This is a genomic window from Achromobacter sp. 1011791174 (genome assembly GCF_059760925.1).
The window spans coordinates 1-42,566 of the sequence record NZ_JCBANH010000051.1; the positions used below are offsets into that span (position 1 = coordinate 1).

The window sequence follows — 42,566 nt, forward strand, 5'->3', positions numbered from 1 at the left end:
GGGGGAGCGCCGGGACCGGAAGGGGGGAGCCGGCCTCGGGCGAGGCGCGGGCTGCATCCATGTGCGAGTCCTGCCTGAGCCTGCCGCTGGGCATGGCGGTCAGCATGGAGTCGCATCCGCGGCTAGGCCTGGTGGATTGCGTGGAGGTCGACGGCGACCCGGTCAACCGCTATGAGCACTATTGCTGTGTGTCATGCCAGACGCGCTGGATCCGCTATGTCGACCGCTGGGGCACGGACATGGGGTTCCGGCTGGGCGAGCAATCCTACGACGTGTAGGGATAGGCATTGCGCAGATAGCCCGCGCTGTCTGCGTCCGCGCAGGTGAGTTGCGCCGAGACTTCCTGGCCGCCCAGGGACCAGTTCGCGGCCCAGCTGCACACGCCCGGCAGCTTGGTGGCGGCTTCTCTTTTCTGGCCGCCAAAGTGCCGCTGCGCGAACTCAGACAGCGCGGCGACCGCCGCGTCGAACGGCAGCGCCGTGTCCAGCATCCACATCTCGTAGACCTTGCCCGATTCTTCGTCGTGCTCGACGGCAAGCTCCCCGCGCGGTTCGAAGCCGTCGGGTAGCGGAAGGCAAGCTAGGGATTGGGCCATGCGCGGCATCGTGTTGGCGGAAGCGGTGGGATTCGAACCCACGAAGGGCGTAAACCCTTGCCGGTTTTCAAGACCGGTGCCTTCAACCGCTCGGCCACGCTTCCTGGTGTCGGGACGGCGCTGATCGCCAGGCAAACGTTTTGCCGGCGATGGCTTGCATGCCATCCGAAGGGCGCAATAATAATCCATTTGCTACCCAGGAGGCATGATGAAGGCTGTTGAAATCTCCCGCCCCGGCGGTCCGGACGTGTTGGTGCCGGTGGAACGACCCATGCCGGAGCCCGGTCCGGGCGAGGTGCTGATCAAGGTCAGCGCGGCCGGCATCAACCGTCCCGACGTCTTCCAGCGCAAGGGCGCCTATCCGCCGCCGCGCGGCGCGTCGGACCTGCCCGGCCTGGAAGTGGCCGGCGAAATCGTGTCCGGCGACGCGGCTGCCGGCGGCCTGGCGATCGGCGACAAGGTCTGCGCGCTGGTCGCGGGCGGCGGCTATGCCGAATACTGCGTCGCGCCCGCCGCCCAGTGCCTGCCGATTCCGCGCGGCCTTTCCGACATCGAAGCCGCCGGCCTGCCCGAAACCTACTTCACCGTCTGGAGCAACGTGTTCGACCGCGGCGGTCTGGCCGAGGGCGAGGCGCTGCTGGTCCATGGCGGCGCCAGCGGCATCGGCACCACGGCCATCCAGCTGGCCCGCGCGATGGGCAACCCGGTCTACGCCACCGTCGGCAGCGATGAGCGCGCCCGCGCCGTGGAAGCGCTGGGGGCCGCGCGCGGCATCAACTACAAGACCCAGGACTTCGTGAAGGAAGTGCTGGACGCCACCGGCGGACGCGGCGTGGACGTGGTCCTGGACATGGTGGCGGGCGACTACATCGGTCGCGACATCCAGTGCCTGGCCGACGACGGCCGCATTGTCATCATCGCGCAGCTGGGCGGCGCCCATGCCAATGTGGACACGGCGCAGGTCATGCGTCGCCGGCTCACCATCACCGGTTCCACGCTGCGTCCGCGCCCAGTGGCCTTCAAGGGCGCCATCGCCCGCGCGCTGCGCGAGCGCGCCTGGCCGTTGCTGGAGCAGGGCGCCATCAAGCCGATCGTCCACGCCACCTTCCCGCTGGCCCAGGCCGCCCAGGCCCACGCCATGATGGAAAGCGGCGAGAACATCGGCAAGATCATCCTGACCGTATAGGGAAACTCGGGTGCGTCGGCACGCCGGCGCACAACAGGATACAATCGCAGGTTTCGCCTGGAATTTTTTCCAGGCAGACCCGTGGGCGAATGTTTCATGGGCCTCGGCTTGCCGTAGACGGCGCACTCCTGGTGCCGCCCGCGCGACAGCCGCCCGGCCCGGATGCACCCGTCCGGCGGCGGCCTGGCCTCGCGGCTGGCCGGCGGCCGGCCTCCCGGGCTCACCCTTTCTGACCTTTGCGCCATGACTTCAGTCGAAAACCGCGCCCGCCTCGTGCTGGGCAACTGGAAGATGAACGGCAACCTGGCCGAGAACGCCGCGTTGCTGACCGAACTGCGCGCCGTGGATGCCGCCAGCCATTGCCAGATCGGCGTTTGCGTGCCGTTCCCGTACCTGGCCCAGGCCGCTTCCGCCCTGACCGGCAGCAGCGTCAGCTGGGGTGCGCAGGATGTCAGCGCTCAGGAAAAGGGCGCCTACACGGGCGAAGTCTCCGGCGCGATGCTGAAGGAATTCGGCTGCCGCTGGGCCCTGGCCGGCCACTCCGAGCGTCGCGTGCTGCACGGCGAGACCGACCAGATCGTGGCGGACAAGTCGCGCGCCGCGCTGGCCGCCGGCCTGACTCCCGTGGTCTGCGTGGGCGAATCGCTGGCCGATCGCGACGCCGGCAACACGCTGGCCGTCATCGAGCGCCAGCTCAAGCCCGTGCTGGCCCTGGGCGCCGAAGCCGTGTCGCGCATGGTCCTGGCCTATGAGCCGGTCTGGGCCATCGGCACCGGCCGCAGCGCCAGCCCCGAGCAGGCCCAGGAAGTCCACGGCGCCATCCGCGCCGCCCTGCGCGCGCTAGGCGCGGCCCAGGTGCAAGTGCTGTACGGCGGCAGCGTCAAGGCGGCCAATGCCGCCAGCCTGTTCGCCATGGCCGACATCGACGGCGCCCTGGTCGGCGGCGCGTCGCTCGTGGCCGATGAATTCCTGCGCATCGCCGCCATCTAAAAGTTTCCGTTCCGGAGTCCGTAATGCCCCTGATTCTCAAAGTTCTGCTGGCCGTCCAAGTGATCTCGGCGCTGGCCATCATCATCCTGGTCCTGCTGCAGCAAGGCAAAGGCGCCGACATGGGGTCCGCGTTTGGCAGCGGCTCGGCCGGCAGCCTGTTCGGCGCCACCGGCGCGGCCAACTTCCTGTCGCGCATGACCAAGTGGTCCGCCGTCGTGTTCTTTGCCACCACCGCCGGCCTGGCCTATGTCAGCCACAAGGGCTCCTCCTCGGTCCTGGACGGCGGCGTGATGCAGAACTTCCCGGCCGACCGTTCCGTGCCCCAGGTGCCGGGCGGCGCATCGGTTCCCGGCGGCTCGTCCGTCCCGGGCGCATCCTCGGTTCCGGGCGCTTCGTCGGTTCCTGGCGCTTCGTCGGTTCCTGGCGCTTCGTCGGTTCCCGGCGCGGCTTCCGCCCCGGCCAAGCCCGACGCCTCGGTGCCTTCGGTTCCGGCGGCTCCCGCCTCGGGCGACAAGCCGGCGCAAACCCCCGCCAAGTAAGGCATGCGCTCGCGGCCGGCCCCTGTGCACAGGGGGCGGCTGTGGCTACGCAGCGAGAAGCCGGCGTGAGCCGGCTTTTTTCTGGGTGGGTGCAAGGCACGCCGGGCCTGAATTCGCATGATCGGTTACGTCAATTCTCAATATGAATGACTATTCCAATTCATGCTAGAATGCTCGACTTTCTGGCCTTGCTTACGGGCAATCGCCGGAATGGCATGTGGATTTGCAGGCACCGGCTTTCGAGTCAGGTTCTTAAGCAAGGCGCATGACCCCGCCGACGTGGTGAAATTGGTAGACACGCTATCTTGAGGGGGTAGTGGCGAAAGCTGTGCGAGTTCGAGTCTCGCCGTCGGCACCAGAATTTTTTTCCAGAGCGACTCTGGAAAAGCAAAGAACCCGCAATTCTCCAACGAGATTGCGGGTTTTTTGTTGTTGCTCGTTTTGCTGTCGCTGCGTGATGACCGAGCGTGCGCAAGCAAAGCGTTGCCATTGGATGCACGGGAGCATTCGGCGAAAGGGGCCATCCCGATCGCGGCCGTCGATTGATGTCTTATGGGACGTAATCGCTCAGGCGGCCGCATCGGGATGGTGTTCGCTAGCGGCTTTCCGTCGAGGCCAGCAACGACACTTCCCGACGCCGCCGCTGCCGCACCGCCGAGACCATCAGCAGGCAGATCAGCAGCACGCAGGCGGCCACGAAGCCCAGGCTGATGGGGCGCGTCACGAAGATCGACAGCTCGCCGCGCGACAGCAGCAGCGCGCGGCGGAAGTTCTCTTCCACCATCGGTCCCAGGACGAAGCCCAGCAGTAGCGGCGCGGGTTCGAAGCGCAGCCGCATCAGCGCGTAGCCGGCCACGCCGAACAGCGTCACCATGCCCACGTCGAACAGGTTGTTGTTGGTGCTGTACACGCCCACGCAGACGAAGAACAGCGCCGCCGGGAACAGGTAGCGGAACGGCACCGTCAGCAGCCGCACCCACATGCCGATCAGCGGCAGGTTCAGCAACAGCAGCAGGATGTTGCCGACCCAGAAGCTGGCGATCAGCCCCCAGAACATATCGGCATGCTCGACCATCATCTGCGGTCCGGGCTGGATGCCGTGGATGATGAGCGCGCCCAGCATCAGCGCCATGACCGGATCGCCAGGGATGCCCAGGCTCATGGTCGGGATGAAGCCGGTCTGCGTGGACGCGCTGGTGGCGGCCTCGGGCGCGGCGATGCCTTCGATGGCGCCACGGCCGAAGCGGCGCGGGTCGCGCGCGACCTTCTTCTCGGTGGCATACGAGATGAAGGACGCGATGGTCGGCCCGGTGCCGGGCAGGATGCCGAAGGCCGCGCCGATGGCCGTGCCGCGCACCAGCGCGCCGCGTGACTGCTTGATGTCGCCGGCCTCGGGCCGCATGGATTTCATGCTGATCTTGGCGGCGGTGACCTTGGCGTCGCCGCCCAGCCGGTTGATGTTCTTCAGGAAGTCGGCCACGCCGAACAGCCCCATCGCCAGCGCCACGATCTGCAGCCCGTCGCTCAGCTCCAGCACGCCGAAGTGAAAGCGCATCACGCCGGTATTGACGTCGGTGCCGACCACGCCCAGCAACAGTCCCACCACCACCATGGCCACGCCCTTGATGGCCGAGCCCTTGGCCAGCGTGGCGCCGGCCAACAGGCCCAGCATCATCATCGAGAAGTACTCGGCCGGGCCGAACTTGAAGGCCACGTCCACCAGCAGCGGCGAGAACAGGATCATCGCCAGGATGCCGATCGAGGCGCCGAAGAACGACGAGAACATCAGCATGAACAGCGCCGAGCCGGCCTTGCCGTTGCGCGCCAGCGGATTGCCGTCCAGGCAGGCGACCGCGTGCGAGGCCGTGCCGGGCAGGTTCAGCATGATGGAGGTGATGCCGCCGCCATACTGCGAGCCGTAGTAAATGCCCGACAGCATCACCAGCGCCGCGGTCGGCGTCATGGTGTAGGTCAGCGGCAGCAGAATGGAGATGGCGGCCAGCACGCCCATGCCGGGCAGCACGCCGATCAGGTTGCCCATGAACACGCCGAAGGCCGCCCACATCAGGTTGTCGAGCGCGAAGGCGATGGAGAACCCGTGCATCAGGTTGTTGAAGATTTCCATGGCTGATCAACCCCAACGGAACAGCGGGAACTGCAACTGCAGCCCCCAGGAGAACACGGCCAGGCCCAGCAGCGTCACGCCCACGGACAGCAGCGCCGCGCTCTTGACCGTGTGCTGGCGGTCGCCCAGCGCCGAGATGAACACCAGCGCCAGCGTGGCCGGCACCAGGCCGCCGAACTTGCCCAGCGCGATGAAGGCCAGCAGTCCGCCGATGATGCAGCCCCAGCCGCGCCAGTCCGGCGCCGCGTCGACCTCGGCCTCTTCGTCTGCCGCCTGCGGCGCGTAGCCGGCCCGCACGATGGCCGCGCCCAGCAGCGCCAGCAGCACGCCCAGGATCATCGGGAACATGCCCGGGCCCATGCGGGCCAGCGAGCCGACGTTGTAGCTGGCCGCGTGGATGGCGGTGCCCAGCCCCAGCGCGATCATCGCGCCTCCGGCCCACCATTCGCGCCGCACGGCGCGGGATTGTTGCTGCATGGTTCGATCCTCCCTTTTTGCGGCATGCAGGCGCCGGACGCACGCCTTGCTGACGCTTGGTTTAAAAGAAACTGAATTTCAGTTGAACGCGAGTCTAGGGAGCGAGACTTCCGATTGGCTTTCACTGCGGCGGAATCGGATGGCTGCTCGGGGCATCGCGGGGGAAAACCAAGGGAAATCCCCGGTGCCGCCAAGCGCGGGCGCGGGTCTGGGGCGGCTTGCGGAAGGGCAGGGTTCGCGGGCTTGCTACCATGAAGCCGGAGCCGGCTTGTTGCCGGCCCGGGGACGGCGGGGGCGAGTGCATGGACGGCAAAGACAGGCGAAAGGATTGGGTGGCGCGCGCCCCGCGGACCGCCGGACTGGAACGGATCGAAGCCTATTTCGGCGGTCGCGGCTATGAGATGCATCGCCACGACACCTATGCCATCGGCCGCACCTTGTCCGGCGTGCAGAGCTTTCACTACCGGCGCGGACTGCGCCACAGCCTGCCCGGCGGCACGCTGGTGCTGCATCCGGACGAGGCGCACGACGGTCAGGCCGGCACCGACGCGGGTTTTCGCTATCGCATGCTCTATGTCGAGCCCGCCCTGGTGCAGCGCATGCTGGGCGGGCAGCCCCTGCCTTTCGTGCCGGGCGGTCTGTCCGACGATCCGCGCCTGCGCGCGGCTGCCGAGCCGCTGCTGCGGACGATGAGCCAGCCCCTGGATCCGCTGGAAGAGGCGGACGCGCTCTACGATCTGGCGCAAGCGCTGGCCACCGTCGCCGGCCAGCGTGGCGGTCGCCGCGCGTTCGACTATGGCGCGGCCGAGCGGGCACGCCAGCGCATCCATGATGGATTGGCCGGCCGGCTGACCTTGGCGGACCTGGAAGCAGCCAGTGGTCGCGACCGCTGGAGCCTGTCGCGCGATTTCCGCGCGCTGTACGGCGTCAGCCCCTATCGCTATGCCACGCTGCGTCGGTTGGATGCGTGCCGCCGGCTGATGCTGGCGGGGCTGGGCCTGGCCGAGGCCGCGCTGGCCGCGGGATTCACCGATCAGAGCCACATGAGCCGCCATTTCTCGGCAGCCTATGGCATGCCGCCGGGGCGCTGGCTGGCGATGCTGAGGGCGGGCGCCTGAGACGTGCAACGGTGCGGCCAGACAGGGCCGCCCAAGCTGCACGATCTTACAAGACCGCTATCCCGCCGACCGGTAGCCTGGAGTTTTCACATTCCAGGAGTTGCAGCATGTCCGCCGCCATCAATTTCGCCCGCAAGTTCAACCTCATCAAGGAGCAATGGACGCCCAAGGTCATTGCCGAGATGAACGACTACCAGTTCAAGCTCGTCAAGATCCAGGGCGAGTTTGTCTGGCACTCGCACGCCGATACCGACGAGACCTTCATCGTCATCGACGGCGAGCTGCGCATCGACCTGCGCGACGGCGCCGTGACGCTGGCGGCAGGGGAAATGGCGGTGGTGCCGCGCGGCGTCGAACACAGGCCCCATGCCGAGCGCGAAGCCTGCGTCCTGCTGATCGAGCCGCGCGGGGTGCGCAATACCGGCGACCAGGAAGGGGAGCGGACCGCGCCAAACGATGTGTGGATCTAGGCGGGAACGTCGTGCCGGCGGCGGTGTCCTGGCGCGCGCCGGTGGCGCGCCCAGGGGTTGTACGGCGCTGGAAGTCCGCAGGCAAGGTCCGGTCAGCGCCGGCGCGCTGTCCTGTCGGTGATGAAAGCGAGGCGGGATTAACACCATCGGTAGAACAGTTTGTTCCGACCAGAACATGCGTTTCCGATGGTTCATGTCATGTGCCCGACGGTAGAATTCGTCCACATCGAACTCTCTATCTACCAGTCGAAAGGCAATATTCTCATGAGCAACGCTTATATCGACGCGCTGAAGAAGCGCCGCACGCAGTACGCGCTGGGCCGCAACCTGTCCCTGTCCAAGGAAGAGCTGGTCGCCCTGGTCAAGGACGCGGTCAAGCACAGCCCCTCGTCGTTCAACTCGCAAAGCTCGCGCGCGCTGGTGCTGTTCGGCGCCGAAAGCGTGAAGCTCTGGGATCTGGCCATCGAAGCCGTGCGCAAGGTCGCCCCGGCCGAAGGCTTCGACAAGACCGAAGCCAAGCTCAAGAGCTTCGCCGCCGGCGCCGGCACCATCCTGTTCTTCGAAGACCAGGACGTGGTCCGCAGCCTGCAAGAGAAGTTCGCGCTGTACGCCGACAACTTCCCGGTCTGGTCGGAACAGGCTGGCGGCATGGCCCAGCTGTCGGTCTGGGCCGCGCTGGCCAACGCCGGCGTGGGCGCCAGCCTGCAGCACTACAACCCGCTGGTCGACGCCGATGTGGCGCGCGAGTGGAACATTCCCGCCAGCTGGAAGCTGCGCGCGCAGATGCCGTTCGGCTCGAACGAAGCCGGCTTCGGCGAAAAGGCCTTCATGGACGACGCCGAGCGTTTCCGCGTGGCCGGCTGAGCAAGCGGGGGCATGCTCCCCCGTTGGCCTGGCCTGAAACCCGCGCCCGTCTCTACGAAGACGGCGCGGGTTTTGTTTTGGGCGCGGTTCCTGGCGCTGCGGACCGCGCGGCCGCATGGGGAACCGCAAGGCCGGCGCGGTCAGGACGACAGATTGGCGAGATAGACCAGCCCGAACGCCAGCAGGCCCAGTCCCTGCGCGATCATCAGCCAGCGCGCGCCCGCCGGCTTGCCCGCGGTATGCCAGTAGCCCGCCACGAAGGGCAGGCATAGTGCATTGGCCACGGTGGCGGCCAGCGCCGCCAGCCAGGGTTTCAGGCCCGGGAACATGCCGCCGTTCTGGGCCAGCATCCAGACCGTTACGACAACGCCGGCCGCGCCGATCAGGCCGGCCATGATGGCGAAGAAGCGGGACGCGGCGGCTTTCTCCTCGGCAAGCATCGGGACGGCTCAGGTCAGACGCGCGCCGTTCGGCACGTCCGCGTCCGGCGCGGCCAGCACGATGTCGCCGGCCGCGTCGGCGAAGCCCAGCACCAGCACTTCCGAGCGCACCGGGCCGATTTGGCGCGGCGGGAAATTCACCACGGCCATCACGCGCCGGCCCGGCAGTTCGTCCAGCGTGTAGTGCGCGGTGATCTGCGCCGAGCTTTTCTTCACGCCCACGCCCGGCCCGAAATCGATGGCCAGCTTGTAGGCGGGCTTGCGCGCTTCGGGAAAGGCCTCGGCGGTCTGGATCGTGCCGACGCGGATGTCCACCTTCATGAAATCGTCGAAACCGATGGCGTCGGCGGGCGGGGACGCGGGATCTTGCGTGTAATGCATGCGGATCTCTCTGTATGAATCGTGGGGAAACCTGCCCGCATTATCCCCCTACGCTCCGTCGTGGCCTCAGACCGGCAGCAGGGGTTCCGCCTGGTGGGCGCGATGCAGCAGCGCCAGGAAGCCGGGCGCCGGCGGCACGTCGATCGCGCCGATGCGCCGCAGGGGCACGCCGGGCGTCCACGAATTCATCACCACGGCGCCTTTCAGCGCGCGCAGGTCTTCAGCCTTTAGCTCCTGCTCGCGCTGCGGCGCGCCCAGCCGGTCCAGCTGCCGGCGCACGATGCCCATCATGGTGCCGCCCAGCATCGCCGCCCGTGGCCACACCACGTATTCGCCATCCCAGAACGCCAGGTTCCAGATCGTGGCCTCGCTCAGCCGTCCGCGCCGATCGACAAAGGCCGCGTCGTCGTGGCCCTGGCTGGCGGCCTCGCGCAGCAGATAGGTCTTGGCCACTTCGCCCACATGCTTGACCCCGGGCAGCATGCGTTCGTGCTCGACCAGCGCCAGCGACAGGGGGCCGGCGGGCCCGTTGGACGGCGGCGCGGTGCGGACCAGCAGGCGCGGGCGCGCGTCGGGACCGGCGATGGTGAATTCCCCGGCGGGGGAGTACACCGTGGCCGTCAGCGACAGGTCCGGCGGCCCGGCCTGGATAGCCGCGCGCAGGCGCGCCTGCACTTCTTCGTCGGGCAGCGCTTGCCCATACAGCGCCTGCGAGCCTGCCCGCAGCCGGGCCAGATGCAGGTCCAGGCCGCGCGCGCGGCCGTCGCGGATCTGCAGGGCGGTGAAGTGGGCATAGCCGGCGAAGGCCAGCGGCGCCAGCGCGGCGGCGTCTGCGTCGTGGCCGTCGACCTGAGAGACATAGCGGGTATTCGGGGAAAGCGGATCTGTCGTCATGGGGTGCGTGTACGGAATGAGATGGCGTTCAATATCCCTTATTGATGCAGCCATGGGAAACGAGTATTTTTCGAAGCATCATCAAGAAAAATTTGAAAATCATGAGTCGCGTCTTTCCCGCCGGCCGGGCCTTGCGCACCTTCGAGGCCGCCGCCCGCCACCTGAACTTCAGTCGCGCCGCAGACGAACTCGGCCTGACGCCCGCCGCCGTCAGCTACCAGATCAAGGACATCGAGGCGCAGCTCGGCCTGGCGCTGTTCGCGCGCACCAGCCGCAACATCCGGCTGACGCCGGCGGGCGAGGCGCTGGCCGGCGCCGCCGCCGATGCGCTGGACGGCCTGCGCCGCGCCACCGCCCGGGCGCGGCGGCTGGCGCGCGGCCAGCAGACGCTGCGCCTGTCGGTGGGCGCGCGCTTCGCCACGAACTGGCTGCTGCCGCGCCTGCCGCGCTTTCGCGCCGCGCATCCGCAATGGGAGCTGAGCTTCGACATCAGCGATGAACTGCGCGACTTCGACGCCCATGACCTGGACGCGGCCATCCGATATGGCGCGGGCCGCTATCCCGGCGTCGTGACGCACCGGCTGTTCAGCACGGTGGTGGTGCCGGTCTGCAGCCCGCGCCTGCTCGAAGCCGGCCCGGCGCCGCGCCAGCCGCGCGACCTGGCCGCGCATACGCTGTGCTACGTGGATTGCCGGCCCGGCGGCGTGGTCTGGCCCAACTGGGCGCTGTGGATGGCCGCCGCCGGCGTGCCGGATTTCGATGACAGCGGCTGCGTCGCCTTCACGGAATCCAGCCATGTGGCGCAGGCAGTCATGGACGGCGGCGCGGTCGGCCTGGTGGAGCGGGAGCTGGTCGCGCGCGAACTGGCCGAGGGCCGGCTGATCCAGCTGTTCGACGTGGGCGTGGCGGCGGGCGGCGACCATGCCTATCACCTGGCCTATCCCGAATCCGGTGCCAAGGCGCCGGGCGTGGCGGCGCTGCGCGATTGGATGCTGGCGGAATTGGGGCGTTCCGATGCCTGAAATCGCCGCGCGGCGCGCGCCGCCGGCCGTGCATAATCACGCATGGCCGGCCCGCGCACGCGGCCGATGGCCGTCCCTCCCCTGCCTCTCGCAAAGGAACCGCCGTGGACCGGATACTCTCGGAATTGTCGACGACCCTGCCCAACGCCAAGAGCGTCGAGGAGCTGGCGCGCCCGCTGCTGGACATGCTCGGGGCCATCACCGGGCTGGAGTCCACCTACCTGACCTCGATCGACCTGCAGGCCGGCATCCAGCACGTGCGCTATGCGCGCAACGACGGCGGCATGCAGATCCCCGAAGGCATGGACGTGCCCTGGGCCGACACGCTGTGCAAGCGCGCGCTCGATGAGGGGCGCACCAGCACCAGCGATGTCGCGAGCTGCTGGCCGGACTCCGAGGCCGCGCGCAAGCTCGGCATCCAGACCTATGTCAGCGCGCCGGTGCGCGCCGACGACGGCACGCTGCTGGGCACGCTGTGCGGCGCCAGCGCCAGCCAGCAGGCCGTCGCGCCGCAGGCCGAGGCCATGCTCAAGCTGTTCTCCGCCATGCTCGCCAACTTCATGGAACGCGAACTGCTGGTCGAGCAACTGCGCTCGGCCAATGTGCGGCTGCTGTCATATGCGCTGAGCGATCCGCTCACCGGCCTGCCCAATCGCCGCGCCATCTACGAAGAGCTGGAACGCCTGCAGGGCCGCGCGCTGCGCGAGGGCGGCAGCATCCTGGTCGGCGTGATCGACCTGGACGGCTTCAAGTCCATCAACGATGTCCATGGGCACCAGAACGGCGACATCTTCCTGCAGGAAATGTCGCGCCGGTTGGCTATCTCGCTGCGCGCCTCCGACATGCTGGGCCGGCTGGGCGGCGACGAGTTCGTGCTGATCGGCCCGGGGCCAGCCCTGGCGCGCGGCGACGCCGGTCCCATCGGCCACGAGGTCCTGCGCGGCGAGGCCGAAGAGGCCGCGCGCGCGCTGGAGGACCGCACGGCCGCGGCCACGCTCGGCAACTTCCAGCTGGGCGAGATCACGCTGCCCTACGACGGCGCCAGCGTCGGCGTGGTGGCGCTGGATCCGCGCGGCCTGAGCGCCGAGGAAGCGGTCAGGCTGGCCGATACGCGCATGTACGTGGTCAAGCGGGCGCGCAAGGGCGCGCGCGTGATGCACTGAGCGCGGCCGGCGGCGTGACCGCCCGGCGCCAACGCGCCAGTTCCTAGAAGCCCGCTTCCCGCCAGAACACGCTGGCCGCCGTGCGCAGCAGGCGCGCGCCGGGAGCTTCCCAATCGCCATGGATGCTGACCCGGCCGCGCCAGCTGTGCTGGCGCGCCTGGGCGGGCGGATCGGCGCTTTCCACGTCCAGCATCACCCGGTACACCGGCCGTTCCGGGTAGAGCAGGTTCTGCGACGCGCGCACCTGTACGTCGCCGCCGGCGGGGGCGGACAGCACCGCTTCCTGCAGCACGCGGGTGGCGTCCTGGTCGATGCTGCGCACGCGCAGATCCAGGTCCGGTCCGGCGCCGCCATCGGCGATGAAGCGCGCCGTCTGGCCGGCGCGCAGGCGCGGCAAGGCATCCTCGGGCACATACGCCACCACCTGCAGCGGGCCCGCGCTCACGACGCGTCCCAGCAGCTCGCGGCGGCCCAGCCAGTCGCCCTGGCGCAGGTCCGGATCACGGTCGCGCAGCCGGCCGGCGCCTGGCGCTTCCAGGCGGTAGCGCGCCGCTTCGCTGTCCACCGCGACCTGCTGCGCCTGCGCCTCGGCCTGGCGCTCGCGCAGCACCTGCCAGTCGCGTCGCAATTCGGGATCGAAGCCGGCGGCGGCGGACTGCCGCGCCAGTTGCAGCGAGCGCGCCTGGCTTTGCGCGGCGCTGGCGGCCAGCGAAGGCGTGTCCAGCACGAAAGCGTCCTCATGGGCCTGCAGCGCGTGCCCCTCGGCCGGCGGGGGCGAGGCCAGTCGCGACGCTTCCGGCGCATGCAGCGGCCATTGCTCGCGCGCTTGCAACAGGCCGCTGCCGCGCACCGGCACGGGCCAGGGCGCGAAGGCGCCCAGCACGATCAGGATCAGCAGCAGCGCGCTCCAGCGCGCGCGCCGGCTGCCGCCGATAGCCGCGCCGCGCTGCCGCCATGCGCCGATCTCGGACCACAGGGGACGGGCGATGAACCACACGATTTCCACCAGGAAAAGAAAGATGCCCAGGGCCTTGATGAAGAAGTGATAGACCAGGGCCGCGATGCCCAGGAACAGGACCAGGCGGTAGATCCAGGTGGCCCAGGCGAACAGGATCAGTCCGCGCCGCCGCGCGGCGGGAAAGTGCTCCGGCGCCGGCTCGCCCAGCGCGAACAGCCGTTCGCGCAGGTCCCAGCGCGCCAGCGCGAAGGCGCGGGCATGCAGGTTCGGCATCTGCAGGAAATCCGACAGCAGGAAGTAGCCGTCGAAGCGCATGAACGGGCTGGCGTTGATCAGCACGGTGCTGACCCAGGTGGTGGTGGCCAGCAGGAAGGCCATCGCGCGCAGCGGGCCGTCCGGCAGCCAGACCCAGGCCAGCATGGCCCAGACGGCGATGGTCAGCTCGGTGGCGATACCCGCCGCCGCGACCTTCAGGCGCTGGTCGCGGCGCGTCAGCTTCCATACCTCGTTGGTGTCGGTATAGGCCACGGGCCACAGCACCAGGAAGGCCACGCCCATGGTCGGCACGCGGCAGCCATAGCGCTTGGCCGTCACGCCATGGCCGAACTCGTGCAGCGTCTTCACCGCCGCCAGCGTCAGGCCGTAGGCGGCCAGTCCTTCCCAGCTCAGCATGTCCACCAGCGTGGCGGCGAAAGCGTCCCAGGAACGCGACACGCCCCACATCCCGGCCAGCAGCGCGGCCAGCGTCAGCCAGCGGAAGGCCGGCCCGTACAGGAAGGCCAGCCTTGGCGTCCAGCGCGTCAACCAGCGGTCCGGGCGCAGCAGCGGCACGCGGAAGAACAGATAGTTGTGCAGCAGCCATTGCGACCAGCCGGCGCGGCGGCGCTGGCGCTGTCCGGCCAGTTCGGCCGCGGTCAACGCGGCCGGCTGCAACAGCTCGTGCTGCGCCAGGAAGCGGTGCATGGCCTCGACATCGTCCGGTTCGGCGCGCAGCGTGGTCTCGGCCTGGATGCGCCGTGCGATCACGCCGGGCCAGCGCAGCCGCCAGCGCTGCAGGATCTCGAAACTGGCCCAGTCGATCTGGAAGAACAGGTTGCGCACCGGATCGTGCAGCGTCCAGCTGGGCTGGCCGTCCGGCAGGGCCGGGCCGGGCAGCAGGTCCAGTTCGTCGCGCAGCGGCGGCAGGGGCGTGGCCGGCGTCATAGCGCCACGAACTGGCGGATGGCCGCCCAGGGCTTGCGCAGGATCCAATAGGCCAGCGGCACGCGCTCGCCTTGCAGCTTGGCGGTGCCCTTCAGGCCGATGCGCGGTCCCTGCGCCTGATCCAGCGAGGCGCGCAGGCGATAGGCGTAGCTGCCGTCGGGCCGCGCCACGGCGTCATAGGCCATGTAGCGCACGCGGCCCTGCACGGCCGTCAGCGGGTCGGCGGCCAGATACAGCCGCAGCGGCGCGCCCTCGGCCAGCGGAATGGCGTCGCCCACCGGCACCCAGGCCTCGATCTCCACCGCGTCCGGATCGGCCACGCGCATGACGCGTTCGCCGGTCTGCACCGGTTTGCCTATCCACTCCGACGGCGAATCGAACAGCACCATGCCGTCCCGGGGCGCTGTCACGCTGGCGCGGCCCAGTTGCTCGGCCAGGAAGGCCTGCTCGGCCCGGCGCTCGCCGATCTTGCCGGCCAGCGCCGCCAGCTGCGCCTTGGAGCGCGGATCGCCCAGCGCCATCTGGGCGAACTGCCGGTATTCGGCTTCGGCCGTGCTCAGCGCCTGTTGCGCCACCTGCAGGCGGCTGGCGATCTGGGCCTCGTCCAGGCTGAACAGGGGCTGGCCCTGCTTCACGATCTGGTTGGGCTGCACGTGGATCTGCGCGACCACGCCGTCCAGCGGCGCGCGCAGCACGGCGGGTTGCGCGGCGACCAGCTCGCCCGGCGCCAGCACCGACAGGCGCACCGGAATCGCGCCAGCCGCCAGCAGTGCGCAGGCGGCCCACAGGCCGGGGCGGCGCCAGCCGCGCCCCGCCGCGGCGGGCCGCGAGCGGGCGCGGTTGCGCCAGGCGTCCCAGGACCAGGGCCGGGCGCGCTGCAAGGCCCGCCATGCATGGCACCAGATGCGGCTCCACTCGGTCAGCAGCGGCAGCAGCGTCGGCGCGACGGGATCGGCGCCGGCCAGCAGCAGGCCGCCTGCGGGGCGGGCATCCGGTTCCTCAAGCATGCGTAGCGGCAGCCACACGCCCTGCGGCGGCAGCCATTCGCGCCATTGCGCGCCGAGTTCGTCCGGCAGGTCGGCGGCCGAGACCGCGCGCGCCGTATCGCCGTCCGCCCGCGCCAGGTGTGCGCAGGCGCGCGCCAGCCATTGCGCATAGGGCGCGTTGCGGTCGGGCTGCACCACGCCCGACAGCGCGGCCACGCCGCCGGCTTCGCGCCACAGGGCGGCCTGCCGGTAGGGCGCCAGCAGCCGCGTATCGTTGACCAGCAGGAATTCCAGCTCGGGCAGGCTGGCGGCGAGCCGGGCGCGGTGGCCCAGCTCCAGCAGCAGCACCGCCGGGCTGGCGGCTTCGGGCGCTTCAGGCATGTTCAAGCGCGACCCCGTCATGCGTCATGGTTCATCCCCGCAGCCGCTGCGCCGCGCCGGCCGCCGTGCGCGCCTGCGTGGCGCGCTGCATCTGCGCGGCCAGGCCGGAGCGGCCGGCGGGCGCCTGGCGCTCGGCCGCATGGCGGCCCGCGCTCAGCTTGAACACGGTCGAGGCCTCGTTGTCGCGTTCGTCGCGCGCCGTCAGGCGCAGCGCGATCTCGCCCGCGAAGCCGCGCGGCGGCTCCGCCTGCAGGCGGCCGCTGCGCGCATCGAAACGGATCCAGGCGGGCAGGGCGCGGCCATCTTCCAGCGTCAACGACAGCTGGATCCTGGCGTCGGCCCGCGTGTGGCCAAAGACCGAGGACGGGATGCGCAGGTCCAGCGCCGCGCCGGGCTCCAGCGCGAGCGTGTTCAGGCCGCGCAGGACCACGAGTTCCTGGCCCGGCGCATCGCTGGCGCCGATGCGCTGCGGCGCATAGACGGCGGCGGCCGGCCGTTCGTCCGTGGCGCGCGGCGCGGGGGCCTGCGGGGCCCCGTGCTCGTCCATCGCCCAGGCCAGCGGCGACGCATGCGCGGGAGAGCGCGAGCCGGCCTGCGCGCCGCCGAGCGAGGGCAGGAATTCGTCGCGCGGATCGGCGACCGGCGACAGGCTTGCCACGGGCGGGGCCAGCGGCGGCAGGAGCGTTCCGGGCGGGGGCGTGGGATGCACGTAGGGCGGCACCTGGCCCTGGACGGAGAAGGACAGCGACGAGACGGCCGAGACATTGCCGGCCGCGTCCCACTGCCGCACTTGCACCGCGTGCGCGCCGGGCGCATCCAGCGTCAGCTGGCTGCCCTGGCCATCGCGCCAGCTGGCGCCGCCATCCAGCGAATACTGCCAGCGGCCGCCGCTTTCCAGGCCGTCGACGCGCAGCACGCCGTTGCCGCTGAGCAGGCCGCCGGACGGATCGAGCGCGCGCTGTTCCAGGTTGAGCGCCGGACTGGCCGGCGGCTGCGTGTCGATGCGCAAGGCGCCGGACAGCGCGCTGCCGCTGCCGGCGTTGCCGGCCAGATCGCGCACCTGGCGCAGGTCCAGCGCGATGACGGCGTTGGACAGATCCGCGCCGGCGGCCGGCGTATAGGTGGCGGTCCAGGTCAGGCCGCCGTCGGCCGAGGACAGCCCGGCGAGCGTGCCGCCGGGCAGGGTGAAGGCGCTGGCGTCCAGCGACTGGATCGCCTCGCTGAAACGGATCGTCAGCCGCGTGCTCTGGCCGGCGGCCAGCAGCGCATCGGCCAGCGTCAGCGTCGCCGAGGGCGGCGTGACGTCGCTGGGCGTCACGGCGATGGCGATGCTGCTGGTGGCGCTGAGCGCGCCGCCGCTGCCGCTGTTGCCCTGGTCGTCGGTGACGATCCGCAAGGTCGCGGGGCCGACATAGTTGGCCGCGGCTTCGTAGACCAGCCCGTCCAGCGCGGCGTTGATGTCGGCCAGCGTGCCGGTGAACGTCAGCGTGGCCGAGCCATTGGCCGTGCCGTTCATGAACGTCAGACCGGCGACGCGCGACAGGCGCAGCAGGCCGTGGTCCGCCGACAGCGTCACCAGCAGCTGGCCGCCGCCGGCGTCCACGTCCTGGATACGGATGGCATTGCCATGCGCGGCATCGAACACCAGCGGAGAACCGCCGGCCGTCTGCTGCGAACCCGGCACGATGTTGACGGGCGCATCATTGACCGCCGCGATGTCGAGCGTGATGCTGGCGCTGGCGGTCTGGCCGCCGCCCGAGCCGGTGTTGCCATTGTCGTTGACGCTGACGCTCAGCGTGACCTGGCCGGCGATGTTGGCGCCGGGCAGGTAGCGCAGGCCGCCGGCGGCGATGAAGGCGTTCAGGTCGGCCTGCGAGCCGGTCAGGGTCAACGCGCCGGCGCTGCCGCCGACGGTGACGCCGTTGCCGCTGATGGCCGACAGCGTACCGGACGGCACGGACAGGGTGACGGTCAGCAGGCCGCTGCCGGCGTCCACGTCGCTCACCGTGATGCCGGTGATGACGCCGGCCGTGTCCTCGGTCAGGCTGATGCTGGACGGCACCGTGATGACGGGCGCGTCGTTGACCGCCGCGATGCGCAGGACGACCGTGTCGCTGGCGGAGAGGGCGCCGCCGGAGCCGGTGTTGCCCAGGTCGTTGACGGTGGCCGTCAGCGTGACGTCGCCGTTGGCGTTGGGCGCCGACAGGTAGCTGACGCGGCTGGCGGCGATGAAGGCGTTGATGTCGGCGATCGAGCCGGTCAGCACCAGCGTGCCGCTGCCGGAGCCGGTGACGGTGACGCCGTTGGCGTTGAGCGCCGCGAGCGTGCCGGCGGGCACGGCCAGGGTCAGGGTGACGACGCTGCCGCCCGCGTCCACGTCGGCGATCGAGATGCCGGTGACGGCGCCGGCCGTGTCCTCGCTGAAATCGAGCCGTACCGGCACGGCGATCGTCGGCGCGTCATTGACCGCCGCGATGTTCAGGTCGACGGTCTTGGTGTCGCTCAGGCTGCCGCCCGAGCCGGTGTTGCCGTTGTCGTTGATGCTGACGGTCAGTGTGACCACGCCCGTGGCATTGGCGGCGGGCGTATAGAGCACCTTGCTCGCCGCGATGAAGGCGTTCAGGTCTGCCAGCGTGCCGGTCAGCGTCATGGCGGTCGCCGTGCCGCCGATGACGATGCCCGAGCCGCTGCTGGCCGACAGCGCGCCGGCCGGCACGGACAGGGTGACGGTCAGCTGGCCGGCGCCGGCGTCCACGTCGCTGAACGAGATGCCGGTGATGGCGCCGACGATGTCCTCGGTCAGGCTGATGCCGGACGGCACGGTGATGACGGGCGCATCGTTGACCGCCGCGACGCGCAGGGTGACCGTGCCGCTGGCGGTTTCCGCGCCGTCCGTGCCGGTGTTGCCGTTGTCGTTGATCGTGACGCTGAGCGTGATGTCGCCATTGGCGTTGGGCGCGGCCAGGAAGCTGACTTCCAAGGCGGCGATGAAGGCATTCAGGTTGGCCACCGAGCCCGACAGGACCAGCACGCCGGTGCCCGAGCCCTGCACGGTGACGCCGCCGCTGGTGAGCGCGTAAAGCCGTCCGGCGGGCACGCTCAGCGTCAGGGTGACGCTGCCGCTGCCCGCGTCCGCGTCGGACACGGAGATGCCGGTGATGAAGCCGGACGTGTCCTCGCTGAAATTCAGTGTCAACGGCAGCGTCAGCACCGGCGGGATATTGCCGTCCTGCACGTCGATGCTCTTGGCCGCGACGACGCTGCTATTGACGCCGTCCGACACCTGGAAGCTGATCGAGCGCGAGGCCACGGGCGTGCTTTCGCGGGTATTGACGAAAGTGATCGCGCGCAGCGCCGCCTGCCATTGCGCGACCGTGGCCAGGCCGCCGGCGGACGTCAGGGTGAGGATGCCGGTGGTCGGATCATAGAATCCCACGACGTTGCCCATGGTGGCTCCGTCGTTGACGAAACCCAGCACATCGCCTGCTTGCAGGTTGCCGATGGTGATCCGGGCGCTGGCCAGCGTCGTGCTGTCCGGATCGGACAAGGTCAGGCCGGCGTCGACGGCGACGGCATGCGAGCCGCCGCCCTTGCTCAGGAAGGCGGTGGCCCCGGCGGAGGGCGTCACGACGGGCGCGGGATCGAATTGCTTGACCGTGATGGAGCGCGTGACGTTGTCGCTGTCGCGCGAGCCGTCGCTGACCACGATGGAGATCGTGCGCGTGGCGGTGCTGGCGCCGGCGTCGTTGTTGGTATAGCGGATCGAGCGCAGCGCGGCTTCCCACTGCGCCACCGTGGCCGAGCCGCTCAGCGTCAGCACGCCGGCGCTGTAGCTGCCGGAGATGCCGTTCATGGCCGTGAACAGCAGCATGTCGCTGGATTGGAGATTGCCGACGATGGCGATGACGGCCCGGCTCAGCGTGGCGCTGTCGCTGTCGCTGAGCGTGATGCCGCCGTCCACGGCCACCGGCACGGACGTGGAGCCCTTGATGGTGAATTCCGGGTTTCCGGCGCTGGGCGTCACCACGGGCGCATAGGGCAGGGTGATGGTGGACGCCAGCGACAGGACGGCGGTGTCCACGCCGCCATTGGCGGTGCCGCCGCTGTCCGTGACGCCGGTCAGCGTCACGACGCGGGCGCCGCCGGAGGCCGAGGCCTTGGCGTCCTGGTAGGTGATGCCGTTGAGCACGCCGTTGGCCGTGGCGGCGCTGATGCCGGCCGAGCTGACCGTGATCGTCGCCGTGTTGCCGATGACGGTGACCGTCACGCTCAGGCCCAGGCCGCTGGTGGTGACGGTGGTGTTATTCACCAGCGCGATGGTGGAGCCGTCGATCGTCAGGCGTTCGCTGGCGCCGTCCGCCAGGCCCGACACGGTGAAGGTAATGAGCCTGATGTTCTGCCCGGCTTCGCCCGGGTCGATGCTGGCGCCGCTGAATAGCGCCACGCCCGTTCCGCCTGGCACATGGACAGGGTTGAGCGGCGTGGCCGAGAGCGTTGGCGCATCGTTCACCGCCGCGATGTCGACGCTGACGACAGCCGAGGCGCTGCCGCCGCGCCCGTCGTAAATGCCGAAGACGATGCTGCGGGTGGCCGTGTAGGGATCGCTGCTGGTGTTCTTGTAGGTCAGCGCCGACATCAGCAAGGCCACGCGCGCCTGCGTCGCGTTGGCGTTGAAGGTCACGATCAGTTTGTTTCCGTTGGCGCCGTCGCCACTGGGAGCGATCACGCCGATGGCCACACCGGACACGCTCACCACGCTACCCACGGTCACGCCATTGGACAGGCTGATGGCGCCGCTGGTGTCTATGCCCAGAACGTCCTGGTTGGCGCGGGCGTTGTTGACCATCTGCACGGTGAGGTTGCCGCTGTTGAAGTTGGGCGTGTCGCTGTCGGTCACCGTGACCTGCGCGCCGGCGTCCAGCCTCACGGGGGCGCCTTTCTCGGTATAGGTCACCGCGTCGCCGCTCAGATTGCCGATGACTGGCGGACTGTTGGGCAGTATTTTCATGATCTTGCTGACGGGCGAGCTGTCGGACGTGCCGTCATTGACCACGAAGGTGATCGTCCGGTCGCCCTGGTACGGCATGGTCGAGCTATCGTGGTAAGTCACCGCCCGCAGCGCAGCCTCCCACTGGGCCACCGTGGCGAGGCTGCCTGAAGAGGTGAGCGTGAGCACGCCGGTGCTGGCGTTCCAGCTGCTGACGATGTTGCCGTACAGCGCGCTGTTGGTGTTGACGAAGGCGAGCACGTCCTCGCCGCTGTGGAAGCTGCCGCCGGTCAGGGAAACCGTGGCGTGGGACAGGCTGGTGCTGTCGGGATCGGTCAGCGTCAGGCTGGCGTCCACCTGCACCGGGAGGCCGTTGCCGCTGCTGTAGGTCGACGAGCCGGCCGAGGGCGTGACCACCGGGGGCGCGTCGACGATCACGGGCGCGCCCAGCGTGATGGAGTCCAGCGCGACGCTCGCCGGCCGGCCGCGGTCGCTGGCGGTCAGGCGCACCGTATCCAGATTGCCCCAGGCGCTGCCGAACACCAGCGTGCCGGCGCTGTAGGTCGAGGAGCCCTTGGTATAGGTGATGGCCCAGTCGCCGGTGCCGTAAGTGCCGCTGGTGGTGAGGTCGATGCTGATCTGCACGAGCGCGTTCGTTCCGGAGCTGTCGTCGTATCCGGAGATCACGTACTTTTGGGCAAAACCGCTGCCATTGTCGAAAGCGTTGATCGTCAGCGATTTGAGCGCGAAGTTGTTCGCCAGGTCCTGCGAGCCGAATTCCAGAAAGGTCGATCCCGTGTTGGGATTGCCGGAGATGTTGCTCAGCAGGACCTTGCCGGAAAAGCCGGTGAAGGTTTCCCCGAAATAGTCCATCGCGTCCGTCACGTCGATGACGGAGCCGCCGTCGGTGCGGTATTTGAGGCCGTCCAGGAGCAGGACGGCTGAGCCGTTGGGCGGTCGGTTCCAGCCTTCGAAGTCCTGGCTGGGCGGGGCGGCCAGCAGGTCGTTGTACGCGAAGGACAGCGCCGCCGTTTCGATCTTGCCGCTGGCCGCTTCCAGCGTCCAGTTCCCGCCCCGGGCGGCCGCGCCCGTGCGGTCGCTGGAGGCGGCCACGTCGGCGTGCGTCAGCTGCGCCAGCCGCGACAGCAGTTCGGCGCCCTTGGCGTTGGCGCCGATGTCGCAGCCATAGAGCAGGATGTCGCCCTGTTCGGTCAGCGCCGCGCCGATCTGGGTCAGCTGCGCCTGGCGTGCGTTGAGCGCGGCGGCGTTCAGCTCCACCGAGCCCAGGCGCATGCTGCCTTCGGCGCCGTGGCCGATGATGTGGATCGCGTCGATGCCGCTGCGGCCGCGCAGCGCGTCGGCGATCTGCTGCAAGCCATCGCGGGTCTTGTCCAGCACGATGACTTCGGTGCCGGGCCGGACCTGCGCGACCAGCTGCTGGTAGTCCTTGACCTGGTTGTCCACGAACACGATCTCGCGACGCGGCGCTTCCGCGGCCATGGCCACGCGGGCCAGGTCAGCGCCGGCCGGCGTGGCGTCGGCCTGCCGCGCGGCATCGGGGCGTTGCGCCTCGGCCGGCGGGGCGGCCTCCGGCCGGGCGGCATGAGCGGCGTCGGCTGTGGCGGCCACGGCGGCGGCGTCGAACATGAAGCGTTGTTCCAGCGCCAGCGGGCGCGCGGCCGGCAGGCGCGCGGCCGCCGGCAGGCCCGCCGCATCCGGGCGCCCGCCGAGCAGCGCGCGCTTGATGGCCGGAGCGACCTTATTCCACAGGGAGCGTTGGTTCGAGGTCATGGTATGTCCTGTCTTGCAGGGAATTCGGAGCGGGCCGGCGGCCCGGACGGGTCAGCGGACCGGCGGCGGTTCCATCAGCACCTGTCCGCTCATGCCGGCGATCAGGTCGTCGAAATGCCCGTCGATGCCGGCGTTCACCTTGATGGACTGGCTCACCGGGTCGACCCGGGCGGCCAGCCATTGCACCTTGGCGGGATAGGTCTTGCCGGTTTCGTCGATGCGCACCTGGAACGCCGCGCCCGGCTTGAGCCAGACCAGCCAGCGCGACGGCACCAGGAACTCCAGTTCCAGCGCCGTATCGTCGATGATGTCCAGCAGCGGCTGGCCCGGCTGCGCGTACTGCTGTTCGCGGATCTTCTGCTCGGCCACGCGGCCCGCGTAGGGCGCGGTCACGCGGCACTTGTCCAGCAGCGCCTTGCTCGCGGCCACCTCGGCGGCGGCCTTCTGCACTTCCGCCTGCGAGGTCTCCAGTTCGACCTTGCCCACCGAATTGAGCTGCGCCAGGCGCTGGTTTGCGCGCCAGGTCTTGTCGGCGGCGTTCTGGCCGGCATGGGCCTTGTTCAGCTGGGCCTGTTGCAGGCTGCAATCGAATTGCACCAGCAGCTGGTCCTTCTTGAACGCGCCGCCCTCGGTCACGGCCAGGCGCTGCACCTTGGCGCCGATCTCGGCCGCCAGCGTGGTGTATTGCCGGGGCGCGAGCTGGGCGCGGATGTCGCGCGGCTCCAGCGCGCCGCTTGGCGCGGGCGCGGGGATGGCCGGCAACGCCGATGCGGGTTGCGCCTGCGTCGGCGTCTGCGGCTGCGCCGTTGCCGGCGCGACGTTGGCCAGTCCCAGGGCCCAGGCCAGGCCGATCAGGCGGGCCAGGCCGGTTCCGCGCCGCGCGGCGTCCTGGAGAATCATGGCAGTTTTCCGCTTTCCCATTGCGACAGGCCGCGGGCGACGGAGGCGGTCAGTTCGGGCAGCGGCATGGCGTCCGAACCGTCGATCGTGGGCTCCAATCCCAGCGTGGCCTGCAGGCGCGCGGCGGCGGCCTGCATGTTGGACAGAGCCTGGTAGCGGCGCAGCGACGACAGGATGGCGCCGGCCTGTTGCGAGACCTGTTCCAGACCGGCCTGCTTCTGCGCCCGCACCTGATTGTCGACATGGCGGGCGATGCGCTGGTCCACGCCGGCGATCTCGTCGGCGCGCTGGTACTGGTTCATCGCGTTGCCGAATTGCAGGCGGGCGATGTGCAGCTGCGCCAGCACAGCCATCTGCGTGGCCAGCCGCTTCTGGTCGGCCAGCGACACGCCGTCCTTGGCCAGCTTCCATTGCTGCGGCGCGGACAGCAGGCTCAACAGGTTGAACGAGACCTGCACGCCGGCTTCGCGCCAATGGTCGTTGATCAGGTAGCTGTCGTTGCTCTTGTTCAGCGAGTAGTTGAACGACAGGCCGGGGAACATGCGCAACAGCACGCGCTTGGTCTCTTCCTGGGCGATGCGGGCGTTGTACAGGCTTTCGCGCAGGTCAGGGTTCAGCATCAGCGCGCGCGCTTCCAGGTCCTCGACCGGCTGTTCCAGCCATTGCGGGCGGGGGTTGAAAGCGGGCTCCACCACGCGCAGGTTCTGGGTGTCCATGCCAGGCGGCAGGCCCATCAGCGACGCCAGCTCGATGCGGGACGCCGACAGTTCTTCCTGGATGGCTTCCAGCAGGCGCACGTTCTCCAGCAGCTGGCGCTGGTAGCGCAGCGGCTCCAGCGGCGAGCGCAGCTGCTCGGCCTCGGCCTTGCGGGCGTCGGCCAGCGCTTTTTCCGCCTGGTCGCGGGCCGAGCGCAGCGAGCTTTCCAGCGCCTGGCTGGCGACCACGCGCCAGTAGGCGGTGCGCACATCCTGCACCAGCGTGTAGATGGCCTTGCGGCGGCGCTCGGCGGCGATGCGCACGCGGTCGGCGTTCTGGCGCGCGGCGTAATAGCTCTGGCCGAAATCCAGCAGGCTCCAGGACAGCGTCAGGGCGCTCTGCGTGTAGTCACGGTCGGTCGAGATGTAGGGATGCGCCAGCGAGGGCTGCCCCGTCACCGAGTCCGTGCTGCGGGTGATCAGGTCCTTGTCGCGGTAGCGGTAGCCGGCCGACGCCACCAGCTTGGGCAGCATGTCGAAGGTGGACACATCATAGGTGCCCTGCGCCACCGCTTCCTCCATCGCCCGCAGGCGCTGGCCGGCGTTGTACTTGATGGCGCGCGCGATCGCTTCCTCCAGCGGCACCGGACCGCTGACCGGCGCCACGTCCCTGGCCAGGGTCTGGCGGTCGGCCTGCACCTGGGTCTTGATGTCATCCGCGCTCAGCGGCTGGGCGGTGAAGCTGGCGCAGCCCGACAGCAGCGCGCCGGCGCCGATCATGCCCCACAGGCGCAGGCGCAGCGGGGGCAGGCGCAAGAAACGGCCTTGTATGGAAATATTCATCGTCTTGTTTGTAGTTTCTTGTTACTTGTATGGTTGAGACGTGCGAAAGCCATACCCTGGCGGCAGAACATGGAGCAACAGCGGGGTTTGCCGAGAGTCCGAAGCTGGCAGGACGCGGCAGTCCTGGAACAGCCCTAAGGTGTTAACGGTTCAGCGAGGACGAATCCTAAGGCAGCAGTAACAAATTCCACAATTGGGGATTGTCGTCACCGGTCGCGATTGTTGCGAAATAGCCTGGGCCGGCGAAGTTTGCCGGACGTCATCGCGTCACGCCACGGATTGTGTTGAGTACGCTGCGCGTCCGGTTCGCCATGTCCGCCCGAAGTTCTGCCTTCGCCTGCCGCAAGGCGCGGAACCGACTCTCGCGGGCGGCCGGCCCGCTCACTCGTAGCGCTGGCGGGCCGCCGACCACTTCAAGGTCTGCTTCCAGACACCCTTCTGCTGGCGCAGCTGGATGTCGAAGTAGCCATCGGTCTTGCCGGGCAACAGGGACAGCGTGTTGCTCGCGTCCGACTCGATATGCTCGCGCGTGCCGTCGGGGTTCCAGTCGCCGGCCAGCATCTTGTAGAACGCCATCGGCTGGGCGAACACCACGCGCAGCGCGCGGCCTTCGATGCGGAACAGGTACAGCGCCTCGAAATCGGCGCCGCCGCCGGAATAGCCCTCGCTCCAGCCGGCGCGCACGCCGAAGGCGGTTTCGTCCGGACGGATCTGGTAGCGCGCCAGGTCGAAGCGCTTCCAGCTTTGCGGCGCGGCCAGCATGGGCTTGCCCGCGTCCTGCATCGCCAGGTCGATGGGCGGATCGATATTGGAGTCTTCCCAGTCAGTCTCTACGGACACCGGGGTTTCGGTGCGCGCGACCAGCGCGGGCGCGCCGTCCGCCCCGGTTTCGAATACGCCGAACCACACGGACTTCTGATCGCCGTCGCTGCCGGACAAGGCCACGCATTCGTTGCGCGAATACTTGGCCGACTGCGCCGCCGCTTCGGCCGAGGCCGCCAGGCAGACCACGCCGACGTAGGCGCGCTCGCGCTGCGGCCAGGGCTTGGCACCGGCCAGCACCAGCCGGTCGGCGGGCTGGCCGGGCGCCAGCTGCCGCAGCAGGAAGTCCGCCGTGAAGCCGGCCGGCAGCGCCGTGCCGAAGCCGTCCGGCGCGGGCTTGCCCGACATCTGCTGGTCGAACATCTGCCTGGCCGCGTCGGTCTGGATGACGTCGCGCACCTGGTCCAGCGATTTGACCGTGGTCTGGGCATGGACGCAGGACAGGGCGAAGACCAGCGACAGGGGAAACAGGGCGGCGGGGCGCAGGCGCATGATGAGAGGATCCGAAGCAAAGGCAGGTCGTGGGGATGGCAGATTGTAGAGGTGGCCGGCGGGCCGGCGCGCGCGGCCCGTTCCTTCACGATATGGCGCTATATTCGGTAGCGCCGATCTTCCGCCGGCGATTCCGTCGGCGCATCATCCGTCCCGGCGCCTTGATCTGCTTGCCATGCCCCACGCCCCAAACGCCGTTTACCGCCGTCCTTCCCCCTGGTTGCGCCTGCTGGCCGGCGTCTGCCTGCTGCCGCTGGCCGCCTGGGGCGCCGGCGCGCTGTGGTTCCAGTTTCCCGGCGGCGCGGCGGCGCGCGGCGTGGCCGTGGCGGCCTGGGCCGCGCTGCATCTCTGGCTGCTGGGCCTGCTGATCGTCGGTCGTCCCTGGTGCGCCGGCCGCCGCTGGTGGGCGGGGTGGGCGCTGGCCGTCGTCGCGCTGCTGGTCTGGTGGCACACGCTGCGGCCGTCCAACGACCGCGACTGGGCCGACGAGGTGAGCCGCATGCCGCAGGGCACGGTGCAGGGCGACCACGTGCGCCTGCGGGACGTGCGCAACTTCGACTGGCGCGGCGACGCCGACTACGACGCCCGCTGGGACACCCGCGACTACGACCTGAGCCGGCTGCGCAGCGTGGACATGATCCTGTCCACCTGGGGCATGCCCGCCATCGCCCACACCCTGGTGTCCTTTGGCTTCGACGATGGCCAGCGCGTGGTGTTCTCGGTCGAGATCCGCAAGGAACGCGGCGAGCAGTTCTCGGAACTGGGCGGCTTCTTCAAGCAGTTCGAGCTGAGCGTGATCGCCGCCGACGAGCGCGACATCGTGCGGGTGCGCACCGCCGTGCGCGGCGAAACGGTATCGATCTACCCCATCCGCATGCCGCCCGAGGCGATGCGCGCGCTGTTCCTGTCCTATGTGGACACGGCCAACGCGCTGCGCGCCGAGCCGCGCTTCTATCACACGGTCACCGCCAACTGCACCACCATCATCTACCAGATGGTGCGCGCCATCGTGCCCGGCCTGCCGGTCGACTACCGCCTTCTGCTGTCCGGCTACCTGCCCGAGTACCTGTACGAACACGGCGGCCTGGACACCAGCCGGCCGCTGGACGCGATCCGGCGCGATGCCGACATCACCCAGCGCGCGGCCCGGGCGGGCAACACGCCGGCGTTCTCGCAAGCCATACGCGAACCTTTCCTGTCCCCCCGACCATGAAGCATTCCCTCGGGCTCGTCGCTCGCTGTGCCGCGCTGCTGCTGATCCTGGTGACCGCCGGCTGCGCCGGCGTCAAGGTCGCGTCCGTCAGCACGCAGGACTACATCGCCCAACGACGCGGCGACGTGCTCACCACCGGCAAGCTCAGCGCCGCCGCCAGCGAGGCGCTGGCCGTGCTGGGCCTGGACGCCGACAAATGCCGCGCGTCCGCGCTCAACTGCACCAGCGCGCTGCGCGGCAGCGACGGCCTGGACACCGAGCGCCAGCTGTCCACGCTGTCCGAGGTCTGGCTGCTGCACGCCGTGGAGCTGGAACGCCAGCGCCCCATCGCCGCGACCGACCGCGACGAGCTGCTGGACGCCTACCTGCAAAGCGCGCGCTACGCCTACGCCTACCTGTTCCACTCGCCGCGCCCGCCGGCCGAGCGCGCCTTCGAGGACCGCCAGACCCAGGTGCGCGACTATTACAACTATGCGGTGCAGCAGTCCGTCACGCGTCTGTTCTCGCACTACCGCGACGCGCCCAAGGCCGATGCCGCGCGCAGCGGCGAAAGCGCCCGCATCGGCGACTGGAACATCCACTTCCTGATGGACTAGGTGCGCCTGCCCGGCGGCAAGACCACGCCCTACGAGCTGATCCCGGCGTCCACGCTGACCTTCAGTGGCCTGCGCAGCATGTACCGGCGCGACGGCTTCGGCGCCGAGCTGGTCGCCGTCATGGCGCGCAGCGTCAATGACAAGGACACCTTCGAGCAGCCCTATAGCGAAACCCCGTTCCCGGCGCTGTCGGTGATCCTGTCCTTCAAGGGCCGCACGCTGACCCAGATCCTGGAGACGCACGACGCCGCCTTCACCGTCTCGGATCCGTATCGGCGCTACTACGTGTCGCTGGGCGGCATCTCGGTGCCGCTGGCCGCCAACTTCACCTCCGGCTACGGCCTGTGGCTGGCGCGCTCGGGCTTCGCCACGCAGGCGCTGCGCAACGCCATCGGCACGTCGGACGGACTGGCCGAGCCGCACATCTACCTGCTGCAACCCTACGACCCCGATCGGCGCATCATCGTCATGCTGCACGGCCTGGCCAGCAGCCCCGAGGCCTGGATCAACACGGCCAACGAAGTGTTGGGCGATGAGGTACTGCGGCGCGGCTACCAGATCTGGCAGGTCTACTACCCGACCAACGCGCCCTTGCCCTACAACAACGCCGAGATCCGCAAGGCGCTGCGGCGCACGCTGGAACACTTCGACCCCATGGGCACGGCGCGCGCCTCGCGCGACATGGTCGTCATCGGTCACAGCATGGGCGGCATCCTGAGCCGCCTGATGGTGTCCTCGTCGGGCGACGTGCTGTGGAAGGCATTGCAGGAATACCGCTCGTTCACGCCCGAGGAAATGGCCGAGGCCGAAGCGGAATTCGGCGACATGATGCGCTTCGAGCCCTTCCATGGCATCACCCGCGCCGTTTTCATCGCCACGCCGCATCGCGGCACCGAGTTCGCCGAGCACCGGCTGGCGCGCTGGGCCTCGAACCTGATCACGCTGCCGGCCACCGTGCTGCGCAAGTTCGCCCGCATGAGCCAGCGCGCCGAAGGCGGCGAGATGCCCGGCGGCGAACCCTACTACATCCCCAATGGCGTGGACAGCCTGAGCCCCAAGGACCCGTTCATCCGGCTGCTGCCGCAGATGCCGATCTCGTCCGCCGTGACGTTCCACAGCATCGTCGCCACCGACAAGCCGGACGCGCCGCTGGAGGAATCCACCGACGGTTTCGTTACGTATCACAGCGCGCACCTGGACGGCGCGGCGTCGGAAGCGGTGATTCCGTACACGCACAGCGTGCAGGAAGCGCCGGAGGCCATATTGGAGATCCGGCGGGTGCTGCGCGAGCATCTGGGGGCGGCGAAGTAGGGACTTGCAGAAACAGAGGAGGCTGTCTTGAAGCTCTTGAGGTATATCGTCAGGTACGACCGTGGCCTGGCTCCGAATCCGTACTTCGGCGTATGTTCCCTGGCGCTATGCACGCCGAATCATATGAACGCGAAACTCGGACGGGGAGATTGGATCTTGGGGCATGCGCCGCGAAAAGGGGGAACCGGCTCGTGTATGCGATGCGGATCACCAATGTGCTGGATATGAATGATTACTTCGACCAGTTCCCGAGCAAGCGGCCGGATCCGGCAGGCACATTCGAGCAACGGCGCGGAGACAATATCTACTATTCCCGTGATGGCCAGTGGCGGCGAGCCCCATCCCTGGAGCACAACACGGTGGAGAATTTCCGGCAAGACTGCGGCAGGACGGTCTATTTGGCCGAAGGGGCGGAAAATTACTGGTATTTTGGCGCCGAGGGCGCATTGCGGGCCCAGCAGGAGTTTCCTTCCAGGTTCCCGAGGCTCGTGCATGCCGGAAGAGGAATCAGCTACGCCACCGACCCACGCGTCATTGCCGGGTTTGCGGCGTGGCTGGAATCCCTGGGGCGTAGTGGATTGATCGGAGAGCCTGGCGACAGGGCGCTGCTGCCTGATTCGGACTACCTTGTCGCAATTGATCCTGACGAGCAATGGATGCGGGTGGAAGACGCTCCGGGCGCCTCGTCGCTCTCCTGTTCTCCGTCATCGACAGGAGAAAAAAGAAGCGCAAAGCGCTGCGGTACCTGTTGAGCGCGGATGGACCTGGCAGCGTCGCGAGGGTGGATCATGATAGAAAGTGAGACATAACGACGAAAACGTAGCATTGCGTTTCCGTGCGTGGTGTGAGTCTTGTTGCAGGGCAATACTCTGAAACGTTCTCAAGGCAGTCTGGATAGATAGTCGATTTTTCGTCCGTAGAATGCCGTCTCCATCAATAACCCCCGGCTGAATAAGAGCGAACCATGAAAAAAACCATTCTTCTCGCTTCCGTCTGCGCCGCCTTGCTCCAGGCCTGCGCCCCGGCGTCCAACTCCACTCGCGAAGGAGCGTCCTCCATGTCCGCCACCGCCCCGTCCGCCGCCTCCCAGGCCACGCTGTCCGCCTACTACTGGCACCTGGCCTCGGCCGTCGACGCCTCGGGCAAGCCCATCGCGGCGCTGCAAAAGGGCATCGACAATCGCCTGCGCCTGTCCTTCACCGAACAAGGCCTGAGCATCACCGGCGGCTGCAACACGCAGTTCGGCGGCTACCGCTATGACAAGGGCGTGCTGCAGGTGGCGCAACTGGCCGCCACCATGAAGGCCTGCGAACCCAGCCTGATGGCGCTGGACGCCGAAGTGGGCCAGCGCATCAAGGGCGACCTGCGCGCCTCGGTCGCCACCGACGCGCCCGAACCCGTGCTGCAACTGGTCGCCCAGGACGGCGCCGTGCTCAAGTTCACCGGCGAGCCCACGCCCGAGACCCGTTACGGCAGCAAGGGCGAGACCATGTTCCTGGAAGTGGCCGCCAAGCGCGTCAAGTGCAGCCACCCGATGATCCCCAACTACCAGTGCCTGCAGGTGCGCGAGCGCCGCTACAGCGAGTCCGGCGTGCAGCAGCCCGCGACCGACAAGTGGCATCCGCTGTACCAGTCGATCGACGGCTACGAGCACCGCGACGGCGTGCGCACCGTGCTGCGCGTCAAGCAATACGACTGGAAGAACCCGCCCGCCGACGCGCCGTCCAAGGTCTATGTGCTGGATATGGTGGTGGAGCAGGACATGTCTGGCAAGAAACCGAAGTAAACTCGCCGCCGGCCGCCATGCGGCCCGTCAAAGGCCGGACGGAACCCCACGTCCGGCCTTTGGCATTCTGGGCGGCGCGCCGTGGCTATCCACGGCCGGCGTCGGGCGGCTTGATCTTTGTCATGCCATCGGATGGCGCGCGGATGCCAGAATCCGATGACGCCATGAACGCCTATGCCCTGTTCCTCATCCTGCACCTGCTGGCCGCCTTTCTCTTCGTCGGCACGGTGACATTCGAAGTCTTGTTCCTGGAACCGGTGCACAAGCGCCTGCCCGTTGACGTGCGCAAGGCGCTGGGCGGTCAGCTCGGGCCGCGCGTGCGGGCGGTGCTGCCCTGGTCGGTGGCGGTGCTGTACCTGGCGGGGCTGGCAATGGCCTGGCAGTATCGCGGCGCGCTGGCGGATCCGTTGGGCTCGCCGTTCGGCATCCTGCTGTCGCTGAAGATCGCGCTGGCGCTTAGCGTGCTGGCGCATGTGCTCACTGCGTTGACGCTGGCGCGGCGGCAGCGCCTGAGCGGGGCGCTGAGCCGGCGCATGCATGTCAGCGTGTTCTGTCACATGGTGCTGATCGTGGTGCTGGCCAAGGCGATGTTCCATGTGGCGTGGTGAGCGCGGCGTGATGCCGCGCCGGGCCGCCCGATACTCGAAGCGTCAGACGGGCAAGACCAGCGGTTCCCGCGTGCCGTAGCCTTCCTCGCCATACACCAGCCCCGGCAACGGCGAACGGCCGCGTCCGCAGGCGTCCCACAATTCCCCGACCCACTGCATGGCCGTGTCGACGATCACGTTCTGCACGTCGAAGCCGGCTTCGTCCGAGCCGAACAGGGGCACCTCGGGCTCGATGCCGTCTTCGGTATGGCGCACGTCGAACAGGTAGCGGTGGCCTTCGATGGCCTTGTTGAGCACGAACAGGTCCGGGCCTTCCAGGCTGGCCACGACCGAGAACGTGCCTTCGCCGTCCTGGTCGGGGAACACCACGATGTGGATTTCGCGCGCCTTGGGCGGCAGGGCGGCGATCAGCGCGGTCAGCGTGGCGCGGGCGGCGGCGTCGTGGGCGCGCAGGATGCGCAGCAGTTCGGCTTCGTAGTCGGATTGGGTCATGGGTGTTTCGTTCAGGGCGGGTGGCGCGGGTGGCGTGGGTCCAGGCATGCGCCGGCTGGGCGCATGGCCGGTTGGATGGTCTGTTTTAACAGAAGCCGTCCCGACGCCCTGAACGGCAAGCGCGCGCTGCTAAGGCCCCGCGCGGGGCGCCGTCTCTTTCCTGTATTCCCGCACGTACTGCCCAAAGCGCAGCATCGGCACCTCGCCCCGCAAGGTCTGGGGCAGCAGCTTGCCGCAGAAGTATGCGCTGTCCGCCACCGGCCGTTGCGGAAAGTACCGGGGCGCCAGCTGCTTGTGCGCCTGCATCCTGGCATTGTCGATGAAGGCTTCGGCCTGTTCCGGCCCGATGGCTTCGACCAGCTGCGCGCGGATCAGCATTTGCAGTTCGGTCTGATGGCGGCCATGGTTGCGGTCCCAGTCCTGGTACAGATCTTGCAGCATGGCTTGCGTTGCGGGGTTGTCGCGCGCGCAGTGTTCCAGCGTGTTCGCGGCCAGTCCGCGCACGTCCATGAAGGCGGTATAGAGGAATTGCAGGCGGCCGGTGCTGTCGGCCGGCGCGGGCGACGGCAGGATGGCCAGGAGGCAGGCGGCGGCGCGAAGCAATGTGCGGAGTGTCATGGTGGCCCTGGCAGGATCTGGAGAAAGGGCGCGCAATGAAGCGCGCTCGAAGATCATGCGGGGGCCGCGCGGCGCGCGCCACCAGAGGATTCTGAAATTGACGACGAGGGCCGCTGGCGGGCTTCAGGCCCGTTTGCAGAACGGGCAGTACAGCTCGTTGATGAAGTCGTCCGGCTCGATGTTGTCGCTGGGGATCAGCAAGACCATCGCGCCATGCGCTGCGCGCGGACCACGGTGGCGGAAAGACAAAAAGTGGTTCATCGCACCTTACCGGGGACGGCGCGATGAACCAGTCAATCGTCCCATGCGGCTGGCGTAATCCAGCCAGACGCGTGTCACTTGGGCATCACCACCGTATCGATGACGTGAATCACGCCGTTGTCCGCCACCACGTCCGTCTTCACGACCTTGGCGTTGTCGACGCTGACTTGTCCGCCATTCACGGCCACGGTCAACGAATCGCCTTCAACCGTCTTCACCGGGCCCGCCTTGACGTCCTTCGCCATCACCTTGCCGGGCACGACATGGTAGGTGAGCACCTTGGTCAAGGCCGCCTTGTCTTTCAGCAGCGCATCGAGTTTGTCTTTGGGGATCTTGGCGAATGCGTCATCGGTCGGCGCGAACACGGTGAACGGCCCGGGGCCCTTCAGCGTGTCGACCAATCCCGCGGCTTGCACCGCGGTCACCAAGGTATTGAAGGAACCTGCTGACTTCGCTGTGTCCACGATGTCGGCGGCTTGCGCGGTGCCGAGCGCGAGGGCGAACGTCAGGGTGGTCAGGACGCGTTTCATAATCGACTCCTTTCATAGACGAGGGGGGGCTGCACGATGAGGTTGGCGCCCCGGTTGCGCGGTATCGAGTGGGTCATGTGAACCGCTTGAAAGTGAATTTACGCGCCGAAATCTTCACAGTCCATAAAATGACCCGCTAAAATACAAACAAAACGGGTCAATATCGGGTCATAAGGAGGGCGTCGACATGGAACATCAGGCTTCTTCGGAACCGCAGCACGTGAGTTATCGCAGCGGCGCGGCGGCGCGGCTGGCAGGACTTTCCCCGGAAACACTGCGTGTCTGGGAGCGGCGCTACAACCTTTCCAACACGGAGCGCTCCGAACGTGGGCAGCGCTTGTATTCCGCAGAACAGGTCCGCAAATTGAGCCTGTTGAAACAGTTGGTGGACCAGGGCCATGCGATCGGCGTGCTTGCCCTGATGCCTGACGCCCAACTGCAAGAACTCGCCAATGCGGCATACACGCAGCCTGATGCCGTCGGACCCATTCGAATCGGGGTAATTGGCAGCAACCTTGCGAAGCGCATTGCGGGCAGCGCGCGCGACAGAGCCGATCTGGTGCTGGAATACAGCCGTTCCCAGCTTGAGCAGGCCGCGCAGGACGCGCCAAACGCCAGCGTGGAAGTCCTGGTCATCGAGCAATCAGAATTGCACGACAACGCGGTTTCGCTGATCGCCGGCATCAAGAATCGTTGGGGCGCGGTCGCTGTCGTGGTGCTCTATCGCTTCTGCGCCAGCGCCACCATTCGGGCGCTTCGCGCCCAGGACTGCCTGGTTGCGCGCGTTCCAGCCGATGTAAACGAGCTTGCGCTGCTGTGCCGCTCGGCCCTGACCGGAGAACGTCTTCCGCCACAACCGCCATCCCACCTGCCCGACATCCGTTTTGACGAAAGCGCGCTGCTGACCATCATGGCTTCCGGCAGCGGGCTGGCATGCGAATGTCCCAAACATCTGGCGGACCTGTTGATGATGGTGGGTAGCTTCGAACGCTACAGCGCCCAATGCGCCTCGCGCAGTGCGGACGATGCCCAGTTGCACAGCGATTTGCAGCGGGCCGCGGGTCAGGCGCGCGCCATCCTGGAAGCCGCGATGGAAAAGCTCGCGACGGCCGAAGGCTTGCCTATGCCACCCACGACACGTCTTTGATCACGCCCGCGACGCGTCAAACGCCCGGCACTCCGCCTTCAACCATTCCGAGAATATCCGCGTGCGCCGTTCCTGCGGCCGCCGCGACAGCAGCACATACCGCGCCGGCGCCGCGACGTGCTTGCCGAACACATCGACCAGCCGCCCGCTACGGACCTCGTCATGCACCATCGCGCTGCGCCCGATCGCCACGCCCTGGTGATTCAGAGCCGCGCCGATGGCCAGGCTGGCCAGGTTGAACTGCGGGCCGTCCAGATGCTTGAGCCAGCGCGGCTGGTGCGCCTGCATCCAGGTGCGCCACTCGATGAACTCCGCCGCGCCGACCCAGGGCGAGGCGTCGTGCAGAAACGCCACGCCGTCCAGCGACTTGCCGGCCCGGAACTGCGGATGCGCGGCCAGATACTCGGGCGTGGCCACCACCAGCAGGTATTCGTCCATCAGCGCGTCGGCCTGTAAATGGCCGTAGTCGTCCGGGTCGTAGCGGATGGCGATGTCGATGTCTTCCTCGTCCATCCGCTTGCGGTCCAGCGGCTGGAATTCCGCCTTCAGCCGTACCGACACGTCCGGCTGCAGGCGATGGAATTCCGTCAGGCGCGGCATCAGCCATTGCAGCGCGAACGAGGGCAGGCAATTGACCTGCAAGGCTGACGCGGGCAGGCCCAGCCGCTCGATCTCTTGCTGGATGTCGCCCAGCGCGCGGCTGATGGTGGCGTGCAGCTGCTCGCCCTTGGGCGTGAACGTCAGCCCGCGCTGCCGCCGCACGAACAGCGGATAGCCCAGCCGGTCTTCCAGCTGGCGGATCTGCTGGCTGACCGCGCTCTGCGTCAGGCTCATGGCCTCCGCCGCCCGGGTGAAGCTGAGATGGCGGCCCGCCATGTCAAAGCAGCGCAGCGCGCCCAGCAGCGTGGAATCGAAATGGACTGGCATGAAGAGGGCAGGAATAAGTAAGGCTAATGGCAGGATTAGAAATCATCGCTATTCTTGCACGCCGCCGGCTTCTACGATCTGCGCCTGTTCCTTCCCATGCCCGCGCAAGATGACCGTCAATCTCGATCCTCAGTTATTAGCCCAGCTTCAATCCCGCACGCCGCTGCTGTGGCTCAACCCGGCCCGGGGCGGCCCGCTGCCCGACGACGCGCCGTCCCTGGATCGGATCGACGACGCGCAGCAGCGCCTGGCGCGCTGCGCGCCGCTGCTGGCCGGGCTGTTTCCCGAGTTGGCGAATGCGGGTGGGCAGATCGAGTCCCGCCTGATGCCCGCCCAGGCCTTGCAGCAGCAACTGGGCGGCGCTTCGGCGTCCGGCAGCTGGTATCTCAAGCGTGATGACGAACTCCCCGTGGCCGGCTCCATCAAGGCCCGTGGCGGTTTTCATGAAGTGCTGGCCCTTGCAGAGTCCATCGCGCTGGAGCACGGCCTGCTGCCCCACGCCGACGCCGACCGCCGCCTGCTGGCGACGCCACAGGCCCGCGCGCTGTTCGGCCAATACGCCGTGACCGTGGGCAGCACCGGCAACCTGGGCATGAGCATCGGCGTCATGGCGGCCGCGCTGGGCTTTGACGCCGTGGTGCACATGTCCGCCGACGCCAAGGAATGGAAGAAAGACCGCCTGCGCCAGCGCGGCGTGCGCGTCATCGAGCACGCCGGCGACTACGCCCAGGCCGTCGCCGCCGGCCGGGCGCAGGCGCTGGCCGCGCCGCGCAGCCACTTCGTCGACGACGAGCAATCCGAGCTGCTGTTCTTCGGCTACGCCGCCGCCGCGCGCGGCCTGGCGCGGCAACTGGCCGAGGCGGGCCGCAAGGTCGACGCCGAACATCCGCTGTTCGTCTACATCCCCTGCGGCGTCGGCGGCGCGCCGGGCGGCATCACCCACGGACTCAAGGCGCTGTACGGCGACCACGTGCATTGCTTCTTCGCCGAGCCGGTCGCCTCGCCCTGCATGCTGGTGCAGCTGGCCGCCGGCATGCAGGCTCCCACGTCCGTCTACGACCTGGGCCTGGACAACCGCACCGAGGCCGACGGCCTGGCGGTCGGGCAGGCATCCGAGCTGGTGGCGTCGCTGATGACGCCGCAACTGGGCGGCGTCTTCACCGTGTCGGACGACGAGCTGTACCTGAACCTGCTGGCGCTGAAGGACAGCCTGGACGCCGAGGTCGAACCCTCGGCCGCCGCCGCCGTCTCGGGGCCGGGCTGGCTGCAGGGCTCGGCCGCCGGCCGGGCCTATGCGCAGGGTCTTGCCATGGCCAACGCCACGCACGTCATCTGGGCCACCGGCGGATCGCTGGTGCCGCGTGATGCGTTGCTCGGCTTCCAGGAACACGCCAGGACGCTGCGCCCGCGCCGCGCGGCCTGAGCCGCCACGTTCCGATATCCCGCGGATATCAGGCAGAGCCCCAGCAGATCCCCAGCCGATCCCAGGCAGACCCCCATACCAACAACGACATTCCAAGGAGACAACCCGTGAGCGCCAGCGCTTCCCTACCCGCCGGCCGGGCCGCAACCCCGGACCAGCAAGCCTTTGAAAACGCGACCTACAGAAAGGTCGCGCTGCGGTTCATCCCCTTCCTGATGCTCTGCTACGTGGTCGCATACCTGGACCGCATCAACATCGGCATCGCCAAGCTCAACATGCTGGCGGACCTGCAATTCAGCGAAGCGGCCTATGGTCTGGGCGCCGGGCTGTTCTTCATCGGCTACATGGTGTTCGAGGTGCCCAGCAACCTCATCATGCACCGCGTCGGCGCGCGCCTGTGGATCGCGCGCATCATGATTTCCTGGGGCATCCTGTCGGGCGTCATGGCCTTCGTCACCACGCCCTGGCAGTTCTACACCGTGCGCTTCCTGCTGGGCGTGGCCGAGGCCGGTTTCTATCCGGGCGTGATCCTTTATCTGACGTACTGGTTTCCGAACCGCCGCCGCGCCAAGATGACCGCCATCTTCCAGGCCGGCATCCCCGTGGCCGGGCTGATCGGCAACCCGCTGTCGGGCTGGATCATGGAACGCTTCCATCTGGTCGGCGGCCATCCGGGCTGGCAATGGCTGTTCGTGCTGGAAGCGCTGCCGACCATTCCGCTGGCCATCGGCGTGCTGCTCATCCTGTCCAACCGCGTGCAGGACGCCACCTGGCTCACGCAGCAACAGCGCGACCTGATCACCCGCGACATCGCCGAAGACAACGCCGGCCGCGAACACATGCCGCTGCTGCGGGCGCTGCGCGACGCGCGCATCTGGAAAATCATCGCCATGACCTTCCCGGCGATGATGGCGCTGTACACGCTGGGCTTCTACCTGCCCACGCTGATCAAGGACGCCGGCGCCGAAGGCGGCGTGCGCATCGGCCTCTTGAGCGCCATTCCCTATCTGGTCGCCATGGTGGCCATGGTGCTGGTCGGACGCAGCTCGGACCTGCGCCGCGAGCGCCGCTGGCACCTGGTCTTCATCCTGGTGCTGGGCGCCGTGGGCCTGGTCGCCAGCGTCTTCGCCGGCACCAACCTGACGCTGGCCGTGATCGCGCTGTCCGTGGCCGCCGCCGGCATCATTAGCTTCTCGCCCATCATGTGGACGCTGCCCACCGCCTTCCTGGGCGGCGCCACGGCGGCCGCGTCCATCGGCATCATCAACAGCCTGGCCAACCTGGGCGGCTTTGTCAGCCCTTACCTGATCGGCTGGATCCGCGACATCTATCACAGCACCGCGCCGGCCATCTACGTGATCGCGGGCGCGCTGCTGGTCAGCGCCCTGATCGCGCTGAGTTTCGACCCCAAGAAAGTCAATCGCTGAAGAGCACGCAACATGGCAAGCACACCCGCAACACCGCTGCGTCTGGCCGTCGCCGGCCTGATCCACGAAACCAACACCTACGCCGCTGAATTCGCCGGCCAGACCCCGCTGCGCGCCTTCGAGCAATACAGCGGCCAGGACCAGATCCTGCAAGCCTTCGACAGATCCAACCACCAGGTCGGCGGCTTCATCGAAGGCGCGCGGCAGGCCGGCGCGGAACTGGTCTGCGGCTACGTCGGCCAGGCCACGCCGTCCGGCACCATCGAGGCCCAGGCCTACGCCCAGATGAAACGCCGCATCCTCGACGGCCTGCGCGCCGCGCTGCCGGTGGACGGCGTGCTGCTGGCGCTGCACGGCGCCGGCGTGGCCGACGGCGTCGAAGACATCGAGGGCGACCTGTGCGTGGCCGTGCGCGAACTGGTTGGCCCCGCCACGCCCATCGCCGCCGTCTACGACCTGCACGGCAACATGACCGAGGCCATGCGCGACAGCTGCGAACTGACCTTGCCTTGCAAGCTCTATCCGCACACGGATTTTCATGATCGGGGCGTGGAGGCGGTGGCGCTGCTGCGCGAGATCATCGCCGGCCGCCTACGGCCAGTGACCGTCATGCGCCGCCTGCCCATGCTGCCCTACATCGTCACCACGCAGGAAGGCTTCATTCCCGCCGAGGTCAACGCCGTCTGCGCCGAACTGGCCCAGCGGCCCGGCGTCATCGACTGTTCATGGTTCCACGGCTTTCCCTACGCGGACATCGCCGCGCCGTGCCCCGCCGTGGTCTGCACCACCGCCGGCGACCTTGTGCTGGCCGAGCGCTGCGCTGACGAAGTCGCGCAATGGATCTGGACGCGCCGCGAGAACTTCCGCCCGTCCTTTCCCAGCCCGGCCGAGGGCGTGGCGCAGGCCCTGGCCGCCGCGCACGGCCCGGTCGTCGTCAACGAATACGCCGACAACCCCGGCGGTGGCACGCCCGGCGACGGCACCCACTTGCTGCGCGCCGTCCTCGACGCCCAGCCCGCGCCCGGCACCTGCTGTTTCGCGTCGATCAACGACGCCGCCGTCGTCGAACAGGCCCGTCAGGCCGGCGTGGGCGCCACCATCAGCGTGTCGCTGGGCGGCAAGCAGGGGCGTTTCCAGGGCGAACCGCTGCGCGTGAATGCCTACGTCAAGGCCATCACCGACGGCCGTTTCATCAACCGCGCCGGCTCCATGTTCGAAGGCGTGCGCTTCGACCTGGGCGCCATGTGCCGCCTGGTCATTCAGGGCGTGGACGTCATCGTCGCCTCGCGCGCCGAACAGATCTACGACGAGGAACCGTTCTTCCTGCACGGCATCGACGTCAACGCGTACAAGCTCATCGCCATCAAGGGGGCCAATCACTTTCGGGCGGGTTATCGACGGTTGGCCGCGCAGATCATCTCGGTGGATAGCGTGGGGTTGAGTACTGCTGATATCACTTCGTTTCCGAGGGAGCGGCTGGTTGGAGAGTATTGGCCGCTGTCGGATCGCGCTGCGTTGGAGGGCAGGCAGAGGGTCTGACGCCGAGCGGTACCGATATCCGCAGTCGATCGGCCTCGGCTCGACTCGTGAGCGAGTCGAGCCGTAGCGCCATCATCCATCAATCCCTGAACGCGCCGGCTCCCGCAATATCCTTGGGCACCAGGCATCTGTGCTTCTTCGGATTGCTCATATCGCAGACAAAGAACCACGCGGTCCAAGGCCCTTGAATCGCGTCCGCCGTCAGTTGGGACTTTTTGGCGGGTATGACGTCGCTGAGGCCATACCTGAGGGGATTCAGGCATTGATTGATCGGCCCGGGCGCTTCAAGGCAGAACGTGACGGCCACGGGCATCGCGCAATCGTTCTGGATCCGTTTGTACGCGTCCGACACGCCTTTGCCGCTTTGGACGATGCGCACGCATTTGCCCGAGATGTACGGCGCATGATCATTTTCCTGTGCCGGCGCCTGCGGCCGAGCACCGGCAGGCGCGGCGGTCGTTGATATCGGCGTCTTGCCGCGCGGTGATGTGGAATCACTGGCCGAGGGCCATCCCGCGTCACGATGGCACTGATACACCTTCAGCCGTGGCGTGATGGTGTCAGCGAAGTTCGGCGGTTCCCTGTTGATGACCAGGTCGGCGCAGGCGCCACCTGAATTCCCCTCGCACCCGAGCAATGCGCGTTGCCGCGGCGTGTCGGTCATGCCGTAGGCGGAGTAGATGCGCAGCCCGTTGTTTTGAACGTTTGTGCTGGCTTCCCGCTGGAGCGCCACCAGATCCTGGAAGTACGCATCCAACTCTGCTTTCGAGAGCATTTTCTCGCGCAGGGCCGCGAACTTCAGCGTGATCGCCCCGTGGGAGGGGCTGGAAATCGTCGTTTCAACCGGACAGTTCGCGGAGGCCGTCGATCGTTCTTTCGAACTGGCGGCTGCAGGGGTTGATGCCGTCCGTGTGGCGCTGCCGGGCACAGCGGCAGCTTTAGGAGGAACACTGCCGCTGCCTGGGCTGCTTGCTACCTTGCTTTCCGGCGAGGCGCCGGCGGGAGCCGCCTTGTTGCTGAGTTCACCATCGACATAAAAGTACTCCTGGGCCTCCCCTTGGCGCTCCTGGGCCACGACCTTCCCTTGCCAGGCCCCATGCACTAGCACGCCTGTCGCCGTGGACATCACGTGTCCATTCAAGTACTTCGTAAGGGTCCCGGCGCCTTCGCCATACCCGTTCTTGCAAGCGCCGCTCCATCCATATGAATAGCCCGGACTGAGCTGGGCCGCCCGCTTGATCACGCGACAGCCGGCCGAGTCGGTATGCCAAATCCCTTCCGAATGGGCTGGCGATACCGAACACAGGGCAAGAATCAGGATGGACAGGATTGCTCTGCCGGTGCGCATCGAATTCCCCGAATCATGTTTTTCAGCGGCGCGCCATGCATCTGGCTTTTATTGATCGCACGACTATACGCCCGTCAGCGCCGTCCGGTTCAGTCCCGCACCAGATACGCCTCGCCGCCCGGTTTCAGATACGGCGTCAGCGCCTTGAACGGCACCTGGGCATGCGTGCCCAGGCAGGCGCCCGAGGAATGCCCCACGCCCGACACCGACAGGCTCAAGGCGCCCGGCGCCTGCGCGCCCAGCGCCAGATAGTCCGGCCACAGGTCTGCGCAATCCTCCAGGTTCGGATGCTGGTCGGCCTTGCTGGCGTCCGGCCCCTGGTCCACCGCCTGCTTCACCAGCGTCAGCAGCGCCGCGCTCTTCTCGCCGCCGAACGTGCGCTTGCCGGGCACATAGGCGTCAAACACCCGGTTCCAGTCCAGATACTCGCCGCGCAGCAGGTCGAAGGTATAGGCATCGAAATGGTTGTACGGATGTACGCCGCCGCAATCCAGGCTGCCCGATTCCGTCACGGTCATCAGCGCGCGCGACAGCCAAGTCACTTTCACATCCTCTTCATCAAACCCGCCCAGCGTGCCAGCCATGGGATTGGTGCTGGTGTACGCGGTCGCCTTGCAGTCCAGCGCGCCCAGGCTCTTTTGCCAATGGCGCTGCTCCAGCAGGTAGTTGATGCGCTGCATGACCTGCGGGTCGGGATGGCGGGTCAGGCGGGGATACAGGAATTTGGTGCGCGGGTCCTGCCACATTTGATAGGCGACGGTGGCGTTGCCGATTTCCTTGCCGACGGGTTTGGCGTGGCCGGTGAGTTTCAGTGTGTCGTAGGGGGCGCGGGTGGAAGTGATGCCGGCGTTCAGGTCCACGTCGCCCAGGTTGACCTGGGTGGCGCGGGCTTGCTTGCGGTCTTGTTCTAGCTGGGCGGTGTCGTATTGAGCGACGCGTTTCAGGTCGAAATGGCGCTGCTTGCCGGTTTTGGCGTCGGTCCAGGTGCCTTTGTAGGACGTGGGGGTGAGGGTGCCTT

37 protein-coding genes, 2 tRNA genes and 1 pseudogene are annotated in these 42,566 nt (G+C 68.2%); 20 read left to right on the forward strand and 20 right to left on the reverse strand.

Annotated features, from left to right (window positions below; translation table 11 throughout):
* On the forward strand, positions 1–278 hold a 278-nt coding region (locus AC6LJ5_RS17835; protein ID WP_498141170.1), incomplete at its 5' end, for a hypothetical protein.
* On the opposite strand, the gene AC6LJ5_RS17840 is transcribed toward AC6LJ5_RS17835, so the two are convergent.
* Positions 266–595 carry a hypothetical protein gene (locus tag AC6LJ5_RS17840; RefSeq protein WP_498141171.1) on the reverse strand — a complete coding sequence of 110 codons (330 nt, stop codon included), beginning with the start codon at positions 593–595 and terminating at the stop codon, positions 266–268. The two genes, AC6LJ5_RS17835 and AC6LJ5_RS17840, sit on opposite strands and share 13 nt — an antisense overlap.
* A 14-nt stretch (positions 596–609) precedes the next feature.
* Positions 610–699, reverse strand: a tRNA-Ser gene (locus AC6LJ5_RS17845).
* Positions 700–803: 104 nt separating this feature from the next.
* On the opposite strand from AC6LJ5_RS17845, the gene AC6LJ5_RS17850 reads away from it, so the two are divergent.
* The 4 genes from AC6LJ5_RS17850 to AC6LJ5_RS17865 all read left to right on the forward strand — a co-directional run bounded on the left by AC6LJ5_RS17850 (position 804) and on the right by AC6LJ5_RS17865 (position 3,668).
* Complete coding sequence (locus tag AC6LJ5_RS17850) at positions 804–1,781, forward strand: NAD(P)H-quinone oxidoreductase (RefSeq protein WP_103276344.1); 978 nt, start codon at positions 804–806, stop codon at positions 1,779–1,781.
* A 243-nt stretch (positions 1,782–2,024) separates the two neighbouring features.
* The gene (gene tpiA, locus AC6LJ5_RS17855; RefSeq protein ID WP_103272955.1) at positions 2,025–2,771 is read left to right on the forward strand and encodes a triose-phosphate isomerase; all 747 of its coding nucleotides are present in this window, start codon (positions 2,025–2,027) and stop codon (positions 2,769–2,771) included.
* A 23-nt stretch (positions 2,772–2,794) separates the two neighbouring features.
* Positions 2,795–3,310 carry a preprotein translocase subunit SecG gene (gene secG, locus AC6LJ5_RS17860; RefSeq protein ID WP_498141172.1) on the forward strand — a complete coding sequence of 172 codons (516 nt, stop codon included), beginning with the start codon at positions 2,795–2,797 and terminating at the stop codon, positions 3,308–3,310.
* A 273-nt stretch (positions 3,311–3,583) separates the two neighbouring features.
* Positions 3,584–3,668 (forward strand) — tRNA-Leu (locus AC6LJ5_RS17865).
* Positions 3,669–3,905: 237 nt separating this feature from the next.
* On the opposite strand, the gene AC6LJ5_RS17870 is transcribed toward AC6LJ5_RS17865, so the two are convergent.
* Positions 3,906–5,435 carry a tripartite tricarboxylate transporter permease gene (locus AC6LJ5_RS17870; protein WP_498141173.1) on the reverse strand — a complete coding sequence of 510 codons (1,530 nt, stop codon included), beginning with the start codon at positions 5,433–5,435 and terminating at the stop codon, positions 3,906–3,908.
* Between the two features lie 6 nt (positions 5,436–5,441).
* On the reverse strand, positions 5,442–5,912 hold the full coding sequence (locus tag AC6LJ5_RS17875) for a tripartite tricarboxylate transporter TctB family protein (protein WP_103272970.1): 471 nt from the start codon (positions 5,910–5,912) through the stop codon (positions 5,442–5,444).
* A 302-nt stretch (positions 5,913–6,214) separates the two neighbouring features.
* On the opposite strand from AC6LJ5_RS17875, the gene AC6LJ5_RS17880 reads away from it, so the two are divergent.
* From AC6LJ5_RS17880 to AC6LJ5_RS17890, 3 genes are all read left to right on the forward strand, one after another.
* Complete coding sequence (locus tag AC6LJ5_RS17880) at positions 6,215–7,030, forward strand: AraC family transcriptional regulator (RefSeq protein ID WP_392411499.1); 816 nt, start codon at positions 6,215–6,217, stop codon at positions 7,028–7,030.
* 107 nt (positions 7,031–7,137) lie between these two features.
* On the forward strand, positions 7,138–7,500 hold the full coding sequence (locus AC6LJ5_RS17885) for a cupin domain-containing protein (RefSeq protein ID WP_392411500.1): 363 nt from the start codon (positions 7,138–7,140) through the stop codon (positions 7,498–7,500).
* 264 nt (positions 7,501–7,764) lie between these two features.
* Positions 7,765–8,364 (forward strand): nitroreductase family protein, encoded by a 600-nt coding sequence (locus AC6LJ5_RS17890; RefSeq protein ID WP_103272973.1) that lies wholly within the window; start codon positions 7,765–7,767, stop codon positions 8,362–8,364.
* A gap of 140 nt (positions 8,365–8,504) precedes the next feature.
* On the opposite strand, the gene AC6LJ5_RS17895 is transcribed toward AC6LJ5_RS17890, so the two are convergent.
* From AC6LJ5_RS17895 to AC6LJ5_RS17905, 3 genes are all read right to left on the reverse strand, one after another.
* Positions 8,505–8,804, reverse strand: a complete 300-nt coding sequence (locus AC6LJ5_RS17895) for a hypothetical protein (protein ID WP_498141174.1) — start codon at positions 8,802–8,804, stop codon at positions 8,505–8,507.
* Between the two features lie 9 nt (positions 8,805–8,813).
* Entirely contained in the window at positions 8,814–9,185 is a 372-nt protein-coding gene (locus AC6LJ5_RS17900) for a tRNA-binding protein (protein WP_392411502.1), read from the reverse strand.
* 66 nt (positions 9,186–9,251) lie between these two features.
* Positions 9,252–10,079, reverse strand: coding sequence for an aminotransferase class IV family protein (locus AC6LJ5_RS17905; RefSeq protein ID WP_498141175.1), 828 nt, complete (start codon positions 10,077–10,079; stop codon positions 9,252–9,254).
* Between the two features lie 101 nt (positions 10,080–10,180).
* On the opposite strand from AC6LJ5_RS17905, the gene AC6LJ5_RS17910 reads away from it, so the two are divergent.
* Positions 10,181–11,101: a LysR substrate-binding domain-containing protein gene (locus tag AC6LJ5_RS17910; RefSeq protein WP_498141176.1), complete on the forward strand. Its 921-nt coding sequence runs from the start codon at positions 10,181–10,183 to the stop codon at positions 11,099–11,101.
* Positions 11,102–11,205: 104 nt separating this feature from the next.
* Positions 11,206–12,264, forward strand: coding sequence for a sensor domain-containing diguanylate cyclase (locus tag AC6LJ5_RS17915; RefSeq protein ID WP_498141177.1), 1,059 nt, complete (start codon positions 11,206–11,208; stop codon positions 12,262–12,264).
* A 43-nt stretch (positions 12,265–12,307) separates the two neighbouring features.
* On the opposite strand, the gene AC6LJ5_RS17920 is transcribed toward AC6LJ5_RS17915, so the two are convergent.
* From AC6LJ5_RS17920 to AC6LJ5_RS17945, 6 genes are all read right to left on the reverse strand, one after another.
* Entirely contained in the window at positions 12,308–14,425 is a 2,118-nt protein-coding gene (locus AC6LJ5_RS17920) for a site-2 protease family protein (protein ID WP_498141178.1), read from the reverse strand.
* Complete coding sequence (locus AC6LJ5_RS17925; protein ID WP_392411507.1) at positions 14,422–15,792, reverse strand: efflux RND transporter periplasmic adaptor subunit; 1,371 nt, start codon at positions 15,790–15,792, stop codon at positions 14,422–14,424. The genes AC6LJ5_RS17920 and AC6LJ5_RS17925 overlap by 4 nt, the downstream gene beginning before the upstream one ends.
* A gap of 31 nt (positions 15,793–15,823) precedes the next feature.
* Complete coding sequence (locus AC6LJ5_RS17930; RefSeq protein WP_498141179.1) at positions 15,824–22,570, reverse strand: DUF4347 domain-containing protein; 6,747 nt, start codon at positions 22,568–22,570, stop codon at positions 15,824–15,826.
* A gap of 51 nt (positions 22,571–22,621) precedes the next feature.
* Positions 22,622–23,470, reverse strand: coding sequence for an efflux RND transporter periplasmic adaptor subunit (locus AC6LJ5_RS17935; RefSeq protein WP_392411509.1), 849 nt, complete (start codon positions 23,468–23,470; stop codon positions 22,622–22,624).
* Positions 23,467–25,008, reverse strand: a complete 1,542-nt coding sequence (locus AC6LJ5_RS17940) for a TolC family protein (RefSeq protein WP_498141180.1) — start codon at positions 25,006–25,008, stop codon at positions 23,467–23,469. The genes AC6LJ5_RS17935 and AC6LJ5_RS17940 overlap by 4 nt, the downstream gene beginning before the upstream one ends.
* A 381-nt stretch (positions 25,009–25,389) precedes the next feature.
* Complete coding sequence (locus AC6LJ5_RS17945; protein WP_498141181.1) at positions 25,390–26,322, reverse strand: hypothetical protein; 933 nt, start codon at positions 26,320–26,322, stop codon at positions 25,390–25,392.
* Between the two features lie 175 nt (positions 26,323–26,497).
* On the opposite strand from AC6LJ5_RS17945, the gene AC6LJ5_RS17950 reads away from it, so the two are divergent.
* The 6 genes and pseudogenes from AC6LJ5_RS17950 to AC6LJ5_RS17975 all read left to right on the forward strand — a co-directional run bounded on the left by AC6LJ5_RS17950 (position 26,498) and on the right by AC6LJ5_RS17975 (position 31,836).
* Positions 26,498–27,535 carry an Lnb N-terminal periplasmic domain-containing protein gene (locus tag AC6LJ5_RS17950; RefSeq protein WP_498141182.1) on the forward strand — a complete coding sequence of 346 codons (1,038 nt, stop codon included), beginning with the start codon at positions 26,498–26,500 and terminating at the stop codon, positions 27,533–27,535.
* A complete protein-coding gene (locus AC6LJ5_RS17955) occupies positions 27,532–28,131 on the forward strand; it encodes a hypothetical protein (RefSeq protein WP_498141183.1) in 600 nt (199 codons plus the stop codon). The genes AC6LJ5_RS17950 and AC6LJ5_RS17955 overlap by 4 nt, the downstream gene beginning before the upstream one ends.
* Complete coding sequence (locus AC6LJ5_RS17960) at positions 28,132–29,442, forward strand: esterase/lipase family protein (RefSeq protein ID WP_498141184.1); 1,311 nt, start codon at positions 28,132–28,134, stop codon at positions 29,440–29,442.
* A 36-nt stretch (positions 29,443–29,478) separates the two neighbouring features.
* Positions 29,479–30,194 (forward strand): annotated as a pseudogene (locus AC6LJ5_RS17965) (Nmad2 family putative nucleotide modification protein).
* Between the two features lie 305 nt (positions 30,195–30,499).
* Positions 30,500–31,228: a DUF4377 domain-containing protein gene (locus AC6LJ5_RS17970; RefSeq protein WP_498141185.1), complete on the forward strand. Its 729-nt coding sequence runs from the start codon at positions 30,500–30,502 to the stop codon at positions 31,226–31,228.
* Between the two features lie 143 nt (positions 31,229–31,371).
* Positions 31,372–31,836 carry a CopD family copper resistance protein gene (locus AC6LJ5_RS17975; protein WP_498141186.1) on the forward strand — a complete coding sequence of 155 codons (465 nt, stop codon included), beginning with the start codon at positions 31,372–31,374 and terminating at the stop codon, positions 31,834–31,836.
* Positions 31,837–31,878: 42 nt separating this feature from the next.
* On the opposite strand, the gene AC6LJ5_RS17980 is transcribed toward AC6LJ5_RS17975, so the two are convergent.
* The 4 genes from AC6LJ5_RS17980 to AC6LJ5_RS17995 all read right to left on the reverse strand — a co-directional run bounded on the left by AC6LJ5_RS17980 (position 31,879) and on the right by AC6LJ5_RS17995 (position 33,737).
* Positions 31,879–32,328, reverse strand: a complete 450-nt coding sequence (locus tag AC6LJ5_RS17980) for a DUF6389 family protein (RefSeq protein ID WP_498141187.1) — start codon at positions 32,326–32,328, stop codon at positions 31,879–31,881.
* 129 nt (positions 32,329–32,457) lie between these two features.
* A complete protein-coding gene (locus AC6LJ5_RS17985) occupies positions 32,458–32,946 on the reverse strand; it encodes a hypothetical protein (protein WP_498141188.1) in 489 nt (162 codons plus the stop codon).
* Positions 32,947–33,069: 123 nt separating this feature from the next.
* On the reverse strand, positions 33,070–33,207 hold the full coding sequence (locus tag AC6LJ5_RS17990; protein WP_498141189.1) for a hypothetical protein: 138 nt from the start codon (positions 33,205–33,207) through the stop codon (positions 33,070–33,072).
* Between the two features lie 74 nt (positions 33,208–33,281).
* Entirely contained in the window at positions 33,282–33,737 is a 456-nt protein-coding gene (locus AC6LJ5_RS17995; RefSeq protein ID WP_103272986.1) for a fasciclin domain-containing protein, read from the reverse strand.
* A gap of 187 nt (positions 33,738–33,924) precedes the next feature.
* Here AC6LJ5_RS17995 and AC6LJ5_RS18000 point away from each other — a divergent pair, with 187 nt between their 5' ends.
* Positions 33,925–34,884, forward strand: coding sequence for a MerR family transcriptional regulator (locus tag AC6LJ5_RS18000; RefSeq protein WP_103272987.1), 960 nt, complete (start codon positions 33,925–33,927; stop codon positions 34,882–34,884).
* Here the strand turns inward: AC6LJ5_RS18000 and AC6LJ5_RS18005 are convergent, their stop codons facing one another.
* Positions 34,885–35,811 carry a LysR substrate-binding domain-containing protein gene (locus AC6LJ5_RS18005; RefSeq protein ID WP_498141190.1) on the reverse strand — a complete coding sequence of 309 codons (927 nt, stop codon included), beginning with the start codon at positions 35,809–35,811 and terminating at the stop codon, positions 34,885–34,887.
* Between the two features lie 109 nt (positions 35,812–35,920).
* On the opposite strand from AC6LJ5_RS18005, the gene dsdA reads away from it, so the two are divergent.
* The 3 genes from dsdA (at position 35,921) to AC6LJ5_RS18020 (ending at position 40,200) form a co-directional block, all read left to right on the forward strand.
* Entirely contained in the window at positions 35,921–37,234 is a 1,314-nt protein-coding gene (gene dsdA, locus AC6LJ5_RS18010) for a D-serine ammonia-lyase (RefSeq protein ID WP_498141191.1), read from the forward strand.
* 107 nt (positions 37,235–37,341) lie between these two features.
* Positions 37,342–38,661, forward strand: coding sequence for an MFS transporter (locus tag AC6LJ5_RS18015; protein ID WP_498141192.1), 1,320 nt, complete (start codon positions 37,342–37,344; stop codon positions 38,659–38,661).
* A gap of 12 nt (positions 38,662–38,673) precedes the next feature.
* A complete protein-coding gene (locus AC6LJ5_RS18020) occupies positions 38,674–40,200 on the forward strand; it encodes a M81 family metallopeptidase (RefSeq protein ID WP_498141193.1) in 1,527 nt (508 codons plus the stop codon).
* A 79-nt stretch (positions 40,201–40,279) separates the two neighbouring features.
* On the opposite strand, the gene AC6LJ5_RS18025 is transcribed toward AC6LJ5_RS18020, so the two are convergent.
* Together AC6LJ5_RS18025 and AC6LJ5_RS18030 are read right to left on the reverse strand one after the other, a co-directional pair.
* Complete coding sequence (locus AC6LJ5_RS18025; RefSeq protein WP_498141194.1) at positions 40,280–41,326, reverse strand: hypothetical protein; 1,047 nt, start codon at positions 41,324–41,326, stop codon at positions 40,280–40,282.
* 311 nt (positions 41,327–41,637) lie between these two features.
* The coding region (locus tag AC6LJ5_RS18030) for a hypothetical protein (RefSeq protein ID WP_498141195.1) at positions 41,638–42,566 on the reverse strand (929 nt) is incomplete at its 5' end.

Excerpts from the sequence above, each read along its gene's own strand:
- AC6LJ5_RS17840 (WP_498141171.1), bottom strand. The coding sequence starts at position 595 with ATGGCCCAATCCCTAGCTTGCCTTCCGCTACCCGACGGCTTCGAACCG.
- AC6LJ5_RS17850 (WP_103276344.1), top strand. The coding sequence starts at position 804 with ATGAAGGCTGTTGAAATCTCCCGCCCCGGCGGTCCGGACGTGTTGGTG.
- tpiA (WP_103272955.1), top strand. The coding sequence starts at position 2,025 with ATGACTTCAGTCGAAAACCGCGCCCGCCTCGTGCTGGGCAACTGGAAG.
- secG (WP_498141172.1), top strand. The coding sequence starts at position 2,795 with ATGCCCCTGATTCTCAAAGTTCTGCTGGCCGTCCAAGTGATCTCGGCG.
- AC6LJ5_RS17870 (WP_498141173.1), bottom strand. The coding sequence starts at position 5,435 with ATGGAAATCTTCAACAACCTGATGCACGGGTTCTCCATCGCCTTCGCG.
- AC6LJ5_RS17875 (WP_103272970.1), bottom strand. The coding sequence starts at position 5,912 with ATGCAGCAACAATCCCGCGCCGTGCGGCGCGAATGGTGGGCCGGAGGC.
- AC6LJ5_RS17880 (WP_392411499.1), top strand. The coding sequence starts at position 6,215 with ATGGACGGCAAAGACAGGCGAAAGGATTGGGTGGCGCGCGCCCCGCGG.
- AC6LJ5_RS17885 (WP_392411500.1), top strand. The coding sequence starts at position 7,138 with ATGTCCGCCGCCATCAATTTCGCCCGCAAGTTCAACCTCATCAAGGAG.
- AC6LJ5_RS17890 (WP_103272973.1), top strand. The coding sequence starts at position 7,765 with ATGAGCAACGCTTATATCGACGCGCTGAAGAAGCGCCGCACGCAGTAC.
- AC6LJ5_RS17895 (WP_498141174.1), bottom strand. The coding sequence starts at position 8,804 with ATGCTTGCCGAGGAGAAAGCCGCCGCGTCCCGCTTCTTCGCCATCATG.
- AC6LJ5_RS17900 (WP_392411502.1), bottom strand. The coding sequence starts at position 9,185 with ATGCATTACACGCAAGATCCCGCGTCCCCGCCCGCCGACGCCATCGGT.
- AC6LJ5_RS17905 (WP_498141175.1), bottom strand. The coding sequence starts at position 10,079 with ATGACGACAGATCCGCTTTCCCCGAATACCCGCTATGTCTCTCAGGTC.
- AC6LJ5_RS17910 (WP_498141176.1), top strand. The coding sequence starts at position 10,181 with ATGAGTCGCGTCTTTCCCGCCGGCCGGGCCTTGCGCACCTTCGAGGCC.
- AC6LJ5_RS17920 (WP_498141178.1), bottom strand. The coding sequence starts at position 14,425 with ATGACGCCGGCCACGCCCCTGCCGCCGCTGCGCGACGAACTGGACCTG.
- AC6LJ5_RS17925 (WP_392411507.1), bottom strand. The coding sequence starts at position 15,792 with ATGCCTGAAGCGCCCGAAGCCGCCAGCCCGGCGGTGCTGCTGCTGGAG.
- AC6LJ5_RS17930 (WP_498141179.1), bottom strand. The coding sequence starts at position 22,570 with ATGACCTCGAACCAACGCTCCCTGTGGAATAAGGTCGCTCCGGCCATC.
- AC6LJ5_RS17935 (WP_392411509.1), bottom strand. The coding sequence starts at position 23,470 with ATGATTCTCCAGGACGCCGCGCGGCGCGGAACCGGCCTGGCCCGCCTG.
- AC6LJ5_RS17940 (WP_498141180.1), bottom strand. The coding sequence starts at position 25,008 with ATGAATATTTCCATACAAGGCCGTTTCTTGCGCCTGCCCCCGCTGCGC.
- AC6LJ5_RS17945 (WP_498141181.1), bottom strand. The coding sequence starts at position 26,322 with ATGCGCCTGCGCCCCGCCGCCCTGTTTCCCCTGTCGCTGGTCTTCGCC.
- AC6LJ5_RS17950 (WP_498141182.1), top strand. The coding sequence starts at position 26,498 with ATGCCCCACGCCCCAAACGCCGTTTACCGCCGTCCTTCCCCCTGGTTG.
- AC6LJ5_RS17955 (WP_498141183.1), top strand. The coding sequence starts at position 27,532 with ATGAAGCATTCCCTCGGGCTCGTCGCTCGCTGTGCCGCGCTGCTGCTG.
- AC6LJ5_RS17970 (WP_498141185.1), top strand. The coding sequence starts at position 30,500 with ATGTCCGCCACCGCCCCGTCCGCCGCCTCCCAGGCCACGCTGTCCGCC.
- AC6LJ5_RS17975 (WP_498141186.1), top strand. The coding sequence starts at position 31,372 with ATGCCAGAATCCGATGACGCCATGAACGCCTATGCCCTGTTCCTCATC.
- AC6LJ5_RS17980 (WP_498141187.1), bottom strand. The coding sequence starts at position 32,328 with ATGACCCAATCCGACTACGAAGCCGAACTGCTGCGCATCCTGCGCGCC.
- AC6LJ5_RS17985 (WP_498141188.1), bottom strand. The coding sequence starts at position 32,946 with ATGACACTCCGCACATTGCTTCGCGCCGCCGCCTGCCTCCTGGCCATC.
- AC6LJ5_RS17990 (WP_498141189.1), bottom strand. The coding sequence starts at position 33,207 with ATGAACCACTTTTTGTCTTTCCGCCACCGTGGTCCGCGCGCAGCGCAT.
- AC6LJ5_RS17995 (WP_103272986.1), bottom strand. The coding sequence starts at position 33,737 with ATGAAACGCGTCCTGACCACCCTGACGTTCGCCCTCGCGCTCGGCACC.
- AC6LJ5_RS18000 (WP_103272987.1), top strand. The coding sequence starts at position 33,925 with ATGGAACATCAGGCTTCTTCGGAACCGCAGCACGTGAGTTATCGCAGC.
- AC6LJ5_RS18005 (WP_498141190.1), bottom strand. The coding sequence starts at position 35,811 with ATGCCAGTCCATTTCGATTCCACGCTGCTGGGCGCGCTGCGCTGCTTT.
- dsdA (WP_498141191.1), top strand. The coding sequence starts at position 35,921 with ATGACCGTCAATCTCGATCCTCAGTTATTAGCCCAGCTTCAATCCCGC.
- AC6LJ5_RS18020 (WP_498141193.1), top strand. The coding sequence starts at position 38,674 with ATGGCAAGCACACCCGCAACACCGCTGCGTCTGGCCGTCGCCGGCCTG.
- AC6LJ5_RS18025 (WP_498141194.1), bottom strand. The coding sequence starts at position 41,326 with ATGTCCACGGCGACAGGCGTGCTAGTGCATGGGGCCTGGCAAGGGAAG.